This window comes from Bifidobacterium sp. UMB1197, from assembly GCF_030217745.1.
Taxonomy (GTDB): domain Bacteria; phylum Actinomycetota; class Actinomycetes; order Actinomycetales; family Bifidobacteriaceae; genus Bifidobacterium; species Bifidobacterium vaginale_B.
The window spans coordinates 230,687-288,357 of the sequence record NZ_JASOOL010000002.1; the positions used below are offsets into that span (position 1 = coordinate 230,687).

Sequence of the window (57,671 nt, forward strand, 5' to 3'; positions counted from 1 at the left end):
AGAACAGCCGTATTAGGCTTTGCTTTTTGCAATTTTTCTTCCGTCAAAATGTAAGTATCTCTAAGTCGTAAGTATTGGTCCCTGTCGGTAAAACGCTCTTCTTGCACGCGAGTCATGTAAAGCACGTCCAAGCTGCCAATCACTTCCATTAAGTCGCGAGTTTCTTCGTAAGAGCACGATTCGGTTGCATTTATGCGATCAATAACATATTGCGGAGTTTTAAGCTCATCTGGACTAATCAGCACAAAATGAACGTTTCCAAAGCGGCATAAAGTTTCAATAAGTGAGTGTACCGTGCGTCCGTACGTTAAGTCTCCGCAAAGGCCAACTGTTAAATTGTTAAGCCTGCCAAATCGCGCAAGAATAGTTGCCAAATCTGCAAGGGTTTGTGTAGGATGCATGTGGCCGCCGTCTCCAGCATTAATTACTGGCGTGCTCACAGCTTGCGTTGCTACAAAAGCGGCGCCTTCCTTAGGGTGACGCATTGCTACAACGTCTACATAGTTTGACACCACTCTTAACGTGTCGCTAACTGTTTCTCCCTTGCTTGCGCTAGAAAGCTGAGCGCCTGCAAAACCAATCACCTTGCCACCTAAGCGAAGCATTGCTGTTTCAAAGCTTAATCGTGTGCGCGTACTCGGCTCATAAAAAAGAGTGGCCAACACTCTGCCATCGCAAGTGTGGGCCACTTCTTTTCTGTGCGAATCAATGTATCGCGCTTTATCTAAAAGCATTCGTATCTGTGCCGTGGAAATATCATCTAAAGTAACCACGCTTTTGCCTGCTAACGATTGAGCAATTGCGCAACGAGAAAAAACTTGATTGGAAGAATCAGAAAATGCGTTCGTCATAATAGAACCGCTTACCTTTCGCTAGTTGGCAAACGGCCGCGATTGTGCGCGACCTCCACGATTTTACTGATTATCATTGACGAATATGCGATTCGGAGTGGCGTATATTTATCACCACAAAATGCAACAATTAAATGCAAAAATTGAACAAAAAATTAGTAAATCAAATTAAAAAGCATTTTATTCATCGGCCATAGAAAATACGAGACATTACATCTCGGCATTGACGCATAACCGCCATTAAATCGTTTTCAAATACCCTACCCTGGTTTGGATCATATCCAAGATAAGTTGCGATTCCACCCAAAGAATACGAGTCTGTTGGAATAACATCGGCGCGCTCAAGGGAGCCAGACCACAAGAAGTTTGCATTTCGCACTGCAGAACACATATGCCAGCAGCGTTCCAACACATCAGCATCTTCTAAATCAATCAAATGTGATTCTTTAAGCGCTTTCAACGCTTGCATTGTGCCAACTGTACGCAAAGACTCGTATTTTCCAGCGTATTGCAATTGCAAAAGCTGAACAGTCCACTCAACATCGCTTAAACCGCCGCGGCCAAGCTTTAAATGCCTATCTCTACTAACACCTCTTGGCAAACGCTCTGCTTCCATACGAGCTTTAAGCTTACGAATTTCCGCCACTTGCGATTCACTAAGCGGCTCTGCCGAATAACGCAAATCGTTTACCACTCCACTTAGCAAAGAATCCGCCAACTCTTTGGATCCTGCAGCAAAACGCGCACGTAAAAGCGCTTGATTCTCCCACGTACTAGCCCACTTTTTGTAATAATGCTCGCAAGATTCTAGCGAGCGCACAAGAGGACCATCTTTGCCTTCTGGGCGCAAATCTAAATCAACCATGATTTTTGGCTCTAAAGTAAGAGGACCTTGCAAAATATTTCGCAATACATCAACGGTTGTCTGCGCAAAACGATGAGACAAATCAGAACTAGAATCAGAGGCGACTTCGCTACTGCAATCATCTTCTGTAGGCTTATAAACAACCATCATGTCTGCGTCCGAACAGAAGTTAACTTCTCTGCCCCCGTAACGACCCAAAGCAATAATTGCAATCGAAGCTTTACTGCTATCTAAGCCCATTTTATAAGCAGAATCCTTCATAGACCACTGCAAAGCAGCATCGAGCACGGCATCAAACACATCACTCATTGCTTGCATCGAAGTATCATCATCAATAAGCCCACACATCCAAGCAAGAGCTACTCGCTCGATTTCTTGCCGTCTTAAAGCGCGCAGAGACTGAGCAAAATCCGCAATACTGCTTGAATATCTTGCAACCATTGCGTGCGTTTGCATATCTAAGCTTTCTCTATCTCGTGCAGAAAGCGCAGAATCGTCTCCAAGCCACGTAATCGACTGCATTGATTGCATCATTGCGTCGCCTAAATAACGCGAATCAGACAAAACGTGGCAAAGCCTACGAGCTGCACTAGGAGAATCACGTAAAAATCCCAAATACGTGTTTTTTCCACCAAAACGTTCGGAAAGTCGCCTAAAAGCAAGCAAACCCATATCTGGGTTTTGGCCCTCTCCAAGCCATTTTAAGACTGCTGGAAGAAGAATCCTGTGAATTTTAGCCGCACGCGAAAGCCCTTCGGTAAGTGCCTCAACATGCATTTGTGCAGCCTTTGAGTCTGCAAAACCGATTGACGCAAAACGCGCTCTAGCAGCATTTGCAGAAAGAACAATAGGATCCGCATCTGTTTGTGCATTAATAGGCAGCATTGGACGGTAGTAAATATCTTTATGCAAGTGCCTAATTTCCCTACGTGCTTTATCAAATCGCGCAACAAGCTCTTCTGGCGTAAGCCTAACGGCTCTAGCAAGACGCCTTATTTGACTATTATCGTTAAGTTCTTCTGCACTAATACTTCTTGCGCGGTCTAAACCACCATTGCCATGAGCGCCTAAATCGGGGAATAAATGTGTTCGCTGCATATTCCACATTTGCTGGCGGTGTTCTAGTACACGCTCAAAACGGTAATGTTCTGCCAAAATTGCAGCTTGCGATCTAGAAACGTATCCTCCAGCAGACAAAGCGTTAAGCGCACTAAGCGTATCTTTAACTCGAAGAGACTGGTCTTCACTTCCATGCACAAGTTGCAGCATTTGCACAGTAAATTCAACATCGCGCAAGCCACCTCGCCCAAGCTTCATATCCAGGTCTCGCTGCGATGCTGGAATCAAGGATTCTACACGCTGACGCATATGCTGGCAATCTGCAACAAAATGTTCGCGGCCAGACGCCTTCCAAATAAAAGAATCCGCCATTTTTCTGTATTCGTTTCCAAGTTGCACATCTCCAGCCGCTGGTCTTGATTTTAAAAGTGCCTGAAACTCCCAGCTACTTGCCCACTTTTCGTAGTATTCTCTATGAGATTCTAACCGCCTAACAAGCGGGCCATCTTTGCCTTCTGGCCTAAGTGCAGTATCAATCTGCCACAATGGCGGCTCCGTGCAACCAATAACAATAGATTGGCAAACTTTTTGTAGAACCATTGCAATCGAGCAGGCTGTTCTAATCGCCTCATCTTGGCTAACACCTTTAGATGGCTCAGCAACGTAAATTAGATCAATATCGGAAACGTAGTTTATTTCTTGCGCTCCCAATTTTCCCATTGCGATTATTGCAAATCTGCAGCAGCACGATCCCGAAACCTGCCCGCGCGCAATAGCAAGCGCTGCCTCTAAAGCAGCATCAGCCGCATCGGACAGCTTGCGACTTATATCTGGCTGCAATTCTACAGGATCTGCGCTCGCTAAATCGTATGCCATAATCGCAGCAACATGCTGACGATATCTTTCTCTAAGAGCACAAACTGCCTGCGCAAATCCCATTGAGCTTATAGGAACACTGCACGAGCCACCGCTTTTATCAGCATTTTCTACAGCATCTTCCTCATTAGCTGTAGCCTTCTCATTAGCTGTATCATTCCCCTTAGATTCAGCTACTTTAATATCGGCATCTTTAGCACTAACAACAGTTGCCCTATAAGCTTGAATAGCCTCTAACAAATCTAAAACACGCTCTTCTAAAGTCATGTGCAATAGATGATTTGGATCGTTTGCTGCCGCGTTTATTAAGCAAGGATGCGTTCGCATTAGCATTGCAAATGCTTTAGACGCTCCAATAACCTGCATTAAAGACGCAAGCGGGCTTGTTATTAGCGAATTATTAGAGCTTTGAGCAATTTTTTGAACAACTTTTTGCTGGTCTTGGCAAATGTCTTTAAAAGCTAAAATTGCATAATCTGGATCTTCTACTCTTTTTATGCTTTCTAAAATTTTTAGAGCATTTAGCGAGTCGTCTTCACAATTTTTGCAAACATCTTCTATAGTTTTACGAGCAGATTCTGGGCGCGCAAATCCAGCTTTAACTAAGCTTCTATACGATAAATCGCAGTTTTTATCGTCACTAGAATCTTGATTTTCACTTTGTGTAGAATCGCCAGCTAAAGCGCCAGAAAACCTACCAATCAAGTTTCCACTCACAGCGCCACTATTGCCCGTTTGATTGCTCATAACGCCACTGTACATTGTGGTGCCGTCCAATAAGATTTTGCACAGCACCACACGCACAAATTACACAATTTTGGTAAAAAGCGGCTTAACGTTTGACCAGATGCTTCTAGTAACACCAGGACGATTCATTGTATACAAGTGTATTCCGTCTACTCCTTGCGCAACTAAATCGTTAATCTGCTGAGACGCAAATATGCTTCCAGCGTCTTGCAAAACTTCTGGGTTGCTTCCCCAGCGTTCCATCATTGCTAAAACAGGCTCGGTTATTGCAGAAGAACACATTTTTGTCATTCTCTTAACCTGATTTGCGTTTACAACAGGCATTACTCCAGCTTCAATCGGAACGTTAATTCCAGATTTTCTAGCTAAATCCCTAAATCGCAAGAAGTCATCGTTATTGTAAAAAAGTTGCGAAATCAAATGAGTGACTCCTGCATCAACTTTTTTCTTTAGATTATCGATGTCTTCTTGCAAAGTAGCAGATTCGGGGTGCTTTTCGGGGTAGCATGCGCCAAAAATAGGCAAATCAGGGCGCTGCGTGCGAATATAAGCAACTAAATCGCTGGCATGGTTAAACACACCAGCAGCATCCTGACCTTCAATAACGTCTCCACGCAAAGCCAAAATGCCACTAACACCTGCCTTGTCGAACAACTCTAATGCTTCGTCAACATCATCATAATTTAGGTATCTTGCTGTTAAATGTGCAACAGCTTTAATACCGTATTCCGATTGAATTGTGTTGGCAATTCTAGCAGTAGCAGTTCGATCCGAAGATTTTCCAGTTCCATAAGTTACAGATATAAAATCTGGATCCAATCCCCTTAAGCCATCTAAAGTGTCGTAAATCGTACCTATTGGAGATGTTCTTTTAGGTGGAAACACTTCTAGCGAAAACTTTGGTTTATAGGTCATTTCAAACCGCCACCCAATTCGCTTCTAACCTTTTTGGCTGCAGAAACAAGATTTTGCAAGCTAACCCACGTTTCTGCATTGCCTCGTGTTTTCAAGCCGCAATCTGGGTTAATCCACAGTTTATTAGCTGGCATTTTGCGCAAAATCTCGTGAATTCTGTTAACAATCTCCTCTTCGCTAGGAACACGAGGAGAGTGAATGTCGTAAACACCAGGGCCAGCTTCTGTTTCAAAGTTTGCGTCATGAATAGCGTCCAAAACAACTAAATCTCCACGCGAAGCCTCAAACGATATTACGTCTGCGTCCATTGCGTCAATGTCTTGAATAATGTCGTTAAACTCCGAATAGCACATATGTGTGTGAATCTGCGTAGTAGCAGCCACAGCAGAATGTACAAGACGGAAAGCCGCAATAGCCCAGTCCAAATACTTCTTATGCCAATCCGAACGCCTAAGCGGCAACTTTTCACGCAAAGCAGCCTCATCGATTTGAATTACGCGAATTCCAGCACGCTCTAAGTCTAAAACTTCATCTCGTATAGCAAGAGCCAGCTGCTGCGTTTGCTGCTCGTGGGTAATATCTTCGCGAGGCCAAGACCAGTTAAGAATTGTTACAGGCCCCGTTAGCATGCCTTTCATAACATGATTTGTGCGGCTTTGGGCATACGCGCTCCACTCTACCGTGATTGGCTGTGCTCTAGAAACATCACTCCAAACAATTGGAGGCTTTACGCAGCGAGTTCCATAAGACTGCACCCAAGCATTCTTGGTAAACTTAAATCCGTGCAAATGCTGGCCAAAGTATTCCACCATGTCGTTTCGCTCAAATTCGCCATGCACAAGAACGTCTAGGCCAATGCTCTCCTGGTGTTCTATGCACTCGTCTATTTGCTTGCCAATAAATGCGTTGTATTCTTCTTTACTAATTTCGCCTTTTCTAAAAAGCGCTCGAATCGACCTTATCTCTTTTGTTTGAGGGAAGGATCCGATAGTTGTTGTAGGCAAATCAGGCAATCCCAATGCTTCTTTTTGCAATTTTTGACGCTCAGCGCGAGCTGGCTTTCGCTCAAAATCTTCTGGCTTAAGGCTTGAGATTCGCGCTTTAACACTTTCGTCTGTCTTTACTCTAGATCCGTCGAATAATGCTTGATTTTGCGCTAATTCCTCGCTATTTTTAAGCTCATCATCATTCAAAACGCAAAGTTTAGCAATTTCGCTTACTTCCTTCAATTTTTCTACAGCAAACGCAAAATGCTTTAATACGTCTTCACCAAGCTCTTCTCCATTCGTGCTAAATGGAACGTGCAAAAGAGAGCATGCAGTAGAAACAGCTATGCGATTAGTAACATTTTTTTGCAAAGCGTCTAATAAGCCAAGACTTTGTGCGTAATCATTTTTCCAAATGTTTCTACCATTAACAATTCCTGCAAAAATAGTGGTTTTCTCGTTCACTCCATATTCTTGCAAAGCTTCAAGGTTTTCCTCTTTACCTTCTACAAAATCCAAGCCAATTGCGTCAAACGCTAAATCGTTTACAGTTTTATAGGAGTCTAAAATATTGCCAAAGTATGTATTAAGCAAAATCTTAACGCTGCTTGCGTTTTCAGCGTTTTCAAGCCTGCTTTCAAGAATCGGCTTATATAAATCGCTAAAAATCTTTAAATCGCCATCTTCTTTATCTAAGCACAAGTATGGTTCGTCAAATTGCAACCACTTTGCTCCAAGACTTGCAAATCGTTTTACAATATTGCAATATGCTTCTGCTAATGCTTCAATCGTTTCTTTATTTGGCCCTAATTCCTGAGCCTGTGGATTGCGAGCAAGCTTTAAGAAGGTGTATGGGCCAATCAACACTGGCTTTGTTTCAATTCCAAGATCTTTTGCTTCATTAAACTCGTCAAATGGCTTTGTACCAACTAAACGCAAATCTTGTGGATTTTCAACTTCTGGAACAATGTAGTGATAGTTGGTTGTAAACCACTTCTTCATTGGAAGAGCCGTAACGTCTCCAAAGCTCCCTTGATACCCGCGCGCTATTGCAAACAGTGTATCTTCTGCATTTTCAAACTCTAGCTTTTTGTATCTTTCTGGCACTGCGCCAAGCAGGATTGCCGTGTCTAGCATCTGATCGTAGTAGCTAAAATCATTGCTTGGTATGAGTTCTATTCCAGCTTCTGCCTGAATCTTCCAATGCTTTTTGCGCAAGTCTTTTGCAACTTGTCTTACTTCTTCTAGCGTTGCGTCTTTTTTCCAATAGCGTTCAATAACTTTTTTAAGCTCGCGATTGGCGCCAATCCTTGGGAAACCCTGTACGGACGTTAGAACGGTATGCATATATCCTCCAAAAAAAATCAATAACCTGATTCAGCCTAGCAAACATTTGGCCTAATGGGGTCATCAACTATTTGGGGGTGTCGTTATAACCTGAATTTATATGCGTATTTTATGCGGATTTTATGCGTATTTTATGCGTATTTTATGCAGATTTTATACAGATTTCCGCGTATTTTACTCAAAATCTTTTGGACTTATAACGCCCAGGGCTTTTGCTCCTCGAAGTCCGCAGGTTGTAAAAGGCGTTTCAGATACTAGAACAACAATCGAAGCATTGGAAAGTCCAAGTCGCATTGTTCCTAAAACATCTGGGTCTGAATCGGCGGAAGAAAGCCATTGTGCAGCCATCGACATTGTTGGCTCATGGCCTATAATCATTGTTATTCTAGATTCACTCCTAATAGCACTAAGCTCATCCATTACGGATTGCATTCCGCCATCATATAAGCTTTTTCTTGATGCAACTATTGGCGAATCTCCAAATTTTTTAAGCATTTTTTGCATTGTTTGTTCGCTGCGATTCGCGCTTGAACAAACAATATAATCTGGAACAAGCTTTAAAGATTGCAAGCCTTTTGCCATTATTTTTGCTTGTTTTAAGCCTTTATCGCTAAGGTCTCTTCCCCAATCGTCTCCCATTGTTGGCGGATGTGCTTTTGCGTGGCGCATTAGTAACAACACATATTTTGCGTGCTTTACTTTTTTAGCAATTTTCTTGATTGACGCCGCCATTTTAATCTCCTACAGTCTTCGGTTAAGCCTTGTTGGACTTTGGATTTTGGTTAGGTAACTGTGCTATTTGCGAGTCTAAATCTTTTAAAACTTTTCTAAGTTTTCTATCGGATATATCTCTAAGAGATAAGTCTTCTAACTGTTCTGCGCGCTCTTCGGGTGTTAAAGCATCAATATCGCTAACAGTATCTTTTGTAGCACGCTCGCGCTTTTTTAGCGCATTAAATCCTTGTGCCATTGCGCGCGAAATAACCAAAAAACCAGTATGACCTATCATTGCATGATCTGGTCTAACTGCTAAATCTTGAGCTTTCCAAGTTCTTTCTAACGTTTCTTGAATCTCTGGCTCCGTCCAAACTCCCGAAGCACGCAAACTTTGTGCCATTCTAGACATTTGCGTTGTAGTTGTTACGTACGCAACCAATACGCCACCTGGAGCAATAACTCTATAAGCTTGTTCAAGCCTGTTCCAAGGATCAAGCATATCTAACATAATGCGGTCAAAATAGCCTTCTGGAAGAGATTTTGCCACTGAATCAAAATCTCCAGTTAAAAGATTCCACCATTTTGGTTTTTCACCATAGTAAATCGTTGCGTTTAGCTGCGCAATTCTAGCAAAATCAGGCCTAAGCTCTATTGTTGTAAGCTCACCACTTTGCCCAACCGCATCTAAAAGACTTAAGCTCATTGCCCCAGAGCCTGCTCCCGACTCTAAAACGCGCATTCCAGAGCGAATATCTCCTAAAGAAATCACTTGTGCAATATCTTTTGGATACATGATTTGAGCGCCTCTTGGCATGGATAAAACGTAATCCGTCAATCGCGGACGCATAACTACATAATCCCATCCGCCTATTGCGCGCGCTGCCATCCATGGCTTGTTTGATTCTTTAGATGCATCAACTGGCTTATTGCTCTGCTCAAAATCTCGTTTTGTGCTAACTGTTGTTACTACAATGCCTTGAGTTTTGCCAATAACATCATCGTGCAAAATAATGCCATGCTCAGTTTGTGTAACTCCGCCTTTAGTAAGCTGCGCTGTGATTCGCTTGCCTTTTCTATCGGTGAATTGGATTTTTTCACCAACTTGCAAAGCTCCTCTACGCGTATAGCTTTCGTACACAAAACACCTCGCTTGTTTTTAATATGACTTTTATATTATAAGCTAACGGTTGTAAGTGGCATTGCTGAATCGATTGCAAAATCTGGAGCAGATGGACGAACGCCTGCTTCCACCAAATTCACACCAAGCATTGCCACCATTGCTCCATTATCTGTGCAAAGCTTCAATTCCGGCAAACGAACTTCGATTCCATGCTCTTTGCCTTGCTCTAAAAGATGCTCTCTAAGTTGCGAGTTTGCGGAGAATCCGCCACCAATCAGCAGCGTTTTAGAACCATACTGTTCGCATCCCATCATGGCTTTTTTAGAAAGAACATCTGCAACAGAGTTTGCTAAAGATGCGCAAACGTCGTCAACTGGTATTTCTAAGCCTTGTGCTTGGCGAGCTTCTACCCAACGCGCAACAGCTGTTTTTACTCCCGAAAAACTAAAGTCGTAAGGGTGCTCTTTGCCAGATCTGCCTTGCGTAAGTCCTTGTGGAACTTTCAACGTATTTGGATCTCCAAGGCGCCCATGCCTATCAATATGAGGGCCTCCTGGGTAAGGGAATCCCAGCAATCTAGCTACTTTGTCAAAGCATTCGCCAGCAGCATCGTCTAATGTTGTTCCAACAACGTCTATGCTGCGCGCAATATCGTTCACGTGAAGAAGCGAAGTATGTCCGCCAGAAACAATTAAAGCAAGAACGTCTTTAGGCACATCGCCAAATTGCAATTGCGTTACAGCAATGTGGCCAATAACGTGATTTATTCCATAAATCGGCTTTTTTGCAGCACTTGCTAGTGCTTTAGCGCCAGATACGCCAACAGCTAGGCATCCTGCTAAGCCTGGACCTGCGCTCACTGCTATAGCGTCAATATCGCTTAAATCCATATTTGCATCTGATAACGCTTTTGAAACCACTGGCACGAATGCTTCTGCGTGTGCGCGCGAGGCGATTTCTGGTATAACGCCACCGTAGCGCGCGTGTTCTTGCATTGAGGATGCTACAACGTTAGAAACTAATGTTCTTCCCTTAACGATTGCTGCTGCTGTTTCGTCGCAAGTTGATTCAATGCCTAAAACTATTGGCTCGCTTGTTTTATTCATTGTTTCACTCATTGTTATCCTCACTTTTAGCACTGTTACTGTTATAAGCTTCGCTAGATTCTTCTAAGTTTTTTGAGCTTTCTAAATTTTCTAAGTCTTCTATTTGCGCGCACATTGTATATGCGTCTATTCCTTCTGGCATGTAGTATCTTTTTCGTAATCCCATTTTTATAAAACCGAATTTTTCATACAGTTTTAGTGCTGGATTGTTGTTTACCCTAACTTCTAAAAGCATTCGTTTTGCGCCTATTGATTTTGCATTTTCAATCATTGTCTTTAGAAGATTGCTTGCAATTCCTTGCTTTTGATATTCTTTTGCAACGCCTATTGTCATTATTTGCGCATCATCGCCATCAAACCAAAATCCTGCATACCCTGCTACCGTATTTGTGTTTAAATCAATATCTGCATAATATGCACGCATTGGCGCTTGCAATTCCTGCAAAATCATGTTCTTGTTCCAACAGCCTGGTCCAAACAAGTCTGCTTCGATTTTTGCAATTTGAGAAACTATTGCTTCGCATTTTGAATAATCAATTTTCTCTATAGCGCAGCTTTTACTATTTGATGCACAAGCTGGATATTTTGAGCAAGTTATGTCTACAATCATATGCGTACTTTACTTGAATCCTATTTTTCCGCCACTTTTGTAGCAGCCCCAGAACCCAAAACGTGCTTCAACGGATTTGGAACCGATACATCTGGTCTTCTTAAATAAAGCGGTTCAATAACATCTTTTTGACTTGCGCAAAGCTTAAATATTTCCAATCCTTTTACGCCTAAATCAAGAGCGCTCACTTCGGCAATTAAGCGTATGCTTTTGATTTTCTTCCAATCTTCAACATATTTTTTAGCGCCATGACCCGCAACACAAACACAGTAGTCGCAAATTTTATTTGATTCAAAATATTGGTTAACTCTTTCAACAATATTTGCAGGATAATCAATATCCATTTTTATTACTTCGCAACCACTATCGTCGTATAAACTCATATAAACTTGGCGTCTTCTAGCGTCATTAAGCGAAAGAACATATTTGCGTTCAGTATTGCAGGATTCATTATTTTCGACTATTAAATCTTTAGAAATAACGCCATTTTCAAGCCATTCTTCAAAAGCTCCAGAACGAATCATTAGGCTTTGCGCAATCAAACTGTTGCAACCTAAAATCTTAGCGTTATTTGCAAAAGCAATCGCCTTAGCTGCCACTAATCCAGCTCGTAAACCTGTAAAAGGAGCAGGGCCTACTCCAACTACGATTTCGTCTATTTGATTAAGCTCTAGACCAGCATTTTTTACTGCAGAATCAATGTTTACTTGCAGCTTTTCAACATGCGTACGCGAATCCGTTTCCACTATTGGCTTATAGCCTACAACTCCAACTGTTGAACCGTATGACGTATCTATAATCAGCGTATTGCTCATTTTTGTTCCTTAAATTAACCAACCAACTTAGCTTACTCTTAATCAAGAATTTTTAGTCGATCGCACCAATCTCCTCCAACTGGAACAAGTGTTACAACGCGATTCCCTTCGCTTGTTAGCTGGTTTGAATTAGAATCTTTGCCAGACTGTTCAATCGGCCTATCAATATGAACTTCAAGACGAACATCCGCAAGAACGCCCGCCATCTGCTCTCCCCACTCCATAAGCACAACAGTTCCATCACCTGGTTCTTCCAAAGCCTCATCTAATCCAAGCGATTCAAGCTCGTCTAGAAGCCTAGAAACCGTATCTTGGCCTGGAGCGTAATCTTTTCCACCAAGCCTGTATGCGTCTACGTGAATTAGATTTGCCGCTTTTCCGTTAGAAAACGTGCCTTTAAGTTCTCTTGCAATAGTAAAGGTTGGGGAAACAATCGGCTCTTTTATTCCTAGACCTTGCCCAAATCCTTTTGCAAACGTTGTTTTTCCAGCACCAAGAGGGCCAGAAAGCAAAATAACGTCTGTTTCACGCACTATTTTTGCAATGGATTTTCCAAGCTCCTGCATGCACAAATCCGTTGGAATTACAAGCTTTTTGCTATTCTGATTTTCCAAAATCACACACTTTCGTCTTAATTTAATAACGTCCACGGCAAGCAATCATGCTAATACATTTTCCTAAAGCATAATCAGCGTTGCTTGCTCCACCTTTACACTGTTCGTCTGCCCATGCTAAACACTTAAAACACCTACGAATTCCATTTTCATTCCATCCACCTAAATCTCTCATAGCCATTTTTAGCGCCCAAGGGTTCACTTTTGCTTGAGGAGTGGAAATCTGACCGTTTTTAACTGCTATAGCTTTTGTAATTATGCGCATTTTTACAGCCAGTGCGCCAATTAATGCTATAGGATCAACGCCTTGCAAAATCGCAGTTCTTGCCGCAAGAATAGCTTGAGGCGCATTTCCTTGTGCAGCTTTATCTGCCACAAAAAATCCAGTAACTTGAGGATCCGATGTTAAATATTGGTCAACTATTTTTAAAGTGATTGGATTATTGTCAAAATCAAAACACAGCTGAGAGCACAGTGCCGCCAACTGATCGGTCTTTCCACCTAAGACTTCTACAATACGCCCAGCTGCCATAGGCTCTATGCTGCGATTTTGTCTTTCAAAAAGACTTATAACAAAATTCAGCCTTGCATCGTCTTTTTTAAGATCTGGAACAGTTATTTTGTTTGCTCCAGCTTTTTCAAGCTTGGTAACTATTGATTTTCCTTTAACACCACCTTCGTGGCGGGCAATAACCCAGCAATCAGTGCCATTAGACTTGGAATTATTAGCACAAAAATCAACTAGCGCTTGCACAAAGTCTTCATCTGCCTGCTCAAGATTGCTAATAACAACAATCGTTCCGCTAGAGAACAAAGACGGGCCTGTAGCTGTTATAAAAGCGTATTTATCGGCAATCAAAGCATCTAAATTTACAACATCCGCATCTGGATACGCGCTTATTATGCGCGCTTTTAAATCGCGAGCGTTTAAATCATTTAAATACGCATCCCCGCCAACCACAATCGTAACTGGCGCAAAGTTTTTTAACGTTTGCATGCGTACCCCTTAATGCCAATGTTTTGTAACTTAACCAATCGAATTTACTATTAATAGGATTAATTTTAGCTTTTTAACACCTTATTAATTGTACAAACTATGCAAAACTTAAAACATTCCTAGATAAAAAATTAGACAAATTATTCAAAAAGCTTAACTGAATCGTCTATAAGATGCTTAAAACGATTTGACTTTGCTTGAGCATAAATCTTAAACGTGTTGTAAAACTCTTTATTTTTAAGATACTTATTTGCAAAAAGAATAGCGAAAAATACACTAAATTCAGCAATGCACGCCAACCAAGCACCTAATGGCCCCGCAATCCAAGGAAAAACGCCAATTTGCAAGTCTCCAAGGTTCCAAGCGCAAAATGCCATAATGTTTGTTCCAATCGAAGAAAAACTAGCAAAAAACAACGAAATCGAATAATTCCAACACGCAAAAACAAGAGACAAAAGTCCAAAAATCGTTGCAAAGTCAACAAAAGGAGTAACAATCAAATTAGTTAAAATAGATATAAAAGACACTTGAGGTTGCATTAATATTTGAACAGGAAGCGTAAAACATTGCGCACACAATGTAATACTTAATGCGCTCGCAATACAAGATGGCATGTATCTTAAAAAGATTCTTTTCAACGGCATTGCGCAAACGATTATTCCAAAAGTTGCACAAACCGAAAGAGCAAAAGCATAATCCCATGCGTATTTTGGGCAAACAAAAAGAACGCCTATAACAGTTAAACTCAATGCACTAGCAGACTGATATGCTCTAGAAAGCAAAAACGCAATTGAGCAAATAATGCCCATTATAAGCGCTCTCAAAACAGACGCCGACGGGTAAACAATAAGCGCTAAAGAAATATTTCCAACTGTTTCAAGAACAACACATAGCCATTTTGGAGCAAGAAAATATAAGCAAACTTTACGAATCATTGCAGCAATAAGCAAAAAGTGGCCTCCAGATACTGCCATTAAATGCATTATTCCCGAAATCTTAAATCTTTGCTTCATTGTATTTGCGTACGTGCTGTCAATTTGACTACTTTTATTTTCACTATCATCACTTAAACGCTCTTGACCTAAAAGTCCTACAGTAAGACCAGGAACTAGCATTTTACCTTGCTCGCTCAAATTGTTTGTAACATTGTAAAATTCTTTATAAAGATTGTTTAAAGCACTTGCTAAAAACCCAGCTTTTTCAATCACTTTTAAGGAATTGACTTTATTTTTGCTTGATTTATCTTCTTTACCAACTTTAGGGATTTGAATCTCTACAGCATTTGCGCCGAATTTAGAAATACCAATCCTCGCAAAACTGCTAATCGTATACCCATAATTTATTGCTTTGCAAACTGGATTAAAAGCGTAAAGTTTTGCATCTACAAAACTCGCATATTTTTGCACAGCATTGTTTTTATCTTTTGCCTCAACACTTTTAACTCTAACACTCGATACACAATCTCCTCTAAAAGAAGGAGACGTTCTTAAAGGAGATGTTATTTTCATAACCACTTTAACGTTTTTAAAATCGCCATTTTTAGCGGCATTTTTAGCGCCATTATTTACATTATAATTTTGCTCATTTTTAACGCCATTGCTTTTAATAACAGAAAAAACAGGATCCATCCCTTCTAAACATTGCGTAATTGAGCAAATAATAAAGGAAGCTAAAAACGCACATACAATCGCGTAAAAAGTTTGTTTATATTTGATTATTTTCAATCGTTCTAAACATTTAACTTTAAACATGCCATTAGCAAATACGCAGCAAAAACATATAAAAGCAAAAGCAAAAGTGGCAATTATTGTATGCACTAAAATATGATTTACTTCGCATACAAATCTTGCATATAAGCAGCCAAACCACACTGCAAAAGCAATTGGAACAAGTCTAAAATCCTTGTTACCAGTTTCACAATTCCAATAAAATTCTTCCATCTTAAACCTTAAAGAACAAAGTTATAAAACAAACCTATAAATAGGCGATTTTTAGCCAACACAAGTCATTGGTTTAATTTTTGCAAAGGTTTTAGGGCCAATCCCATTAACTTGCAACAAATCTTCAACGCGCTTAAAAACACGAACTTTTTTACGCATATCTAATATTCTTTGAGCCATTTTTGGCCCCACGCCTTTTATTTCTTGTAATTCTTCTATCCCAGCCGTGTTTATGTTTATGCAAGTTTTTTTATTTAAAGCATTATTAGCAAAATCTTTGTTCTCGCTGTTCGCTGCATAATCTTTGTTAGAATTAGCACTTTTAGAATCGCGCTTTTTATAATCATTGCCCTCATTATCTTTAATAATCGCATTAGAGCTATTTTTGCCATTCACACTGCTCTCTTTAAAATTCTTGCTAGAAGATTGAATTTTGGAGGATTTATTTTCGACTTTATCGTCGGTTTTCCTAACAGATTTGCTGCCAGTTTTGCTTGCGACTTTACTAGCGTTATAAGCATAAAACTTGCTATACGTTGCATATTGACCTATTAGCATTGTTAAACTACAAGCTAAGCAAACAACTAAAATCAGCATTATTGCAAGAATATGAACAGGTTTTATAGCCAGTCTTATGCTATTTTTTATTCTCGCTTCGTTTCGTTTATTAAAATCATTAAAATCTAGTGAAGATTTATTGGCATTAGTGGCAAGATTATTAAAATCCAACGCATTCTCTTTAACCAACGTATTCTCTTTAATTTCTTGGTTAATTTTATGACTCAATCCATCAATCGCCTCAAACCTGCTTAGAACGCTACGACTAGTTTTATGCATCTTTAATCACCCCCTTTTATTGTTTAAATAATCATTAATAAAAAAGATGCTTACCTCCACTATTAAATGAAGATAAGCATCTTTCAAGTAAAATTAACCAATGTGGTTAAAGGCTATTTTGCCTAGAAAACATTAGATTTCAGCTTTCGTCTGGCACAATAGACACAATCTTTGGAGCCTTAACAATCACCTTGCGCGGAGCTTTACCACCCAAGCGATCAGCTACAGCTTCCAACGCGAGTTTTTCTAGCTCGCTAGCCTCAATATTTGGATCAACCTCAAGCTTTGCGCGAACTTTGCCCTTAATCTGCACAACAGCCGTAACAGTATCTGCGCCAACGTAGCGAGAATCTGCAACTGGCCAATCTGCATGAGCAATCGACTTAGTATGCCCAAGCTTGCTCCACATCTCTTCGCAAATATGCGGAGCAATAGGAGAAAGCATAAGAACCAGCGGCTCAACTGCAGCTCGAGGTACATGTGGCAGAGAAGTCAAGTGGTTGTTTAACACAATCAGCTTAGCGATTGCAGTGTTTGGTCGCATTGCTTCCATCTCTACAGTCACTTCTGCAATTGTATTGTTAAGAAGCTTTAACGTCTTCTCGTCCAACGCATCTTCTGTTACTACACAAGCTCCAGTTTCCTCGTTAACAACGTTACGCCACAAGCGCTGCAAGAATCGCATGCCGCCAACAACATTACGCGTATTCCAAGGGCGAGATTCAGAAAGCGGACCCATGCTCATTTCGTACAGGCGGAATGTATCTGCACCGTAGTTTTCGTACATGTAGTCTGGAGTCACAATATTCTTTAGGCTCTTGCCCATCTTGCCAAACTCGCGATTAACAGGCTCGCCATGCCAAGTAAATGTTGGCTCGCCAGCGCCGCTATTAGCGCCTTCTTCAACTTCGTCTGCTGGAACATACTGTCCACGCTCGTCCGTGTACGCATAAGCCTGAATCATGCCCTGGTTAAATAGGCGATGGAATGGCTCAGCAGAATCCACGTAACCCAAGTCATAAAGCGCTTTGTGCCAGAATCTAGAATAAAGCAAATGCAAAACTGCATGCTCTACACCACCAACATAAAGGTCAACACCGCCAGAAACATGCTCTTTACCTGGACGGTTAGTACCCATCCAGTAGTCATATTCGTCGCTGTCAACCATATGCTCAGCGTCGTTTGGATCCAAGTAGCGCATGTAGTACCAGCAAGATCCAGCCCAGTTTGGCATAGTGTTTGTATCTCGATAGTAGGTTTTTACGCCATCTCCAAGATCAAGCTGAACTTTAACCCAATCCTCATTTCTACTCAAAGGCGCTTCTGGCTCGGAATTTGCGTCATCTGGAGCATAAGTCTTTGGCTGGTAGTCTGGAACATCTGGCAAAGCAATCGGAAGCTCACTATCTGGAACTAAGTGAGCAACACCATCCTCATCGTAAACAATTGGGAAAGGCTCTCCCCAGTAGCGCTGCCTAGAAAACAGCCAGTCGCGAAGTCTGTAAGAAACTCTACCTTTGCCTACACCAGCTGCTTCAAGCCAAGTTGTAACTTTTTTAATAGCTTCATCTACGCGCAAACCGTTGATAGATAAGGCATCTCCGCCCTTATAAGTCTTTTCTACAGAAGAGTTAATAACAATTCCGTCATGCGAAACAAACGGAGCATTACCTTCGTAATCTGCCAACTTTTCGCCAGACTCAGCAAGTGGTTCAACCGTGTAGATTACAGGCAAACCAAAGGCCTTAGCAAAATCATAATCGCGCTGGTCGCCGCCTGGAACTGCCATGATTGCGCCCGTGCCGTAATCCATAAGCACATAGTCTGCAGTAAACAGAGGAAGCTTCGCTCCAGTTACAGGGTTAATTGCATAAAGACCAGTAAACAAACCAGTTTTTGCTCCCGCGTCTTCTGTGCGATCTTTTGCAGTCTTTGCTCTAGCTTGAGCTTGATACTTAGCTAAGCCTTCTTTAAGACTTGCGTAGCCACCCTTCCAACTTTCTGGAACGCTTGCACTCCAGGCTTCTGGAACATGCTCAAGAATTGGGTGATCAACGGAAACAACCGCAAAAGTAGCGCCAAAAAGCGTATCTGGACGAGTTGTGTATACTTCCAAATCACGCGTTTTACCATCTGCACATGGCACATCAAAATGAACAGAAGCACCGTGAGATTCGCCAATCCAGTTTCGCTGCATAAGCTTAACTTTTTCTGGCCAATCAATAGTATTTAAATCTTCAACCAATCGGTGACCGTAAGCGGTGATTCGCATTGACCACTGGCGAAGATTGCGCTGGAATACTGGGAAGTTTCCACGCTCAGACTTGCCTTCTGCAGTAACTTCCTCGTTTGCAAGCACAGTTCCCAATCCTGGGCACCAATTTACAGGAGACTTAGAAATATATGCAATACGGAAATCGTTTAATACATCCGCTTGCTCTACCTTGTTAAGATCTTCCCACTTTTTACCTGCAAAACCTGGGATTTCGCGTTTGCCGCTCTTAAACTCATCAACCAGCTCGCAGATTGGTCGAGCAGAACCTTTGCCGCCATCTTTACGCACAAAATTAGGGTTGTACCAAGCGTCGTAAAGCTTTGAGAAAATCCATTGTGTCCAACGAACGTAATTTGTATCAATAGTTGCAAAAGACCTACGATCATCAAAACTCAAGCCCATGCGATGCAACTGCCTACGCATATTTGCAATATTCGCCTCGGTAGTAATGCGTGGATGCTGGCCAGTTTGCACAGCGTACTGTTCTGCTGGAAGTCCAAAAGCGTCGTAGCCCATAGCATGCAGAACATTCTCGCCCTTCATGCGGTGATAACGGCTTACAACATCTGTTGCCAAATATCCAAGAGGATGCCCAACATGCAAACCTTTTCCAGAAGGATACGGGAACATGTCCATTGCAAAGAAAGAAGGGCGGCCATTCGCAAGCCTACCTTCTCCATCCTTTAAATTGCCCTTAACATTTGCCGCCCAGAACGTGCCTTGCTCATCCCAGGTTTTTTGCCAGCGCTGCTCAATATCTTGTGCGAGTTGCGCATCGTAACGAAAAGCTGGCGCAGCGATTGTAGCGTTGTTGTCAGCTGTTGAATATTGTTGATCGTTGTCTTCCATAAACAAGCACTATAGCGACTCATATCGTCAATTTGCAACACTTTTTACAACTTTTTTTATATATTTTAAAGATTTTCTGAAAGTTTTAATGCATAATTCACAAAATACTCTTATTTAGCGTTTTGCTTAAAAATGATTAGTAGAATTATTTTACGCATTCAACACAAGAATTGATTAAAAAATAACGATTTAAAGAGGTTGAGTTATGAAAGTATCAAAAAACACGCTTTTGCTAATTGCATGCCTTGTATGGGGATTCGCTGGATTCAATATTCTTCGCATTGGCATTATTGCATACTCAAACTTTTTATCTGCTATTAATTTTGTTTTATCATTAGTTGTTTTTGCAATATTTCAAGTGTTTATTTTTGGAAAACTCGTAAAAAAACATACCGCCAGAATTAACTCATACAAAGAAAACAAGCAATTTTTCCTTAAATTCTTTGACGTTAAATCTTTTATAATCATGGCTTTTATGATTACTTTTGGTATTACTATTCGCGCAACAAATCTTGCTCCAGAACGCTTTATTGCAGTGTTTTATACTGGATTAGGCTCCGCACTAGCATTAGCAGGATTACTTTTTGGATATCAGTTTGTTAAAAATCTTTGCACAGTTAAAAATAAAAAATAAAAAAATCAGACACAAAAATGATTATTGTGCAAAGTCTTAAGTAAAATAATGTGATTGGTATAAATACAAGCACAGAGGTTGCTATGAGTAATAACGTGTACAAAAAAAGCAGGTCATATGCGCCAGACCGCTTCTTTGAATGCGAGGGGCGTGGTCTTAATTGGCTTAGTGAAGCTTATACTTGCGGCGGGCCTAAAGTTGCTAAGGTCTTTGACTGGGGAAAAGACTATTTAAACATTGAGCGCATTGAAACTACAAGCCCTACTCCTCTAGCAGCGTTTGAATTTGGAGCATCTTTGGCTCATATGCACGATTTTGGCGCTAAATATTTTGGCGAACCACCAGCAGACTATGATGGAACATGCTATTTTGGCCCCCTAAGTGACCCAGTAAAAATGGATTGCGGCGATTGGAACAACGTTATTGACTATTTGGCAGAAGGCAGACTTTTACCAATGGTAAACCTTGGTATTTCTAGGGGAAGCCTTACAAAAAGCGATTTAGATCTTACAAATAAAGTTATTGATGCTCTACCAAATTTGCTTGGAAAAGCCGCTGAAGATAAACCAGCGCGCGTTCACGGAGACTTATGGAGCGGGAACGTACTTTGGACTAAAAGCGAAGATGGCGAACACACAGAAGCTGTTTTAATTGACCCTGCAGCTCACGGCGGTCACCGCGAGGAAGATTTATCAATGCTTCACCTATTTGGAATCAGCTATTTTAAGCAGATTCTAGACGGCTACCAGTCTGTTCATCCACTAAAATCTGGTTTTGAAAATCGCATGACAATTTGGCAACTCTACCCTATTGCTGGCCATTGTGTTTTCTTTGGTGGAGGCTACGTTAGCGAGTATAGAGACATGTGCTTAGATTTGCTTAATCGCTGAATTTGTATTAGATAATTTAACAAATACTTTTTAGTAAATACTTTTTAACAAATAAGCAAAAACGAAACTAAATTTACGAAAGGCTTTAACTATGATTCGCACGCATAAGCATATTTTGCGCAAAGTTATTGCTGCTCTGGCAGCAAGTACAATGCTTTTTGCAATTTGCGCATGCGGATCTAGCGTACAAAACGCGTCGCCTAGCGCAAAGTCTGAAGTAAATCGCGGAAACGTTATAATTTTCACACCTTCCGACGGGCTAAATTTAAGTAGAAAAACGCCATTAAGCACATGGGATAATCTTGTTCCAGAAATAGTAAAATCGCTAAAAAAGCGAGGATTTTCTAGCAACGCAATCACAACCAAGTCTTCTAACAGCTTGTACAATCAAAGCCAAGATATTCAAGACTATGTTGTAAACACTATTACTTCACTAAACTCCAATAACTCTGCTAAATCGCTCAAAAGTAAAAACGCAAAAACGAACGTTAAAAACCTTCAAAATAGCGTAAAAAAACAACTTTCAAAAACAACGATTGTTGTTGCACCTTGGAGCAATAAAAACGGACATAATAATTATGGCGATTATGTAACACAGCCAGATTCAAACACCAATCAATCGAACGATGATTTAAAGAATCAAGAAGAAGCAGAAAATAGACTTTCAAACGCTTTAGAACTTGCCAAAAAAGCTGGAATGCACGTTATTATGCTTTCTAGATTAAGCAATGGATTTAAGCCAGATATTCTATTTAACCTTTCTTCGGCTCAAAGAATCGGAGAGATTCAAGCCCACACTCTTGTACAAAAATTGGCTCTAAATCAAGCATCTAAAGATAATCCAAAAAGTGTAGAAGTGCTTTTGCCTTGCCATAATCAAAAGCAAAATGTTCATTTTCACATTGGAATAAATAAACGAGGAATAAATTCAGAAGATTCTTCGTACAAAACTCCAGATTTTGATGACGAATTTTCCAGACTTGCCTTCGAAGGAATCTGGAAGGTTTTAAAACCATATTATGAATCTGGACTAATGTTTTCTCCTTCTGGAAAGCTTAACAAAAATTCCACCGAAAACGATTGGAAAAACGTTGCTATAGATGCGGATAATTCTGATTCTGTTAAAGCAGAACTTGAATTTAGACTTATTGAAAAAAATAGCAATCAAGCAACTTCAACAAAACACGTAGATGGCATTATTGCTCTAGAAGATCAAGTTGTTATGCAAGCAGAAAATGCTTTAGAAGAGCTTGGTTACAAAGGAAGTTCTGCAGATATTAATCCTTCGTTTACCCTTCCAGACATTATTGGAAACTTTATTGGAAAGCGTAATTTAAGCAAAAAGAAAGTTCCAGCTCCTTCTAATTCAAAAAATAACAATTCTTCAAACCAAAAAACAGGCAAAAGCGGTAAAAATAATAAAAACAATAAAGATAATCAAGATAGCAACAAAGATAACAGCCAGAATAGTCAAAGCGAATCTGCAATCTCTGTTGTAAACGATTCAAAATGGCCTATTATTACTGGCTACGGAGCATATAAAGATGCCTTGCCTAATCTTGTAAACGGAAAACAATGGATGACTTCTATAGAAAACATTCAAAAGATTTCTGTAGATGTTGCAGAACAATGCAATTCGTTAAACACTTCTGGAAAGATTACACAGCTAGAAGATGTAACCATTTTTGTAAATAATAATGGGCCTCAAAAAGATGTGCCAGTGGCAACTGAAACTATTCTTGCAGTTAGTGCAACAAATCTTAAGGCGCTTTTAATAGACCCAGGCTACGTTACTCTTGCAGACGCAGGGCTTTAATCGCCTTAGGCCAGCACATTACTTTTGCACCTTAATCTAACGCCTTATAGCTAGAGATTAATGCGATTATCTTTTAGATTTTGGAGCATAAATCTTATTTTCAATAAGATCTTTGTAACGCTCTAAAACAACGCTTCTCTTTGCTTTAAGACTTGGGGTAACCAATCCGTTTTCTTGAGTAAAGGCATCTGGAACAATCTCAAACTTTCTAATCGACTGAGCTCTAGAAACCTTGGAATTTGCTTTTACAACACTTTGTTCAATCTCGGACTTAACAATTGAATTCTTTCTAGCTTCATCCAGAGAGCGCACAGGCCCTGCTCCCCTAGATATAAGCCAAGAGTTTACTTCTGCAAAATCAAGTGCAATAATTGCCGAGATAAACGGCTTTCTATCTCCTAAAACAACACATTGAGAAACAATTGGGCATGTCATAACACACGCTTCTAGAATACCTGGAGAAACGTTTTTACCGCCTGCTGTTATTATTAAATCTTTCTTTCGGCCTGTAATCCTAACAAATCCATCTGGCTCTAGTAATGCAAAATCTCCCGTGTGAAGCCAGCCGTTTACTATTTGCTTTTCTGTTATTTCTGGGTGATTATGGTATCCAACGCATACTGCAGGACTTTTAATACAAAGTTCTCCCTCGTTGTCTATTGCAACAGACACACCTTTAACAGGAAGCCCCACTGTTCCAATTCTGTACCCTTTTGTAGGGTTTACCATTGATGGAGCGCATGTTTCCGTCATTCCGTAGCCTTCGAGGATTGGAAGCCCAATTCCATTAAAGAAGTGAGATATTGATGTGTCTAAAGGCGCTCCGCCCGAAACGCCGTAATCAACATTTCCTCCAAAAACTTGCAGAATCGACTTGTATACGGTTTTTTTAAAGAATTCATGGCTTATTGCAATCATTGGCGAAACCATTGCACCACTTTGCTGCGCTTTTGACCATTGCTTAGCAACTTTTACGCTTAAAGCAAACATAACGCCTTTTAACCCTCTACCAGCCTTTTGACTTGCCGCATTGTAAATCTTTTCAAATATTCTAGGAACGCCAAGCACAAATGTTGGTTTAAAGCTAGCAAAATCACTTAGTATTGTTTTAAGATTACTCGATAATCCAAGTGTAACGTTTCCAGCAAAGCAGAAAAATTGCATGTATCGCGCAAAAACATGCGCTAGCGGAAGGAATAACAATAGTTTTGGAGTTCCACTCTTGCTTCTTAATGCTATGTCTGGCATAGAAAGTATTCCAGATTTTGCTATAAAAACAAAATTACCGTGCGAAAGCTCAATACCCTTTGGCTCTCCAGTAGATCCAGAAGTATAAACAATTGTTGCCAAATCTTTGCCTCTAACGGCTTTTTCTCTTTCGTAGAATTCTGCATCTGTAACGGTTTTTCCGTATTCAATAAACGCTTCGATTGCGTCTGCATTTAATACAAAAATCTCTTCAAGGCTTTTGCACGATTTTTTTGCAGTCTGAGCATTTTCTTTCATCGCCTGGTCTTCAACAAAAATCATGCTTACGTTGGAATCGTTAATAATGTTTTCTATTTGGCTTAGCGAGCTTGTTTCGTAGATTGGAACAGTTAAAGCCCCAATAGACATTATTGCCATGTCTAGTAAAGTCCACTGCCAAGAAGTATGAGCAATTATAGATATTGAATCCCCTGGCATAACTCCATGCGCTATAAACCCTTTTGCAACCGATATAACTAAGTCTCTAAACTCTTTAGCGCTGTAGGAGCCCCATTTTCCGTTGCTAGATGCATACTCAATTAAAGAGCCATTAGGATTACGCTCTACGCGGTTTTCAAGAAGCGAAAAAATATTTGCATCGTAATCAATCTTCTCATTAAGACTGCGAGAATACTTTTGCATAGTTGCTCCTTAAAGTGCGTATACTCGTTTAATTAATGACTCTTAGTGTTTATTCAAGAATCTACATACACTATACGATACGCATTTTACTACTTTACGTTTAAATCTTCTTTTGGTTTTAAAACTATTTTTTGTTTTTGAACCATCTTTCTAGGGTTTGCGTATGTTTTGTTTCTTCGTTTTAATCCCCATTGAACGCAAAGATTATCGCAATGATCCGATCCAACTGTTACGTAGGCAAAATTCTGCCCTTTTTTAACAACTGACCCAACAGGTAAATCCGTATACGCTGGCTCAAAAGTAGATGTTAAAACACCATGGCTTATTGTTACAACAGATTTTCCAGCAACCAGCCCCGCAAAGGCGATTATCCCATCTGCTGGAGCGCGGAGCTCTGTGCCTTCTAAAGCTTGTAAATCAACACCTCTGTGTCCTGCAATCCAAGGCTTAGTAGGACCGTCAAAATCTTTATCAAAATCTTTAATAATATTCGCTTCTTTTACTGGATATATCATCCTAGATTTGCAATACTCTAGCTCTTTTATCTCTTCGATTTTGCTTGCAGCTAAAATAAGCGTTTTATTATTATTCGTGCAGATATTTGCGGACTGCTTATAAGAATCTGGCTTATTTGATTGAACATATTCGTATTCAAGCTTTTTACTCACATTTGAATCTTCTAAAACCTGGATTAATGAAACAAATGCAATCAACGCAAAAAACGCTAGTGCGTACGCAAAAAGTATTTTATGCTTAAAAACATATGTTTTTATTTTTTTAATTTGTTTTCTGATTTTTGCGTGTTTTTTATTAATAACTTTTATGTTAAATATTTTCCACATTACTGCTCTCCTTTTTGTTTATAGTTAATAAAAATGGCGTATTTTAAGGGTTTTATTGATTTTATTTACTTTCCATTTATTATTTTTTTAAAAGTGTTTCACACGATTCTTTTTTAGTAAAGATTTTTTTAACAATGTGGTTAAAGGCTATAAATCCCTGATATTTCCCCAATATTTCCCAATATTTCAGCGTTAGCGATTTTCGACACGCCCAAATCGACTCATATTTGCATATCCACAAATTCCGTGTAATATAAATGTCTTGTGCACGGCACAAAGCCAAGCATGGAAAATATTCCTGCGTAGCTCAGTTGGCAGAGCGTTCGACTGTTAATCGAATGGTCGCTGGTTCAAGCCCAGCCGCAGGAGCAAGATAAACCACCAGTAATCCTGGTGGTTTTTTGTTTTACAAAAGTTTTGCGTTAAAGCTAACTCAAACGCTCAAAAACCTATAAGTTCCAAGGCATTACGTACTTAGTTTGGCGTAGACTATAAGTGTCGTTTGCACAAAGCAAATCTTGGCAAATATTGAAAAACAGAGGATGAATATGTTAGAAAACATCTCCAAAGCCATTAACCATGGCAACAAAAAGAAGATGATAATTCTTATAACTGGCGTTGTAGTTCTTGCGCTGGTTCTTTGCGTAGGCGCTGTATGTTGGAATATTCAGCATAATGCACGCGTAAAAGAGGCTCGCAAGCAGTGCGAAGTTCAGGTTGCACAAGTAACTAAAGCAAACCAGTCTTGGAAAAAGCTTATTAAAAATTCTCTGCTTGTATCTTTTGCTAAAGAAGATTCCGAAAACGGCAAGTTGTTGAGCAAGCTTATGAAGCTGCGCATACCAGAAACAGTTGTTTGCAATGCAAATTCTCCAGAAGCTTTAGGCTCGCAAAGCGCTCAGGCTATTGCTGCTACGCAATGGTATTCCGATAACGCTCAACGCATTCGCAGCATAACATCTATTATGATAGACAAAGCTGCAAGCGATGAAGCTTCTCAAGAAGCAAAGAAGAAAGACGAAGAAGCTCAAAAGCAGCTGCAAAAAATTACTGCTCCTGTTATTCGTAAGGCTCCTAGAATAAACCGTAGGCCAAAGCTTAATATTCCTAACATTCCTCCTGACGATGTAGAAAAAGCAAAGAAGAAGGCTCAAGAGGACGCTGCTGCTAAGAAGAAAGCAGACGAGGAAGCTGCTGCAAAGAAGAAGAAAGCAGACGAGGAAGCAAAAGAAAAGCTCAAGAAAGAGATTCTGGAAGAGTTAGAGAAAGCTGCAAAGAAGAAAGCAGAAGAAGAAAAGAAGCAGAACCAACAGAACCAACAAAACCAACAAAACCAGAATCAGCCACCTAGCGGTAACCCACCTAACGGTAACCCACCTAACGGTAACCCACCTAACGGTAACCCACCTAACGGTAACCCACCTAGCGGTAACCCACCTAACGGTAACCCACCTAACGGTAACCCACCTAGCGGCAACCCACCTAACGGTAACCCACCTAGCGGCAATGGATCTAATTAATACCTCTGCTAATTCAATATAAAAAATGCGCTCAGCAAATCACTGAGCGCATTTTTTATATTCTAATCACTTTGTTAAATCAACTTGATCTAACGGAATAACCTTGGTGTGGTACTTAATCTTGTATCCCACATAAAGCACAATGAACAGCGGTACAGACATATAGGTTATGCCAATTGCCTGCCAATTAAGTGTGTGGAACGATTCAAGATCTTGGCCAACAATAACCAAAATGCACAACACAAGAGCCACAATCGGACCAAACGGATACCACTTAGCTTTATAAACAAGATCATCCAAAGACTTTCCTTGCGCAATATACGCCTTGCGGAACCTGTAGTGTGCAGCTGCGATTCCTGCCCAGGCAATGAATCCAGTCAAACCACTTGCAGCCACTAAGAACATGTAAATTTGCGTTCCAAAAATACTCATTAAGAATGTTAAAAGAGCTACAACAAACGTTGCAACCAAAGATTGCACTGGAACGCCTCTTCTATCTACGTTTCCAAACACCTTTGGAGCGTGATTATCTTTTGCAAGAGCGTAAAGCATTCTAGTAGATGCGTACATTCCAGAGTTGGCTGCCGAAATAACAGATGTAAGCACAACAGCATTCATAATTGTTGCTGCAACTGCCAGTCCTGCGCGCTGGAACACAAGAGTGAATGGGCTTATAGAAATATCGCTAGCTTCCGATCCAAGCAAGCTTGGGCTTGTGTATGGAATAATGCATGCGATTACAAAGATTGCAAGAATGTAGAACAAAACAATGCGCCAGAACACTTGCTTTACAGCCTTTGGAATGCTCTTATCTGGTGTTGCTGATTCGCCTGCTGTAATGCCAATAAGCTCTGTTCCCTGGAACGAGAAGCCTGCAATAGCAAATGCGCCTAAAACAGCAGGAATTCCGCCAGCAAATGGAGCATTCTTATGCGTAAAGTTGCTTAGCAATGGTGCTTTTCCGCCTAAAATTCCAACAATCGTAAGCAAACCAATAGCCAGGAATATAATAACGGTTACAACTTTAATAATCGAAAGCCAATACTCGGTTTCTCCAAAGCACTTAACAGTAAGAATGTTAATCAAAAGAATAATAACAAGAACTGTTAGAGAAAATATCCAGATTGGCACATTAGGAAGCCAATATTGCAAAACAATTGCTGCCGTGCTTATATCTACGGCAACCGTGATCGCCCAGTTAAACCAATAATTCCAACCCATTGCAAATCCTAAAGCTGGGTCAATAAACTTTCCAGAATAAGATGCAAAAGATCCGCTAATTGGCATATAAGTTGCCATCTCGCCTAGAGATGTCATAAGAAAATACACCATAATGCCGATTGCAGCATACGCTAAAAGTGCACCGCCTGGGCCTGCCATGTGGATTGTTGCGCCGCTAGCTACAAATAAGCCTGTTCCAATGCTTCCACCCAAAGCAATCATGGAAATGTGGCGTGTTTTTAAACCGCGATGCACGGTTTGAGATTCAGTAGTTGATGAACTGTTGTTACTCATTGTTTCCTCCTTTTGACAATATTCAAACAGAGGCAAACAAGCAACAGTATGCATGTCGATAGCACTCCGCAGCAAATTGCCAAAATTGCTGCGACAGTCCTTGGCCTATTAAGCCAAGTCCCAGCTTGTAAGCTAGAAAGAATAACCTACAAACTTCGGCGCTCTCCCCTTTTGCAATCACTTAACGCCTCTTTCTGGCTAATGATTGCTACTCTTGTTGAGCGCGACCTCTGGTCGATGTGTTTTATTATTAAGATAGGCAAAGACAAAGTCTAAACACTAATCGATATTTATTCAGATTAGGACATATTTTCTAGTTATTTTGATTATTTTTTTCTGCATTTTTTATAGATTTATCGGAAATTTTACGGCTATATGCATTATGTCTGCGATATTTACTTATTTTTAATGGCGATTTGCGATTTGCCGCACCAAAAAGCGTTAAATCAAACTTAACAGACATCAATCGCATTGTGACTACAAGCACAACAATAAGCGTGTCTAAAATCATCTCTGTAATAACGTCAAAATAGCCTGCACGCTGCGCTTTTACAACAAACACCGTTAAAACACACCCAACGCCCGCAGGAAACGCATACCAATGCTTATCTCGAACAATTACAGGAACTTGATTTAAAACCATATCTCGAATTAAACCGCCACCAAGAGCTGTAGCCATGCCCAAAAACACAGACGCCATTCCAGACATGTGAAAATCCAAACCTTTGGCAGTGCCATTTACAGCAAAAAGTCCCAACGCCAAAGCGTCCAACGTTAGCATAAACCACTTCCACTCATCGATTTCTAGATGAGCAAAAGCAACAATAACACCCGAAGCAAGCCCCGTAAAAACAAATCCCCTATCCGCAATTCCTACAGGCGGCAAAGCACCAAGCAAAACGTCTCTAACAATTCCGCCACCCAATGCTGTAAGCCAAGACGTTGTGATTATTGCAAAAATATCGTAGTTCTTGCGAATAGCCCACATTCCGCCAACCATTCCACAGCAGCCCATAGCTATGTATTCAACAACAAGGAAGAAAATGTTGTCTCCTAATGCCCCTTCCACAATATTTCCTTTCCAAAGCTACAAAATCGCCTAAACACATTTGAGCGGCAATTTACAACTGTCTAATCTATAACTGTTTATAGCCATATACAACTAATAAGCATACAATTAGCGCGCCACACAATATGTTTAAGCATGATTAAACACACTTAAACACAAAACGTGACGCGCTAATTAACTAAACCTTAGTTAGCTTAATTTAAGCCACTTTCGACTAGTCGCATACCTTCCACATCCAGTTGTGAGTGTCTTCAACATCTCCAAGCTGAATTCCAAGAAGCTCATCACGAAGCTCTTGAGTAAGAGAGCCAACGCCGCCGTCTGCAACTTTAAGATCAAAGTCTTCCGACTTAAATCTGCCAATTGGCGTAATGATTGCAGCAGTTCCGCAAGCAAGAACTTCGGTAACTTCGCCAGAGCGAATATCGTCAAGCAAGCCTTGAAGCGGAATCATAGTTTCAACAACATCATGACCCTTTTCTTTTGCAAGCTGAATAATAGAACGACGAGTAACGCCTGGAAGAATGCTGCCAGTTAAAGATGGAGTTTCCAAATGACCGTCTTTGTGCAGAGCAAACATATTCATGCCGCCAAGCTCTTCCAAATAAGTCTTAGTTGCAGCATCCACAAAGCAAACTTGCTCGCATCCGTGCTCAATACCCTTGTATTCGCCAAGCAATGATGCAGCATAGTTTCCGCCACACTTAGCAAAACCAGTACCACCAGGGCCAGTACGGAACCACTGATCTTCTACCCAAATGCTAACTGGCTTTAAGCCTCCCTTAAAGTATGGGCCAGAAGGAGAAGCAATTACGCAATACTCAACCTCGTGCGCCTCGCGAACTCCAAGGAACGGCTCGGAAGCAAACATAAATGGACGCATGTAAAGAGTGTACTCACGCCTGCTTGGCACCCACTCTTTATCGCGCTTAACTAAAGCAGCAACAGAACCAATAAAATCGTCAATAGAAAGATCTGGCAAGTACAAGCGCTTAGCAGAATTTTGGAATCGTGCAGCGTTAATATCTGGGCGGAAAAGCCAAACAGAACCATCGGCGCGCTTATATGCCTTTAAGCCTTCAAAGCATTCTTGCGCGTAATGAAGAACGGATGCGCCTGGATCCATTTTTAACGGGCCGTAAGGCTCAACACGCCTATCGGACCAACCTTCTCCCTTGGTCCAAGACATATGAACCATATTGTCGGAGAAAATTTGGCCAAATGCTGGCTTATCAATAAGCTCAGCTCGCTTAGCGCTAGAAACTGGATTATCATTAGGCAAAACGGTAAAGTTGCCAGCTAATTTGTTTAACAGAGCAGGATCACTATGATCGTAAGAATCGTAGGCATCCTTAAACTCTGGAGCGACTTCTAAATCGGCCATTATGTCTCTTTTCCTATTTGCAATTACTTGTACTTTTTTTGATTGCTTTTATTGCAATTAATGGTATAGATTAGTACGATTCTCAATTAACGCAAGCCCGTATACAAATATTTTTTGTTGAAAAATAAGCATTTAGCCAAAAGATTTACGATTTGCAACAAAGAATTAACACAAATTATGGAAAAAATAATTTCGCAGCGTAAGATTTGTGCCTCTGGTGGGACTCGAACCCACAAGCCCGTAAGGGCGTCAGATTTTAAGTCTGATGCGTATGCCAATTCCGCCACGGAGGCAACAGACACTAATTATGCCATATAAATCAAATAAAAACAACTCAGCGCGTGGCGAGTGTTCTTCGGCCTAAATCTAAAGTGATTCCGTCTAATAATCCATGCTCACTCGCAACAAAAGTTTCAAGCACTCCGCCATGATCTTGATAAGCCGCCTTAGCAAGACGCTCAAGAACGCGACTTAACACAACAGCTCCGCCGCCAACAACATCAACCCTTCCTGGGTGAATCGTAGCGTATGTGCGTCTACGCTCTCGCGTCATATGCAAGAATCGATCGTTAACCGTGTAAGCTTGATCCAAAGCAATTTTTACTCCATCAACAGCCTTATGATCATAATGCTTTAAGCCAATTGCAAGAGCCGCCATAGTTGTAACAGTACCCGAAACGCCAATAATCGTACGCGCTTTGCCAGCATTAACATGTTTTAACGCTTCGTCTATATTCTTATCAATATCTTTAATTGCACAAGATATTTCTTCTTCTGTAGGCGGATCCGTATGCAAATGACGTTCAGTCATGCGCACAGAACCAATATTCATAGAATAGGCCGAATCAACCTTATCTTCAGCAAGATTCACGCCATCTCCGCCTAGAACAAGCTCTGTAGAGCCTCCGCCTAAATCAATAACAAGATACGGAGCTTGCAAATCTTTTCTAGAAACCACACTTGTTGCGCCCAAAAAACTCAAAGCCGCCTCTTCGGTTCCACTAATAACCTCTGGATGCACGCCAAGCTCTTCAAACATCATTTGCTCAAACACGTCTCTGTTTAAGGCATCTCTTGTGGCAGAAGTTGCAACAAAACGAATAGCGTCCACTTTGTGCTCACTAAGAACTTTAGCAAACTCTTTAGCAGCGTCTTTTACGCGCTCTAGAGCATCACTTGCAAACATATGCGTTTCGTCAATCCCCTGCCCTAATCGCACAACTCTAAGCATTCGAGGAACAACATCTTTCATACCGTTTGCATCAACTTTAGCAATCTTTAAGCGAATTGAATTAGTTCCGCAATCAATTGCTGCAACGCATACAGACTTTCCAGACGGCACTTTTAAATCGTCATTTTTAAGGCCAGGATTGCAATATTTTTCGTTTTCAACTTGCGAATAGTCGTCATCACCCCAAGGCGTAGTGCACTTACAAATATCTGGACTAAACTCGCTTGATATTTTGTTTAAAACCATATCTCCAATAGGATTAACACCTTTACCCATTACAAGACTTTGAGCCAGCAAAGCATGCAAGCATTTAACGCGAACTGGCATTCCTCCCGCGCTCATATTTTTAATATGCTCTTCGCTATCGTTTAATCGATTAGCCAACTCTTTACGAAATTCCAAATACGTTTTATGAGCCTGCTCATATTTTTTAGCAACGTCCTCGTTGTTGTTTAACAAATCGTTGCATTCCTTCATAAAACCTTGAGCCTCTAAATGCGAAGCGGCCTTAACAGCTTCTGGGCTTGTTAAATAGCATGTTGTAGGGAAAGGCGTTCCGTCTTCTAAGCATGGACGCGTAATAACAGCAAGAGGCCTGCCACAAACACATCTAGCTCCAACTGCAACCATGCCTCTTGGGAATCTTCCCAATTGACGCTTTACAATATCTTTATCTGCTTTTGATGCAGGATTTTCTAGTAAATGATCCACCAACAACTTTGTGTTTAAACCCATTTTCAACTCCATATGCATTGCATAATCTTAAGTTCTACGTACAACTTTTATTCTTTTTTAATTCTATCTACTTTTAATTCTATCTACTTTTATTATTGGGTTTTTTATTTGTAGATTTTGCATGATTAGTTTTAGATTTATTAGACCTATTCGCATTATTACTAGTGCCATTAGTGCCATTAGTGCCATTTTCTTTAGCCTTAAAGCTCATGTCTTCTGGCTTATCTGCCTTGTGAAGCGCATAGAATAAATCACTATACCACGGCAATGCTTTTCTATCTTCATACAAAGAATCATCTTTGTTAAACGATTCTGGAACATAGCCTGTAATCGCCTCTGGATGTTCTACTCTAACGGCCTGCTCTCCTGGAAATATAAATCCCAATCTCTCCCTAGCCTGAGCCGCAACATACGCCTTATCTTTCCAGCGTTCCACATCGTTATTAAGCGCCTGTTTTTTATCTTTTAAAGCAGCTTCATCTCTTTGTAAAGCATGCAATTCTGCCAAACTTAAAGCATAATTACGAATTGTAGATATAAGACCAATACAGCAAAGAAATACAACAACTATCATGGAAACAAATACAACTGAACCAGAAAACAGCCTCTTTTTCTTTGACTGATTTGATTCGTCAACTGTATTTGAAGTCATGCGGCGATTTCTTAAAATCATACTTCTAAATTACTTTAAATATTCGACGTGACGCACACGCGTTTATAAAATTGCGGCCAGCAGCATAAGCCGCCAACCGCAATTACTTTTAAATTTATTATTAAGCTTTATACTTTAGACTAATCCATTTGAGCTTTGCTCAAAATAGTATCTGCCGAGTGTTGCAATTTTTGCAACTCCTCTTGCGTCAAATCAAGCTGGCATTGCTTAACAATTCCTTCTCTACCAACAATTGCTGGGTAAGAAAGATAAGAATGGTACTCTTCACGATAGTTAGAAACAGGCATTTGCTCTTTAGAATCCGAAAGAACTGCATCTACCAGACGAACTGCAGCAGCAGCAATACCGTAGTTTGTGTACTTTTTGCCGTAGAACACTGTAAATCCGCCTTCGCGAGTTTCCTCGTCAATTGCGTCTAAATCCATGTTCTTTTCTTTAATAAGCTCTGTTATAGGCTGCTCAAAGACTTTAACAGTAGACCAGGCAACAAACTGAGAATCACCATGCTCTCCCAAGCTATAGCCCTTAACAGCCTTTGGATGCACGCCAAAGAACTTGCCAACAGCTCGATGCAAGCGCGCAGAATCAAGCAATGTGCCAGTTCCAATAACCTGCTTGTAATCAAGACCAGTTGACTCTTTGTAAAGCTGGCAAATGGCGTCGCAAGGATTAGTGACGTCAATCAAAACACCATGGAATCCAGAAGCCTTAATCTTGGCACCAACTTCTTTAACTTGAACGCGATTATTATTAAGCTCTGCAAAACGATCAGGATTAGGAACATCCAAAAGCTTGATATTTCCTAAAGCACTTACGATTACATCTACGTCTTTTAATGCTTCATAATCATTAACCGTAATATTAACGTTAAATGGCACATTATCCATTGAATCTTCAAAATCCAATGCGTCAGCATTCACCTTTGCCTCGTTTGTATCATAAAGATACAAATCGTCTGCATGACCGCCAACAACAAGTTGATGCGCTACTGCTGCACCAACGTTTCCCATGCCTATAACTGCGACTTTTCTCATATGAAACATCTCCTTCCGTTTTTAGTTTTCCATAAAAAATAGCACTATTTTGATGAGAATAAAAGTAATTTTAGAAAAATTTATATATTTTTTTAAAAAAATCGCAAAAATATACGAAAAACGGCCAATCGCAATCAAATGCGACTGGCCGAATATAGGCTAAGATTTAAAGCTTAAATAAACTCACATAGAATCTATAAAAGCCTCAGTATAGTTACTTCATATACTTCTTGCAAGCCTTGAATGCGCTGTAACCAGCGTACTGAGCAGTAGAGCCAAGCTCTTCTTCAATCTCAAGCAAGCGGTTGTACTTAGCAATACGCTCACCACGAGCAGGAGCACCAGTCTTAATCTGGCCAGTGTTCTTAGCAACAGCAAGATCAGAAATGGTGGTATCTGGAGTCTCGCCAGAACGGTGAGAAACCATAGAAGTGAAGCCATTCTTGGTTGCAAGTTCAATAGCGTCGAGGGTCTCGGTAACGGAACCAATCTGGTTCAACTTTACAAGCAAGGAGTTAGCTGCTCCAAGCTCAATGCCCTTAGCCAAACGCTTTGGATTAGTAACGAGCAAATCATCGCCAACAAACTGCAAACGATCACCAAGACGCTTGGTGATTGCTGCCCAATCATCCCAGCCTTCTTCCTGGAATGGATCTTCGATGGAAACGATTGGGTATTCGTTGATGAGCTTCTCGTAGTAATCAAGCATGTAAGCAGATTCGCGCTCTTCACCATCGAAACGATACTTGCCAGTTTCCTTGTTGTAGAACTCGGAGGAAGCAACGTCGAGGGAAATACCAATCTGCTTGCCTGGCTCGTAGCCTGCTGCTTCGATTGCATCCATAATGTACTTTAAGGAATCCTCATTGGACTTCATCTTTGGAGCGAAGCCACCTTCGTCGCCAAGACCAGTAGCCAAGCCTTCCTTCTTCAAAACGTTCTTTAAGGTGTGATAAACCTCAACACCAGCGCGCAAAGCATCGCTATAAGTTGCAAAACCGTATGGAGAAATCATGTATTCCTGAATATCGGTTGCAAAATCAGCGTGAGCGCCACCGTTCATAATGTTCATGTTTGGAACTGGAAGAATGTGGCCATTGGTGCCGCCAATGTAGCGGTACAAAGGAAGCTCAGCAGACTCAGCAGCTGCATAAAGAGCAGCAAGGGAAACACCAAGAATAGCATTTGCGCCAAGCTTGCCCTTGTTTGGAGTGCCGTCAAGCTCAATCATTGTTTCATCAAGAGCACGCTGATCGCTGGCATCCATGCCAATAACCTTTGGCGCGATTACTTCGTTAACAGCCTTAACTGCTTCCAAAGTACCCTTGCCCTGGTAGCGGGACTTGTCGCCATCGCGACGCTCCCAAGCTTCTGCCTCACCAGTTGAAGCACCAGAAGGCACTAAACCAATGCCCTGAGCGCCATCTTCGGTCTCCAAATAAACCTGAACAGTAGGATTTCCACGAGAATCCAAAATTTCGCGTGCGTATACGCTTTCAATAGCTGCCACAACTACTCCTTATTTATATCTGTTGGTTGTGTAACATATTTAAGATTAATGCGTTTTATGGACGTTATTTAACATAGTAAGTCGCCCAGCTTTAAAGCCAATATTTACACTTATATTTGCACCGCATTTTACACTTATATGCAATTCTTAAACTAGCACAAACAAAGATTTTACCAATCAATATCTTCTAAAAGCTGCTTAGTAAACTCAATAACATCTTGTTCTTTGGCAGAAGAAGAATCTCCTAAAACAGACGCAAAAGGAGAAGGAAAAATCATTGTATGCGTAACAGGCTTAAACTGAGCACCTTTATAAATCCTACTCAAACGCATCCAAACAGATTGTGCAGGGTCAAAACCTATAACTCGTACGGATTTTCCTTGCAAACTTATTTGACTAATTCCCATTTTGCTGGCTTTAAATCTAAGTCGAGCAACATCAAACAGTGTTTGCAAAGATTTAGGCGGATTTCCATATCTATCGTTTAGCTCGTCAAAAATATCCTTCAAATCATCGTCATTTTGAGCCTGTGCAATCTTTCTATAAGCTTCTAATCGCAATTTGTCGGAATCAATATAGTTTATTGGAATCGAAGCTTCTATAGGCAAGTCAATAGACGTAGAAACAGTTTCCTTATGCTCTGGCTCTTTATATTTTTCAACAGCTTCACAAACCATGCGAACATAAAGATCAAATCCAACGCCTTCAATATGGCCACTTTGAGCATTGCCAAGTAAGTTTCCAGTGCCTCTAAGCTCCAAATCTTTCATAGCAACATCGAATCCAGATCCAAGAGCTGTATATTGTGCAATTGTTGCAAGTCTATCGTGCGCCTGCTGAGTCATTGGCTTAGTTGAATCGTACAAAAAATATGCATATGCACGCTCACGACCTCTGCCAACTCGCCCGCGCAATTGGTGAAGCTGACTTAAACCAAACCTATCTGCACGGTCAACAATAAGCGTATTGGCGTTAGAAATATCTAATCCCGTTTCAATAATCGTAGTGCAAACAAGAACATCAATATCTCTGTGCCAAAAATCGCGAATAATAGTGTCGAGCTGCTTTTCGCCCATTTTTCCGTGCGCAATCGCAACTCTAGCCTCTGGCACAAGTTTTTGAATATTAGACGCAACTTTGCTAATGTCTTCCACTCGATTGTGCACATAAAACACTTGGCCGCCTCTAAGCAACTCGCGTTTAATACAAGCCGCCACTTGCGCGTCTTCGTAAGCTCCAACATAAGTTAAGACTGGCAAACGGTCTTCTGGAGGCGTAGCAAGAGTTGACATTTCGCGAATACCTGTAACAGCCATTTCTAGCGTTCTAGGAATTGGCGTTGCCGAAAGACTAAGAACATCTACGTTTGTGCGCAAAGCCTTTAAAGTCTCCTTGTGCTCAACGCCAAAACGCTGCTCTTCGTCTATAATCACCAAACCTAAATCCTTGAATTTTATGTTTGGATTTAAAAGCTTATGCGTACCAATAACAACATCAACTTTGCCTAATTCAAGGCCTTGTATAGCCTCGTTAATTTCTTTTGCGCTCTGGAATCGGCTCATTGCAGCAACCGTTACAGGGAAGCCAGAAAAACGATTAGTAAAAGTCTCGTAATGCTGCTGAACTAAAAGAGTGGTTGGCGCTAAAACAACCACCTGCTTGCCGTCTTGAACCGCTTTAAATGCTGCACGAACAGCAATCTCAGTTTTGCCAAAACCAACGTCTCCGCAAATCAGCCTATCCATTGGTATTGGCTTTTGCATATCTTGTTTAACTTCGTCAATAGTCGTAAGCTGATCTGGAGTTTCTTGATATGGAAAATCGTCTTCAAGATCTTTTTGCCATGGAGTGTCTGCACTAAAAGCAAATCCGCTGCTAGACGCCCTTGCAGAATAAAGTTTAATCAAGTCTTGCGCAACTTCTTGAACAGCTTTTCGCGCTTTTTCTTTTGTAGCAGCCCAGTCCGCGCCTCCAAGCTTATTTAGCTTTGGAATCTCTGCACCAATATATTTGCTAACCAAATCAAGCTGATCTGTTGGAATAAAAAGCTTATCTGCAGGAGCATTGCGTTTACTAGGAGCATACTCAATTTCCAAATATTCGCGAGTAGCTTCCCCATTTGAAGTTTTTACAATTCGCTGCCTCATGCCTATAAATTTACCGATTCCATGCTGTTCGTGAACAACAAAATCTCCTGGCTTAAGGTCTAGAAGATCAATCTCTTTTTTTCTGCGCTTTGGCGTTTTAATCCCATTTGCAGAAGAAGACTTTCCCGTTAAATCTCTTTCGCTAAGAATTGCAATTTTACTTTGCGTATCTATAAAACCATCAACTATACGAGAACTAATCTGCGAAAAATCAAATATTCCAGTTGCATGTACAGCTCGCACTAATCTCGCTAATGTTCCGCTAGCGGCCGCACTAATATACACTTTATATCCGTTAGAAATAAGACTTGATATTCCGCCAGAAATCTTTTCGTTGTCTCCTCTAAATTCTTGAGGAGATTTAATACCCAAGTCTAAATAACTATTTTTTACGAATTTACTTTCGATTTCTCCCTTAGCCTCAACGGTTTCTAACGACTTATCTGCCGCAAAACTGTTTAAGTTAATTACCTGATGATTGTTGTTTTCAAGATTTTCTAAAACACTGTCAAAATCAAGAAAACTCGCCTTATCAAAGGTTATTGGAGCGCCTGCGCCTTTGCCCGATGCAGCAACATGCCAGCTTGCAGCCAAAAACTCGTTTGCCGTTTTAACTAAATCGTTAGCTGCTCGTCTGCATTTTTCTAAATCCGAAACCAAAATTATTGCGTTTTTTTCAATAAGATTTTCTACTGGCTCCATATTGTCAACCAACGCAGGAAGCAAAGATTCCATACCCTCTACAGGTATTGCATTTGCGATTGATTCCAACATGTCTTGCGCATTTGGAATCTTACCAATCAAAGACTTTGCTCTCTTTTGAATACCCTCCGTAAGCTGCAATTCTCGGCAAGCTGTAGCCCATACTCTACTAATGTTCTTTCCGTACGTGCGCTGGTCTAAAGCGTGGAATTGCTTAATTGTATCAATCTCATCTCCAAAGAACTCAATACGCACAGGGTGATCCATTGTTGGAGGAAAAACGTCTATGATTCCGCCCCTAACTGCAAACTCCGCGCGGTTCATAACAAGTTCTACGCGATTATAAGAATTTTCTACAAGACGCTTTATAGCAACATCAATAGGAATTTCTTTACCACATTCAAAAACAAGTGGCTCTACATTACAAAGATCTTTAACAACTGGCTGAATAATGGAACGAACAGGCATAACAAGAACGCGAATTGGACCAAACATGTTATCTTCGCCATCTTTGCCATTTTTACTACTTTGCGCATGCTTTAATCGCCTAAAAACCGCCATTCTACTTGCTACAGTATCTGCTCTAGGAGAAAGACGCTCATGCGGAAGAGTTTCCCAAGCCTCTAGCTGAGCAATATCTTGAGGATTCCCATTGTAAAAATCTCGTATGGATTCAAGTGATTCTAAAGCATCTCTACTAGACGGAACTATTAAAACAACTGTATTTTTAACCGCCATTTGTGCAGCAACGGCCGCCCTAGCACCATTTGGGCAGTATACGTTAAGAGGATTAGAAAAATCTTCTTCGAGCAAAGCTAAAGACTTAAACGAATCGTTTTTATTACAAATATCTTGAAGTATATTTTCAAGACACAACTTAGGCGAGCAAGAACTTTGTTCTAATGAATCTTTTAAAACTGGCGACTTTTGCGTAACAGAATCAGCTTTATCTGCCATTAAAATGCTCCTGAGTGGCACTAAGACCGCGGAAAATCACACTTTCTACGGCATCTGCGCCATCTGCCAAAAAGTTAGGAAGATCAGATTTTTGTGCACCAGCAAATCCGCCCAAAACCCAATTAACAGTATTATCGTGAGAATGAGCACCACGCTGAGCATGACCAACACCCATTCTTACTCGCGCATAATTAGGAGTTCCAAGGCTGCGATCAATGGAGCGAATACCGTTATGGCCTCCAGCAGAACCTCCAGCTTTTACTTTAATGCGCCCAAAATCCAAGTCCATATCGTCGTGAATAACAACAATATGATCTGGCTCAATCTGATAATACGCACTTATAGAAGATACTGCAGCTCCAGAATCGTTCATAAAAGTAAGTGGTTTTGCAAGGAAAAACTTTGCCGACTTACCGTCTAAATTCATAACACCCTTGCCAAGTTTAGATAGGCCTTTATGATCCGAAAACTGTACCGACCAACGCTCAGCAAGACAATCCGCAACCATAAACCCCATGTTATGACGAGTACCTTCGTACTTAGATCCAGGATTGCCAAGGCCAGCAATAAGCCAAAAATCCGAAGCCATAATTCACACCCAATCTTATAACTCAACAACAAAACGGGCGTACCGATTGAAGTTGGATTATACAACTACCCGATACGCCCTCATATACTGTACTTTATTTTAGCAAGACTCAAGTCATTGCGTAAACTACTTCAAAAATTCGTCCGTAGTTAATTCTTTTGCTTGAGGAGTTTTATATGTTACTTTGCCTTTAGAATCCGTATACGCACCTTCCTTACTTAGGAAGTCGAAGTATTCTTGAGCGCCCTTAACATCACTTGTGCCGAACACAAACTTGCCGCTTTTTATGTCTGCACGATTACCCCAATATTGCCCGTCAACAATCATCTTCATGCTTCGCTTAACGAATTTCACATCAAGATTAGCTTCAGGAGCTTCTTTTACTAAAATGTTTGCAGCTTCATCTGGATGATTGTAAGCGTATTCATAACCGCGCTTAACGGCTTTAACAAAAGCGCGAACAAGCTTCGGATTGCGCTTAACTGTGTTTGCGTTAGTAATAACACCAATCGTATCTGGCTGACCAGGAACTCCATAATCTGCTGTCTTAAAGCAACGCAACTTTGGACCATACATTTCCGCCTGCACACCTTCCCAAGTGCCATAAAAACCACCAAAATCAGCTTTTCCGGATTCAAGCGTACGGAACGTAGAAGTACCAACAGTAACCTTATCGAACTTACCTTTGCCACCATCGTGCTGAATCATTCTACGAATCACAGCATCACCTTCTGCAGATCCAAAGGTTGCAAAAGTTTTACCATCAAAGTCTTTAGGCGAATGAATTTTAGTATTTTTATAAAGAGAGCACCAAATTGCGCTAGGCTTTTGCTGAACTTGCAAAACTTCCTTCAATTTAGTGCCTTTTGTACTGAAATCTGCAAGACTAGTAATATTACTTAAAGCAAAATCCGCAGCACCAGAGTCAACAGCATGCTCTGCACCAGTTTGAGACACAGCCAAAATATTCACGTGTAAACCAGCTTGCTTAAACCATCCCATATGCTTTGCCACGTATATGCCAATATGATTAGTATCCGGTATCCACGAAAGCATAAACGAAACGTTTTGAAGACCAGATTTACTATTCTGCTTACTATTGTTTGATCCGCACGCACACAAAGACAGAATGCAGCATGAGCTTATAAAAACTGCTATTGCACGCATAATATTTTTATTAAATTTCAAACAAAAAGCTCGCACATTACGCCATAATTCGCATATCATAAGTTCCCTAGCTTTCTTAATAAATAACCGCTTTCTGGGAATGTAACACGAACTTGGCAGAAAACGGTATCAAGGGCCTAGCCCGCGCCGTTCAATGCCCCCAAAAATTAGAACTTTTGGTTTGCCACACATTGACTCACGAAACGACTAAATTATGCACTAATCGAAAGACAAATACGCATAAAATACACGCTTGCTAACTACATACTAGCTATGTGATATTTTCATACAAGAAAGTTTGTAAAATTTTACATTGTTTGATTGGGGCAGCAGTCAAGCAGATACAACAAGCATTATGGCTTGTATACTGAAAGGAACGATATTCCATGACGCGCGCGCGTTGGAAAACACTACTGCACAATTATCTGCCAACAATAATTTCTACTATTACATTACTAATTTTTTGGCAGCTTTCTTGCGAATTCTATAAAATTCCAGAAAATTCCATTCCAACTCCTACAGATATTGCTAAAGCAACTTATGATGTATGGCCACAATTATGGCCTGCAACCCTTGCAACTATTGAAGAAACAGTTATTGGTTTTAGTCTTGCCATTGTGAGCGGCATTTTACTGGGCGTACTTTTTCACGTATGCAAGCTGGTTCACGCAGCTTTGTTCCCACTTCTTTGTGCTGCACAAACGTTACCACTTATTTCGATTGCCCCGCTATTTCTTATATGGTTCGGTTTCGAAATGTCTGGAAAAATTGTTATCGTAGCTATTTTTAGCATGTTCCCTATTGCTGTTCAAACAATTAGAGGTCTTGATGCAGTTCCAAGTTTTTATAGCGATGTAGCTCTCACATGCGGAGCGGGACGAGTTTGGACGCTTTGGCACGTAAAATTAAGGATTGCAGCTCGACAAATTTTTGGTGGAATTCGCATTAGCACAGCCTACGTTTTTGGCGCAGCTACTACTGCAGAATATCTTGGATCACGTCAAGGATTAGGTATTTGGCTGCAAGCTGCATATAATTCTTTCCGCACTCCGCTTATTTTTTCTGCAACATTCGTAATTATTGCGTTTACAGCAATATTGATGGGCGTAGTTAATATAAGCGAGCGATTATTGCTAGGCCCTGTAGAAGACGACGAAGACCCAGATAATCAAATGTAAAAACGCATAAAGCCAACACATAACATAATGCCGAACATAATCTAAACTATGCTCGGCATTATGTTTATTAATCCAAAGCTGCCTTTAGGTGCTTCTTTGACTTTTGCTTTTACTTTCCAGAGTCTTCTTTAATAGCATCACTAATCGCATCGCTTAGCTCTTTTTGAGCTTTGCCATACGCTTGCCAATCTCCAGATTTCATTGCAGCATCCGAATCTTTTAGTGCTTGAGCTGCTCGCTTAAGAGCCATTTTTGCTTTTGCACTAAAATCAGATTTAGCATTAGCATTTTTATTGCCATTTTCGCTAGTCTTACTCGAATCTTTTTGCTTAGGATTAGAAGCAATACTGTTTGCGCCAGAATTATTGGAAGCGTCGCCAGCGTTTGCGCCAGAGTTTCCTCCAAACACTTGGTTTAATGCTTCATCCAAAGTGTCTGCAAATCCAACTTGATCTCCAAAAGCAACAAGCACCTTCTTAAGTAATGGGTAGCTCGTAGATCCGCTAGACTGAACGTAAACTGGCTCTACGTAAACTAATCCACCGCCAAGTGGCAATGTAAGCAAGTTTCCTCGCTTAACCTTAGTTGATCCAGATTCAAGCAAATTCAACTCTTTAGAAACATTTGCATTAGCGTTAAAGTTGTTTTGAGCCTGGCCAGGGCCTGGAACATTGGAGACCTTAGGCAATTCTTGAAGAATTAGCTTGCCGTAATTCTCACTGACTTTTCCAGCAACATTTCCAGCATCGGAATCTACCGACAAGAATCCAGTTAGGATTTCTCGAGTAATCTTTCCAGCAGGAATGTATGTAGAAACAAGCGAGAACACTGGCTTATTTGCCCCTCGGGTTTGCAAAGTCAAATAATATGGAGGTTGCAAAATGTCTTCTCGCTGAAGACTTTGAGATTCTGTAGGATCTACTGGAGTCTGCCAGAAGTCTTCTCCCGAGAAGAACTGACTTGCACTATCAACATGGTACTTTGCAAGCAAATGCCTTTGTACCTTAAACAAGCTTTCTGGGTATCTAATATGACTCATCAAATCGCCAGAAATCTTAGAAATATCGTGATAGTGCCCTGGGAATATTGATCTCCAAGCTTTAATCACAGGGTCCTTTTTATCCCACACATACAAATCAACAGAGCCGTCATAAGCATCAACCGTTGCTTTAACGGAATTACGAATGTAATTTGCACGCTGATTAGTCAAACCCTTAATCGAATGAGATGTTGTTGTTGTAGAATCCTGAGTTACTTTTCCAAAATCAGTCATCTGCGAATACGGGTAGGAGTCGGACGTTGTGTATCCGTCAACAATCCACTTAACTCGTCCGTCCACAACTGCTGGGTAAACGCGCCCGTCTAAAGTCAAATATGGAGCCACTTTAGAAACGCGAGTCTTAGGGTCGCGATCATACAAAATCTGGGAATTTGCGGTAACTCTATCCGAGAATAAGATTTGATCGGATTCAAAACGAATAGCATGTAGCAACTTAGAGAAGAAGTTGCCAACGCTTGGTCCGCCATTTCCCTTAAACGTTGTTAAAGCACCATTTGATCCAGTTGGATAATCAAACTCCCAAGGAGCAGTGCCTTCTTTAGACCCAACAATCGAATACTTTGGAGCGTTTGGAGAGAAGTAGATGCGCGGCTCATACTTCTTTAACTTTGTAAGCTTTCCTTGAGTTGGAATTCCATACTCCATAAATTGCGGCTGGCCGTCTGCAGTAACCTTATTGCCATAGGCCGCAACAATGCCATATCCGTGCGTGTAAACAGTGTGGTCGTTAACCCAGTTTCGATTATCGTTTCCAGCTAAATCAAGCTCTCTTGCAGCAATAACCGTGTCTTGGCTCACGCCGTCAATATCGTACTTATCTACAGAAAGCGTATCTGCAAAAGTGTAGTATTGCTTAGATTGCTGCAATTGTCGGAAAGTTGGAGAAGTAACTTGAGGGTCTAAAAGCCTGATTTGTGCAGTAGACTCCGCTTCTTTTGCTAGCGCTCCCGACTTTCCTTTAGAAGTAGCGTTATACGATTCTTTTTTAACATTATTTAAGCCATACGCAAACTTAGTTGCATCTATATTTCGCTGAATATAAGTGGCTTCTAATTCCTGGGCGTTAGGCGCCACCTTAAAGCGTTGTAAAAGAGCAGGCCAAGCTAAAGACAACACCATTGCGCATACAACAAGAGACGCAACAGCTATAACAGGCGTGCGCCAAGCTTTAACAGCTACAGCAAATCGTGTGCCAATTTTTACACTTCCATTAAGAGCATGAGATTTTAGCAACCACGCTGTTATAACTACACCAACTATAAGTGTGATTACTGCCATTGCAATGCTAGAAGGAACACCTGCATTCATATCTGTGTACAATCCGCCTGTAATCCTACTTCCATCTAGGTTTACAACCGCAAACACATCTAAGATTTGCAAAATAGACCAGAAAATAATAACGAGCATAAACCATGCGGAAATTTGACGCCTTGCGCTTTTTGTTATGTTAAAAATACCCTTGCCGCCTATAGGTAGCGTAATTCTTACAGCTCCCATCAAAACATTTGTTATAACGCTAAACAGTAAAGAAACAGCAAGAAGAACAATAAACGCTCTAATAAAAAGTCTTAATCCTGGCAACACAAACACATAGAAGCCGTTATCAAATCCAAATTGAGGATCTTTAATACCAAATGGCTGGTAATTAAACATAAGAAGAATCTGCACCCAATGACTGTAGAATTGCATTCCAAACACAGCGCCTACAATCAAAGACACAACTCCCGCAACATGCATTGCGAGCTTAGAGCTTATTCCCTTTTTAGTGTTTAAAACATTACCGCTTTCTTTAACATACACACCGTCTTCGCTTCCAGGGCGTTTTTTAATCGCAATAAATGCAGATAAATAGCCAAACGCAGCCATAAGCAGAGCATACAAAGCCCAAACGCCGATTTTAGCGGCTAGTTGGATCCAGATTACGCTTTCGAATCCAAGTTGCGCATACCACATGCAATCGGTTATAAACTTTGCAAGGCCAAAAACAATTGCGCATACAAAAGCTATTGCTACTACGATTGCAGCAAAAATCCAACGCCATTTTCTTGATTTTCCAACAAATTTATTTACATCAAAATCTATTCTCATATAGTGATTATTCTCCTTACTATTTGAGTTTTTTCTATCGCTTTTATTGCCTTTAGCGTTATTACTGATATTGCTAGTATCGCTTTCACTATCTTTGCTAGTATCGCTATTTTTTGGCAAATCGTCTTTGTTTTCTAGTTTTTTCTTAGCTTCTAATATATCGCTAAAGAGGTCACCAAGGTCATCATCGTCACTATAATAGTCTGCCAAATCTTTTATTTTTTTTGCAAACTTTGAAGAAGTCTTATCTTTGTTTTCACTATTAGACTCATCTTTAGACTCATCTTTAGCAACAACATTTGCATTGCTATTATCTTCATCAATGCTTTCTACAACTACATCTTGGTCAATAGAATCATCTGCAGAAGTATCGGCAAAATCATTATTTTGATTGCTCTTTTTCTTTCCATCGCTTGAATAATCGGAACGCTTATGCACTTTAGTGTTTTTAGGTTTTTTAGCCATATAAGCGCCAAAAGCCGCCCATGCAACGCCAATGAGTATTTCTATAATGACTTTCAACATAAGGTTAATAATACTATACTAATTATTCCCAATCTACTTGTTGTGTTTGCTGTGTAATCAAAAATAATTACAAAAAAGCGCGCTCGCAAAAGTAGCGAACGCGCCTAATTTGATTAGATTAAATCAGATTAAAGCATTTAAGCTAAGCAACATCTGGATCGTCTTTAGCGATTGTTCCAGTAAGCTTTCCGATTGCCTTCATTACGTGGTAAACAACCAACACAACAACAGTGCCGATTGCAATACCGTTGAACTGAATTCCAGAAACAGCAAACTGGAAGTTAGCAATACCAATAATCATAACGATTGCAGCAATCATAATGTTAACTGGCTTATCGAAGTTCACCTTGTTTTCTACCCAAATGCGCACGCCAATCATGCCAATCATGCCGTAAAGCAAAGTGGTTACACCGCCCAAAACGCCTGCTGGAATGGAGTTTACAATTGCACCAAACTTTGGGCAAAGGCTTAATACGAATGCAAAGAATGCAGCGCACCAGTAGGCAGCGGTAGAATACACTTTTGTTGCAGCCATAACGCCAATGTTTTCGCCATAGGTTGTAGTACCGCAACCACCAAAGCAGCCAGCGATTGCAGTGCCCAAGCCGTCTGCAAACAAAGCCGTACCAATCTTGGAATCGTAGTCGCGGCCAGTCATCTGAGCTACAGACTTAACGTGACCAACATTTTCTGCAATAAGAACAAGAACCACTGGCAAGAACATAAGCAAAACAGAGAAGTCAACTTGCGGAGTGTGGAACTTAGGGAAACCAATCCAAGCTGCCTGCTCAATCTTGCTAAAGTCAACTTGACCCTGGAAGCATGCATAAGCGTAGCCAACAAGAACGCCAAGCAAAATGTTCAATCTTCCAAGAAGACCACGGAAGACTACTGCAATAAGCATAACCGCAATCAAAGTAACCAAAGCGGTATCTGGAGCCTTTTGGAAGTTGCCCCAAACAGCTGGACCCAAGTTAAAGCCAATGATTGCAACGATTGCACCGTTAACAACAGGAGGCATAATAACGTCAATCCACTTTGCTCCAGCAAAATGCACAAGCACACCAATTAGCGCAAGAAGAATACCTGTGCACATAATGCCAAAGCTTGCTACAGCAATGCCCTTATGCGCAGCGGTTACAGCCATAACAGGTGCTATAAGACCAAAAGAGCTTCCTAAATAACTAGGAAGCTTATTTGCGTTAATCAGTAAGAACAATGCTGTGGAAAGAGCCGTGAACATTAAAGTGGTCGACGGATCAAATCCTGTAAGAATTGGCACTAAGAATGTTGCGCCAAACATAGCAATAACATGCTGAGCACCAATACCAGCAGTACGAGTCCAGGTTAAACGCTCGTCTGGCTCTACTACTTCCCCAGGCTTCAAAGTTTTTCCATCGCCATGAAGCTGCCATGTAAACAACGATTTCATTGTTTTCTCCTTGTGTAAAACAAGTTCATATGTATGTTGTGATTGAAAAAACAACCACCAAAACGAGCGCCAGCTTAAAAAAAAAACAAGCACTACTTGTGCGCAGGTTTGGCAGCTTTTGCAGAGGCTATACCAACCGCCGCCCCTAGCCAAGTGGTCATTCTAATGTACTAATCACAAAGTGTCGAGACAATTTTAAAAATAACAAATTTATAAATTATTTTTATTGAAATATCAAGGAAAATCGGTGTGTCGAAAACACAACAAACAGCACTAATCGTTACTCATAAAAGTTTATAAACATAAACTTTTGCTTATATATTAGATTCGCTTATTACAATCTTAATTCTGCAAAACATTTTGAATGTAATCTTTTAATACAATTGCATGATTTACACGCGGATCTTTCGCTCCATATAAAAACGTTACTTTTTTATTTTTTCTACATATATCTACGATTTGGTTTACACAATCTTGATTCTCGTCCAACTCTTCAATATAACGATTGGCAAATTCTTCGAAACGCTCAGACTTATGCCCAAACCATTTTCGCAGATCACTTGATGGAGCAATATCTTTACACCACAAATCAAGATTTGCCTTTTCTTTACTTATGCCTCTAGGCCACAATCTATCTACTAATACTCGAAAGCCATCATGTTCATCAAATGATTCATAAACGCGTTTAATTTGAATATTAATATTGCACATAATTACCTCTTTAACTACATACAATAATTACACAATTATGATTTTTTTCAACAAGATTTAATTAAGCGCAATCTAAATGGGACTAATACAAAACTACGATATGTTTTTATCAAATATGTTTTATTCTGTGATTTTTAATATAGGTGTGTCGATTGCCATAGCAACAAAATGCTAGAAAATGTGTAATATCTTTGAATTTTTGTTAATTTTTGTCCGATTATGGGAGAATAATTGGCTAAATGGTTAATTTCTTTGATACATGGAAAAAGAAAATCTGCACCACAAACATGGCTCTTATAGCTGTGCTTACACTTCTAGCTTCCTTAATTGGCAGCTGGCTCAAGCAGTTCCCAGGCCTAAGCCTTTTGGGAGCTCTTATTATTGCGTTGCTTATTGGCATGGCTCTGCAGCTGCCTTTACACGTATACAAACTGAACAATGATTCCAGACGAGCAGGCGTTAAAGCATCTGCTGGCTTAATCGCAAATAAACTACTTAGACTTGGCATTATTTTGCTTGGCTTTAAGCTAAATTTGCACGTTCTATTTACTCAAGGATTAAAGTGCTTACCTATTGCAGCCGTTCTAGTTGCCGTTATGGTATGCATTACATACAACATTGCAAAATTCCTTAAGGTTAGCCCACAACTTGCAATGCTAACCGCAGGAGGCACAAGCATTTGCGGAGCTGCAGCTGTTATGGGCCTTTCGGGATCTATGCCAGTGCTTCCGCAAGAAGAAGATGAAAAAGAACAAAACGAGGTTATGGCTGTTGCAACCGTTGCAATAATGGGCACAATCTACGCTTTGGCAGAAATCTTTATTCTTCCTCATTTTGGAATGACTAAACAGCAGCTTGGAATTGCATCTGGAGCCTCTCTCCACGAAATTGCACACGCTGTTGCAGCTGGCGGAGCTTTTGGAAGCATTGACGTTGCAACAATCATGAAGCTTACTCGAGTTCTTATGCTTGTTCCTACATCAATCTTTATTGCAATTTGGTGGAATGCACGTCACAGCCAAGTAGAAGATAACGGAAAGCGCAAGATTAACTTCCCATGGTTTATGCTTGGCTTTATTGCAGCATCTGTTATTGGAACCTACGTGCCTTTTGTTTCGTCTTACGCATCTCTACTTGTAGACGCAGGATACGTGTTCCTTGGAATGGCTATGGCTGCTCTTGGAATCAACGTAAACTTTAGAGTTATATTTAAGCAGGGAAAAGCAGCATTCTTAGCAAGCTTCTTGGCTTCTATAGTTCTAACAGCCTTGGCTTGCGCAGCTAGCGTTTTGTTCTTCTAACAAAACGATTAAGCTAAACAATTTAGCTAATCAAAACAAATAAGAGGATTCTCATTTGCGGAATCCTCTTATTTTTTATTGTTTTTATTGTTTTTTATTTTGTATAAAGCTTAACCGATTATTCCACGATTATTCCAAAATTACTCCACTATTATTCAATGTGTACTGGTGTTCCGTCTGGAATATTCGAGTAAACCCAATTTGCATCTGGAACGCTTAGTCGAACGCACCCGTGCGATGCAGGAACCCCAAGTTTTTGCGCCTCTTCTACAATATAATCGCCAAAATTAACGCGAGTTGGAACAGAATGGAACAAGTACTTTGCGCCTATAAAACCAACCCAGTAGTCTCCGCCCATTCCTTCGCTGCTATTGTAAAAGTGATATCCCCTGTGCCTTATTTTAAAATCACCCTTAGGTGTGGAATTATTTATTCCAGAGCTAACAATCATTGTGTATATAAGATTGTTATTTTTGTAAAAATAAACGCGTTGCTTTGCAATATCAACGTTTATGCGTAAATTGCTTGCATCAACTCCAGCTATTTGTGGGTAGGCTCCGCCTGTAGAAATCTTCCATAGATTAGAAAAATCAATTGCATTTGCATTCTGATTTTTCGCATTGGAGTTATCTTTTGACTTATCTATAGACTTTAATGGCGTCTTTTTTGCTTTAAACTTTGCGCCAACATTATTGTTTTTCCCACTCTTTACACCATTTAAAGTGGAATCAAGCTTATCTGACTTAAAATATTGCTTTCTAATATTTACAAAAATACGCTTATTTGCTTCTTGAACAACATGCGATACTTGCAATCCAACAAAACCAAAGAAGACTAAAACAATTAGAACAGCGAGCGCACGCTTGTAGAAAATTCTGCGATTTTTTGGAGATTTTAAGCTAATAATATATTTCACAAATCGCGCAATAAGCGACTTTAAAACGCTTTTTAAAGCATAAAATATATTCATAAAATCTCCATAAGTAAACAAAATAAAAAGGCGCCACTTCAATACTACAGTATAGTGCCTGAGCAGCGCCAAATTACACGTTATTTGATTATTTATATGATTATTGTCTAACTAATCACACATTGAATTTAAATTCAACAATGTCTCCATCTTGCATAACGTAATCGCGGCCTTCAAGGCGAAGCTTTCCTTCCTCCTTGATTTTTGCCATAGAGCCTTGAGCTTCAACAAAATCATTGTAAGAAACAACTTCGGCTTTAATAAATCCACGCTCAAAATCCGTGTGAATAACGCCTGCAGCTTGCGGAGCCGTCCAACCCTTATGAATCTGCCATGCGCGAACTTCTTTAACGCCAGCCGTCAAATAGGTTTGAAGACCTAGAATATCAAAGCCCACTCGCGCAAGCTGATCCAATCCAGATTCTGCTAAACCAGCATCTGCAAGCATCTCTCTAGCATCCGCCTCATCAAGCTCAGTAAGCTCCGACTCAAATTGTGCGTTAAGGAAAATCGCCTTTGCAGGAGCCACAGATGCTGCTAGCTTAGACTTCAAAGAATCATCCGAAAGCTCCGAATCGTCAACGTTAAACACATAAATAAAAGGCTTAGCAGTAAGCAAGTGTAAATCGTAAACGTCGTCTTTATTAATCAACTTCTCATTATGAGCCTGATCAATTGTCTTGCCAGATTCAAGAATTTCTTTAGCTTTGTTCACTGCGCCAACGTATTCTTGAGTAACTTTTTTGCCACGCAAATCTTTTTCTAACTTTGGCAAAGCGTTCTCAATGGTCTGCAAATCTGCAAGAATAAGCTCCGTGTTGATTGTGTCAATATCGTCTGCAGGATCTACCTTGCCATTAACGTGCACAATGTCATCATCGTTAAACGCACGAACAACTTCGCAAATGGCATCCGCTTCGCGAATATTAGCAAGGAACTTGTTTCCCAAGCCTTCTCCCTCGCTAGCACCCTTAACAATTCCTGCAATATCAACAAATGTAACTGTTGCTGGAACTATTTTTTCTGTGTTAACAAGCTTTGCTAAAACAGGCAAACGTTTGTCTGGCAAAGGCACAATACCAGTGTTTGGCTCGATTGTTGCAAATGGATAATTTTCCGCTAAAACGTTGTTTCGTGTTAGCGCATTAAACATAGTTGATTTACCAACGTTAGGCAAACCTACGATTCCAATAGTTAAAGACATATTACCTACTTTAGACCAGCTAGCGGAAGTGACTACACCACTATACTCGTATTGTTTTATTTTTGTTGAATTGCATCAACCGCGCTAATAACATCTCCCCTAAAACCACACGATTCTAGCTTTGCAACACCTCGAATCGTAGTGCCACCAGGAGAGCATACTGCGTCTTTCATAGCGCCTGGGTGAACACGCGTATCCATATACAACGCGCCTACCCCTTCAATCATCTTTGCAGCCAAACGATATGCGCAATCTCGCTTTAGACCATACTTTACGCCAGCATCCGCTAAAGCTTCCATGTACATAGCAGTAAAAGCCGGAGCGCAACTAGAAACGCACATTGCAATATTCATATGCTCGCTATCTACTCGCTCAACTAAAGAAATCGGATTAAAAATAGCGTTAAAAGCTTCTAGTTGACTATCTGTTAGCGTATTTTCGCTTTCGGCTAAAGTAACTCCTTGGCAAACTGCGATTGGCGTGTTTGGAATAATGCATTGCACGTTAGCATCTTTGCCAAGTAAATTCTGGTAACGCTTAAGACTCCAGCCTGCTGCAACAGAAATAACAGCGATTTTTTGCTCCACAATAGTTTTTGCAATAGGTTGCAAAACTTCTTCAATCTGATTTGGTTTTACAGCCAAAATTAAAACATTGCTAGAATCGCATACCTCTCGCACGCTTTTTAACGCTTTTACGCCAAATTTGCTTGTATTACTAACAAGTTTTTCAAAGTGCGCAGCGCTTGCAACCATATCTTTGCCTTGCAAAACATTAGCGCGAATCAAGCCTTGAGCAATTGCTTGAGCCATGTTTCCAAAGCCAATAAATCCAACGGTTCCAATTGAGTTAGAACTCATTAACAAATCCCCTTAATAAATAAACACTAACTTTTTATTAAGTATCTAATCATTTGTACATATAACTTGTATATCTAATCATTTGTTAGGTACTTTAATCAAAGTTACTTATCGCTTATATTACTTATCACTTATATCACTTATAAATAGACTCCAAATCTCCACGATTCTTTGCCTCTTCTAACAAATGACGGAACACAAAGTCGCCATGAACACCATCGTGCTCAAACTCGTTAGTTGTCCAATAATGAGAGTTAGAAATGTGAGACAAAGTGTCTAACTGAAGACCAGAATCAACATACAAGTCGTCGAAGTAAACCGCTGCTTGCAAAGGAACTTCGTTATTTGCAAGCTGATCTAAATCGTAAATCTTGCCAAATTGCATATCACTCATCATGCAATCAACCGCTGGCAAGAACGGCTGCAATGCCTTTTGCTGATCAAACATCCACGGGAACACAGCTTCACCAGTAAACAAAAGCGGACGCGCGCTGCCAGCAAACTCTGGCATTGTTTCTCGAACTTGCTGAGCTGCCCAACGAATTGGATGATCTAATTCACCATCCGCATAAATGAACTCTTGAAGCGGCCAATATAGCGGACTAGAAGACGTTGCGTCCATAACACCATAAAGAAACTCGTCGCTTAAATAGCCGTCTGCCGTTCCACCACCATGCTTAAACGCCTTAAGAGAGCCATCTCCATCCGAAAATGCAGAGTCAATCAACCAATGAACTCTTTCAAAGCTTGGCTTCATGCCAAAAGAAGACCCAAGAGTTTGGAATCGCTCAACGGTTAGCTTTTCGCCATTAGGCAAGAAAACATCTCCTTGAGAAATCCTATCTGCAATAGCAGCAGCGCGCGCAACATCCTGCGGATAACGCTCATAGAATTGCTCAGTTTTACGAGCCATACGCGGGAACGTGTGCTCGTAAACTTCTAGAGCATTAGCTGGAACGTGAGGAATACCGCCCGTTGTAAAGCTTGCGAGTAAGCCCTGTGGGAAAAGAGACAAATACGTAAGCGTTAAGAATCCGCCATAGCTTTGACCCAAAGAAACCCACGGCTTTGCGTTAAACTCAGTTAAGCGCAAATGCTCAAAATCGCGAACAATAGAATCTGCTAAGAATCGCTTTAAGTACCATGCTTGACGCTCTACACTCACGCCGTCGTCTGCCATGCGCTTAACTGTAGAAGCATCTACTCTAGAAGAGCGCCCAACGCCACGCTGGTCTGGAAGAACAACACGAAAATGCTTAATTGCCTCTTGAATCCAGCCATCGCTAGACGGCGAAAGTGGACGAGGGCACTGTCCTCCTGGGCCTCCTTGCAAAAATACAAGCAAAGGCAAATCGTCATGCGCATGTTCTGGAGCGCTAATAACCCTGCAAAATAGGCGAATCGTCTCACCTTTAATAGAATCGCCTGGAGTGTTTTGCTCCCAATCTAAAGGAACATCGATTGCGCGCTCTTCTACATACAATCCTGGTACGTAATACTTTGCTAGCAGTGCCATTGTAAACATTCCTTTCTGCACTCGCATGCTACATTGCAACAACAAATCACATACGCAAACTCGCACTCTTATATAAATCATACTAAAGTTCGATTGTTCTATAAAGTGCCGTGTACTAGCCTAGTAGTTATGAAAATATCTCACACGTTTAACAGAGCTATACAACGCTTACGCACTGAGCTTACGCTAAACGATATATTGTGGGGCATTATTCCGCTTATTCTTTTTATGCTTTCAAGCAATCGTTATACTATAAGCAATGTTGACGGATTCTTGACGCAAAGTTCGCTACTTACAACCTATCTTATAAATATTGTTGTTGCATCATTACTTTCATTACGAAAACTATGGCCCGAACACACAGCTGTTGTTTTTATTGTTGCATGCATTGTGCAAGTAATATTTGGTCCAGCTCAACTTTTTGCTGATTTCTTTGGTTTTGTGCTGCTTGTTAATGCTATTGCTCGCGGAAATCCAGAACATTCAAAAGCTTTTGTTATTGCAGCTTACGTAACAACAGTATTATCTTGCGCAGCAATATCGTGGAATATTGTAATGGGGCCAATATATGGCATCAATCATTTAAAAGCTAGTTATTCTTGTAGCGTAAAAAATATAAATAGTAGTAACATAAAAAACTGCGTTTCAATTATACTTGATTTTGCAATTCCTAATATAATTTTTGCGATTATTATTACTACAATTACGGTTATTATTGGCTACTGGCAGCGCACTCACGTGCATACGATTCAACTTCTACAAGAGAACAATAACGCTATTCGCGCGTACCGAAAGAAAGCTCAGCATATTGCTGTTACTGCAGAGCGTGCAAGAATCGCCAGGGATATGCACGATATTGTTGCTCACACGCTTTCTATTATTATTGTTCAAGCAGACGGTGGCCGTTATGCCGCAACACAAGATATTTCTCTTGCTAAAAAAACAATGCATATTATTAAAAACGAAGCCGAGCGCGCCGTTCACGACATGCGTCGACTGCTAGAAGCTTTAACAGACGCTCCATCCGCTCAATTGGATTTCAATCACATACCTTCGCTTATTGAGCAAGCAAAAATCGCATCTCCTAAAAATATTTTTTGGCACACTGTTGATGGCATAAATTCTTCTAATAAACTCAACAAAGATGCACAAACCGTTGCATACCGCGTTGTTCAAGAATCTCTTACTAATATTCGGAAGCATGCAGGAAACGGCATCAAAATAAACATTCACGAACAGTGGAACGAACAAGGCTTAACACTAAAAATCACAAATGAAGTACACAAGATTGAAGTTAATCAAGAGCAAAATAGTGGTGTGCCACATAAAAATGGTTATGGTTTGATTGGCATGAAAGAGCGCATTGAAAATCTTCATGGAACACTTGATTATGGAATACAAAACAATGGAACATTTAGTGTTGTTGCTTTTATTCCATACTCTTACAGCACAGATCAATCAAACAATACTGCTTCTGCACTAAATAGTATTCCTAACGTTACTTATAAAAACGTAAAAGCTAATAATCCATTATCAACGCAAGAAAAACCAGCAAATACAAGCGATAAAACCTCATCAAAAGTTTTGCCAGAAGCAAATAATTCACAAAATAGGATTGAAAAAGTATCACAATGGTTTGAACAACATTGGCTTATTGGCGATGTTATTTATGCAGCACCTTGGACTGTTCTAATGCTTTTTATACCAACTTACGATTTTACTGTTGGAACTGGAATGACTTCTGGGTATTCAAGCTCGCTTTCATTACAAATACTTTATAGAATACTTACGCTTACTACTATGATTCCATTTATGTTTCGTAGAAAAGCTCCAACAACATGCGCAATTGTTGCAGCAGCATTTTCTGCAATACAACTTATATGCTTGCCTAATATTTTATTTGCTAATTTCTTTATACCAACCATTGTTTATGCGGCTGTGCTCTATGGCAAAAAGCACGCATGGCAATGGGTTAGCGCAGTAGTGCTCGCCGAATCTGCTATTTTTGCTGTAAAAATTGGTGTTGCATCAAAAAATATTCCACAAAATGAAACTCCAATACGATTTTTTGCATCTAATGCGTACACAACCAATTTTTATGACATTATGCAAATGGCGTCCGTAGGATTAGTTTTTGGTTTCATAGTTGCAATAATTTGTTTTACTGCCATTGCATTTGCTTATTACCGCAGAAACGATGATAATAATTTGCTGATTCTAAAAACACGCAGAACAGAACTCGAGCAAGAGCAAAAACAGCTAGAAGTACTTGCAGCAAATGCCGAAAGGCAGCGCATTAGCGCAAATATTCAGCAAAAAGTTGCAGTTACATTGCATAAAGTAATTGATGCTGCAAACAGTGGAATCGATATGCTAAATAAATACGAAAAATCAAATAGCAATGCAGAAAACCTAAAGTCAACAAAACTAAAGCAAGAACAAGAACTAGAGCAAGAGCAAATTGAAGCAATTAGTAAAGCTTTTAAAAACATTGGAGATGAAGGTCGCTCAGCACTTAGGTACATGCGAAAACTACTTGGAATTTTGCGAGAAACAGGTTCAAGTGTTAATTCATCAAATAATGGTGCAAATGTAACTGAGATTGCGGTTCGCCCCGCTCCTTCGCTTGATGAACAAATTCAACACAGGCTTGCAAACAAACACGAATAAATTGATAGTATGGAAAATATGGAAAATATGGAAAACAATGGAGTAATTCGAGTCGCAATTGCAGACGATCAGGAGCTTGTGCGCGCAGGATTTACTATGGTAATCAACTCGCAAAAAGACATGCAAGTTGTTGCGCAAGCTTCAAATGGCAATGAAATTGTAGAAATTGCGTCAAAGGAAAATCCAGACGTTATTTTGATGGACGTGCGCATGCCTAACATGGACGGTTTGGAAGCTACGCGCAAAATATTGCAAGAAGATGCTAACGCCAATACGCGCATTATTATTTTAACTACTTTTGATTTAGACGAATATGTTATGGCTG

At 40.4% G+C, this 57,671-nt stretch carries 41 protein-coding genes, 2 tRNA genes and 1 riboswitch (2 of these 44 running past the window's edge); of the genes, 9 read left to right on the forward strand and 34 right to left on the reverse strand.

The genetic code is table 11. The features are described 5' to 3' along the window. The 14 genes from pyrB to leuS all read right to left on the reverse strand — a co-directional run. Positions 1-851, reverse strand: the 5' portion of a protein-coding gene (gene pyrB / locus QP420_RS02235; RefSeq protein ID WP_060786645.1) for an aspartate carbamoyltransferase. Its footprint begins 376 nt before the window's first position; 851 of the gene's 1,227 nt are visible here — the first part of the coding sequence; it begins with the start codon at positions 849-851; its stop codon lies beyond the left edge, outside the window. Between the two features lie 184 nt (positions 852-1,035). Continuing rightward, positions 1,036-4,398, reverse strand: coding sequence for a bifunctional [glutamine synthetase] adenylyltransferase/[glutamine synthetase]-adenylyl-L-tyrosine phosphorylase (locus QP420_RS02240; protein WP_481616427.1), 3,363 nt, complete (start codon positions 4,396-4,398; stop codon positions 1,036-1,038). 60 nt (positions 4,399-4,458) lie between these two features. Further along, positions 4,459-5,313, reverse strand: a complete 855-nt coding sequence (metF, locus tag QP420_RS02245; RefSeq protein WP_060786643.1) for a methylenetetrahydrofolate reductase [NAD(P)H] — start codon at positions 5,311-5,313, stop codon at positions 4,459-4,461. Beyond that, positions 5,310-7,646 carry a 5-methyltetrahydropteroyltriglutamate--homocysteine S-methyltransferase gene (gene metE, locus QP420_RS02250; RefSeq protein ID WP_481616428.1) on the reverse strand — a complete coding sequence of 779 codons (2,337 nt, stop codon included), beginning with the start codon at positions 7,644-7,646 and terminating at the stop codon, positions 5,310-5,312. Before metE ends, metF begins: the two co-directional genes overlap by 4 nt. 174 nt (positions 7,647-7,820) lie before the next feature. After that, positions 7,821-8,378, reverse strand: coding sequence for a SixA phosphatase family protein (locus tag QP420_RS02255; RefSeq protein WP_481616429.1), 558 nt, complete (start codon positions 8,376-8,378; stop codon positions 7,821-7,823). 22 nt (positions 8,379-8,400) lie between these two features. Beyond that, a complete protein-coding gene (locus tag QP420_RS02260) occupies positions 8,401-9,501 on the reverse strand; it encodes a tRNA (adenine-N1)-methyltransferase (protein ID WP_060786640.1) in 1,101 nt (366 codons plus the stop codon). Between the two features lie 35 nt (positions 9,502-9,536). Continuing rightward, entirely contained in the window at positions 9,537-10,601 is a 1,065-nt protein-coding gene (tsaD, locus tag QP420_RS02265) for a tRNA (adenosine(37)-N6)-threonylcarbamoyltransferase complex transferase subunit TsaD (RefSeq protein ID WP_481616430.1), read from the reverse strand. Further along, on the reverse strand, positions 10,594-11,199 hold the full coding sequence (gene rimI / locus QP420_RS02270; RefSeq protein WP_481616431.1) for a ribosomal protein S18-alanine N-acetyltransferase: 606 nt from the start codon (positions 11,197-11,199) through the stop codon (positions 10,594-10,596). Before rimI ends, tsaD begins: the two co-directional genes overlap by 8 nt. 20 nt (positions 11,200-11,219) lie before the next feature. After that, positions 11,220-12,014 (reverse strand): tRNA (adenosine(37)-N6)-threonylcarbamoyltransferase complex dimerization subunit type 1 TsaB, encoded by a 795-nt coding sequence (tsaB, locus tag QP420_RS02275; protein WP_481616432.1) that lies wholly within the window; start codon positions 12,012-12,014, stop codon positions 11,220-11,222. A 38-nt stretch (positions 12,015-12,052) separates the two neighbouring features. After that, positions 12,053-12,580, reverse strand: a complete 528-nt coding sequence (tsaE, locus tag QP420_RS02280) for a tRNA (adenosine(37)-N6)-threonylcarbamoyltransferase complex ATPase subunit type 1 TsaE (protein ID WP_060786795.1) — start codon at positions 12,578-12,580, stop codon at positions 12,053-12,055. 70 nt (positions 12,581-12,650) lie between these two features. Next, complete coding sequence (gene holA, locus QP420_RS02285; RefSeq protein WP_481616433.1) at positions 12,651-13,625, reverse strand: DNA polymerase III subunit delta; 975 nt, start codon at positions 13,623-13,625, stop codon at positions 12,651-12,653. 140 nt (positions 13,626-13,765) lie between these two features. Beyond that, positions 13,766-15,565: a ComEC/Rec2 family competence protein gene (locus tag QP420_RS02290; RefSeq protein ID WP_481616434.1), complete on the reverse strand. Its 1,800-nt coding sequence runs from the start codon at positions 15,563-15,565 to the stop codon at positions 13,766-13,768. Positions 15,566-15,616: 51 nt separating this feature from the next. Then, the gene (locus QP420_RS02295; RefSeq protein WP_481616435.1) at positions 15,617-16,402 is read right to left on the reverse strand and encodes a ComEA family DNA-binding protein; all 786 of its coding nucleotides are present in this window, start codon (positions 16,400-16,402) and stop codon (positions 15,617-15,619) included. A 139-nt stretch (positions 16,403-16,541) separates the two neighbouring features. After that, complete coding sequence (gene leuS, locus QP420_RS02300) at positions 16,542-19,526, reverse strand: leucine--tRNA ligase (protein WP_481616436.1); 2,985 nt, start codon at positions 19,524-19,526, stop codon at positions 16,542-16,544. Between the two features lie 205 nt (positions 19,527-19,731). Between leuS and QP420_RS02305 the strand changes: the two genes are divergently transcribed. From QP420_RS02305 to QP420_RS02315, 3 genes are all read left to right on the forward strand, one after another. Further along, positions 19,732-20,160: a hypothetical protein gene (locus QP420_RS02305; protein WP_060786632.1), complete on the forward strand. Its 429-nt coding sequence runs from the start codon at positions 19,732-19,734 to the stop codon at positions 20,158-20,160. A gap of 83 nt (positions 20,161-20,243) precedes the next feature. Next, positions 20,244-21,050, forward strand: coding sequence for a fructosamine kinase family protein (locus QP420_RS02310; protein ID WP_060786794.1), 807 nt, complete (start codon positions 20,244-20,246; stop codon positions 21,048-21,050). 91 nt (positions 21,051-21,141) lie between these two features. After that, positions 21,142-22,866 carry a substrate-binding domain-containing protein gene (locus QP420_RS02315; RefSeq protein WP_481616437.1) on the forward strand — a complete coding sequence of 575 codons (1,725 nt, stop codon included), beginning with the start codon at positions 21,142-21,144 and terminating at the stop codon, positions 22,864-22,866. A gap of 66 nt (positions 22,867-22,932) precedes the next feature. On the opposite strand, the gene QP420_RS02320 is transcribed toward QP420_RS02315, so the two are convergent. Continuing rightward, a complete protein-coding gene (locus QP420_RS02320; protein ID WP_481616438.1) occupies positions 22,933-24,756 on the reverse strand; it encodes an AMP-dependent synthetase/ligase in 1,824 nt (607 codons plus the stop codon). Positions 24,757-24,845: 89 nt separating this feature from the next. After that, positions 24,846-25,598, reverse strand: a complete 753-nt coding sequence (locus tag QP420_RS02325; protein WP_481616439.1) for a M23 family metallopeptidase — start codon at positions 25,596-25,598, stop codon at positions 24,846-24,848. Between the two features lie 296 nt (positions 25,599-25,894). Here QP420_RS02325 and QP420_RS02330 point away from each other — a divergent pair. Next, positions 25,895-25,967 (forward strand) — tRNA-Asn (locus tag QP420_RS02330). Between the two features lie 179 nt (positions 25,968-26,146). Continuing rightward, positions 26,147-27,118: a hypothetical protein gene (locus QP420_RS02335; RefSeq protein ID WP_481616440.1), complete on the forward strand. Its 972-nt coding sequence runs from the start codon at positions 26,147-26,149 to the stop codon at positions 27,116-27,118. 66 nt (positions 27,119-27,184) lie between these two features. Here the strand turns inward: QP420_RS02335 and QP420_RS02340 are convergent, their stop codons facing one another. From QP420_RS02340 to QP420_RS02390, 11 genes are all read right to left on the reverse strand, one after another. Next, entirely contained in the window at positions 27,185-28,633 is a 1,449-nt protein-coding gene (locus tag QP420_RS02340; protein WP_060786545.1) for an amino acid permease, read from the reverse strand. A gap of 51 nt (positions 28,634-28,684) precedes the next feature. Continuing rightward, a riboswitch (Lysine riboswitch) is annotated at positions 28,685-28,875 on the reverse strand. A 71-nt stretch (positions 28,876-28,946) separates the two neighbouring features. Beyond that, complete coding sequence (locus QP420_RS02345; protein ID WP_060786544.1) at positions 28,947-29,702, reverse strand: trimeric intracellular cation channel family protein; 756 nt, start codon at positions 29,700-29,702, stop codon at positions 28,947-28,949. A 214-nt stretch (positions 29,703-29,916) separates the two neighbouring features. Then, positions 29,917-31,086 (reverse strand): branched-chain amino acid aminotransferase, encoded by a 1,170-nt coding sequence (locus QP420_RS02350; protein WP_060786543.1) that lies wholly within the window; start codon positions 31,084-31,086, stop codon positions 29,917-29,919. 209 nt (positions 31,087-31,295) lie between these two features. After that, positions 31,296-31,379, reverse strand: a tRNA-Leu gene (locus QP420_RS02355). 41 nt (positions 31,380-31,420) lie between these two features. Continuing rightward, the gene (locus tag QP420_RS02360) at positions 31,421-33,052 is read right to left on the reverse strand and encodes a DUF501 domain-containing protein (RefSeq protein ID WP_415695810.1); all 1,632 of its coding nucleotides are present in this window, start codon (positions 33,050-33,052) and stop codon (positions 31,421-31,423) included. Positions 33,053-33,131: 79 nt separating this feature from the next. Then, positions 33,132-33,725, reverse strand: coding sequence for an FtsB family cell division protein (locus tag QP420_RS02365; RefSeq protein WP_060786541.1), 594 nt, complete (start codon positions 33,723-33,725; stop codon positions 33,132-33,134). A 119-nt stretch (positions 33,726-33,844) separates the two neighbouring features. Then, positions 33,845-34,759 (reverse strand): L-lactate dehydrogenase, encoded by a 915-nt coding sequence (locus tag QP420_RS02370; RefSeq protein WP_060786540.1) that lies wholly within the window; start codon positions 34,757-34,759, stop codon positions 33,845-33,847. 214 nt (positions 34,760-34,973) lie between these two features. Continuing rightward, positions 34,974-36,269: a phosphopyruvate hydratase gene (eno, locus tag QP420_RS02375; protein ID WP_004111823.1), complete on the reverse strand. Its 1,296-nt coding sequence runs from the start codon at positions 36,267-36,269 to the stop codon at positions 34,974-34,976. 170 nt (positions 36,270-36,439) lie between these two features. Beyond that, positions 36,440-40,075: a transcription-repair coupling factor gene (gene mfd, locus QP420_RS02380; RefSeq protein WP_060786539.1), complete on the reverse strand. Its 3,636-nt coding sequence runs from the start codon at positions 40,073-40,075 to the stop codon at positions 36,440-36,442. Then, a complete protein-coding gene (pth, locus tag QP420_RS02385; RefSeq protein ID WP_060786538.1) occupies positions 40,065-40,664 on the reverse strand; it encodes an aminoacyl-tRNA hydrolase in 600 nt (199 codons plus the stop codon). Before pth ends, mfd begins: the two co-directional genes overlap by 11 nt. Before the next feature lie 126 nt (positions 40,665-40,790). Beyond that, positions 40,791-41,831, reverse strand: a complete 1,041-nt coding sequence (locus QP420_RS02390; protein ID WP_415688743.1) for an ABC transporter substrate-binding protein — start codon at positions 41,829-41,831, stop codon at positions 40,791-40,793. 386 nt (positions 41,832-42,217) lie between these two features. On the opposite strand from QP420_RS02390, the gene QP420_RS02395 reads away from it, so the two are divergent. Continuing rightward, positions 42,218-43,009, forward strand: a complete 792-nt coding sequence (locus QP420_RS02395; RefSeq protein WP_060786537.1) for an ABC transporter permease — start codon at positions 42,218-42,220, stop codon at positions 43,007-43,009. A 109-nt stretch (positions 43,010-43,118) separates the two neighbouring features. Here QP420_RS02395 and QP420_RS02400 read toward each other — a convergent pair whose 3' ends face one another. From QP420_RS02400 to QP420_RS02410, 3 genes are all read right to left on the reverse strand, one after another. After that, complete coding sequence (locus tag QP420_RS02400; protein WP_481616441.1) at positions 43,119-46,682, reverse strand: UPF0182 family membrane protein; 3,564 nt, start codon at positions 46,680-46,682, stop codon at positions 43,119-43,121. Between the two features lie 142 nt (positions 46,683-46,824). Then, positions 46,825-48,114, reverse strand: a complete 1,290-nt coding sequence (locus tag QP420_RS02405; protein ID WP_060786535.1) for a uracil-xanthine permease family protein — start codon at positions 48,112-48,114, stop codon at positions 46,825-46,827. 342 nt (positions 48,115-48,456) lie between these two features. After that, positions 48,457-48,825, reverse strand: a complete 369-nt coding sequence (locus tag QP420_RS02410; protein ID WP_481616442.1) for a DUF488 domain-containing protein — start codon at positions 48,823-48,825, stop codon at positions 48,457-48,459. Between the two features lie 239 nt (positions 48,826-49,064). Here QP420_RS02410 and QP420_RS02415 point away from each other — a divergent pair, with 239 nt between their 5' ends. Next, entirely contained in the window at positions 49,065-50,126 is a 1,062-nt protein-coding gene (locus tag QP420_RS02415) for a YeiH family protein (RefSeq protein WP_060786533.1), read from the forward strand. Positions 50,127-50,277: 151 nt separating this feature from the next. On the opposite strand, the gene QP420_RS02420 is transcribed toward QP420_RS02415, so the two are convergent. The 4 genes from QP420_RS02420 to QP420_RS02435 form a co-directional block, all read right to left on the reverse strand. Next, positions 50,278-51,096, reverse strand: a complete 819-nt coding sequence (locus QP420_RS02420) for a L,D-transpeptidase (RefSeq protein ID WP_481616443.1) — start codon at positions 51,094-51,096, stop codon at positions 50,278-50,280. A 115-nt stretch (positions 51,097-51,211) separates the two neighbouring features. After that, on the reverse strand, positions 51,212-52,300 hold the full coding sequence (gene ychF, locus QP420_RS02425) for a redox-regulated ATPase YchF (protein ID WP_060786531.1): 1,089 nt from the start codon (positions 52,298-52,300) through the stop codon (positions 51,212-51,214). A 56-nt stretch (positions 52,301-52,356) separates the two neighbouring features. After that, a complete protein-coding gene (proC, locus tag QP420_RS02430; RefSeq protein ID WP_060786530.1) occupies positions 52,357-53,160 on the reverse strand; it encodes a pyrroline-5-carboxylate reductase in 804 nt (267 codons plus the stop codon). A gap of 136 nt (positions 53,161-53,296) precedes the next feature. Continuing rightward, positions 53,297-54,676, reverse strand: coding sequence for an alpha/beta fold hydrolase (locus tag QP420_RS02435; protein ID WP_464404883.1), 1,380 nt, complete (start codon positions 54,674-54,676; stop codon positions 53,297-53,299). Positions 54,677-54,805: 129 nt separating this feature from the next. Here QP420_RS02435 and QP420_RS02440 point away from each other — a divergent pair, with 129 nt between their 5' ends. Then, positions 54,806-57,346: a sensor histidine kinase gene (locus QP420_RS02440; RefSeq protein WP_481616444.1), complete on the forward strand. Its 2,541-nt coding sequence runs from the start codon at positions 54,806-54,808 to the stop codon at positions 57,344-57,346. Positions 57,347-57,364: 18 nt separating this feature from the next. Beyond that, on the forward strand, positions 57,365-57,671 hold the 5' portion of the coding sequence (locus QP420_RS02445; RefSeq protein ID WP_060786527.1) for a response regulator. The gene runs 413 nt beyond the window's last position; only the first 307 of its 720 coding nucleotides appear in the window; the start codon lies at positions 57,365-57,367; its stop codon lies off the right edge, out of view.

Bases quoted from the DNA above. Each gene is read 5' to 3' on its own strand.
- QP420_RS02240 (WP_481616427.1), bottom strand. From the start codon at position 4,398: ATGAGCAATCAAACGGGCAATAGTGGCGCTGTGAGTGGAAACTTGATT.
- metF (WP_060786643.1), bottom strand. From the start codon at position 5,313: ATGACCTATAAACCAAAGTTTTCGCTAGAAGTGTTTCCACCTAAAAGA.
- metE (WP_481616428.1), bottom strand. From the start codon at position 7,646: ATGCATACCGTTCTAACGTCCGTACAGGGTTTCCCAAGGATTGGCGCC.
- QP420_RS02255 (WP_481616429.1), bottom strand. From the start codon at position 8,378: ATGGCGGCGTCAATCAAGAAAATTGCTAAAAAAGTAAAGCACGCAAAA.
- tsaD (WP_481616430.1), bottom strand. From the start codon at position 10,601: ATGAGTGAAACAATGAATAAAACAAGCGAGCCAATAGTTTTAGGCATT.
- rimI (WP_481616431.1), bottom strand. From the start codon at position 11,199: ATGATTGTAGACATAACTTGCTCAAAATATCCAGCTTGTGCATCAAAT.
- tsaB (WP_481616432.1), bottom strand. From the start codon at position 12,014: ATGAGCAATACGCTGATTATAGATACGTCATACGGTTCAACAGTTGGA.
- tsaE (WP_060786795.1), bottom strand. From the start codon at position 12,580: ATGCAGGAGCTTGGAAAATCCATTGCAAAAATAGTGCGTGAAACAGAC.
- holA (WP_481616433.1), bottom strand. From the start codon at position 13,625: ATGCAAACGTTAAAAAACTTTGCGCCAGTTACGATTGTGGTTGGCGGG.
- QP420_RS02290 (WP_481616434.1), bottom strand. From the start codon at position 15,565: ATGGAAGAATTTTATTGGAATTGTGAAACTGGTAACAAGGATTTTAGA.
- QP420_RS02295 (WP_481616435.1), bottom strand. From the start codon at position 16,402: ATGCATAAAACTAGTCGTAGCGTTCTAAGCAGGTTTGAGGCGATTGAT.
- leuS (WP_481616436.1), bottom strand. From the start codon at position 19,526: ATGGAAGACAACGATCAACAATATTCAACAGCTGACAACAACGCTACA.
- QP420_RS02305 (WP_060786632.1), top strand. From the start codon at position 19,732: ATGAAAGTATCAAAAAACACGCTTTTGCTAATTGCATGCCTTGTATGG.
- QP420_RS02310 (WP_060786794.1), top strand. From the start codon at position 20,244: ATGAGTAATAACGTGTACAAAAAAAGCAGGTCATATGCGCCAGACCGC.
- QP420_RS02315 (WP_481616437.1), top strand. From the start codon at position 21,142: ATGATTCGCACGCATAAGCATATTTTGCGCAAAGTTATTGCTGCTCTG.
- QP420_RS02320 (WP_481616438.1), bottom strand. From the start codon at position 24,756: ATGCAAAAGTATTCTCGCAGTCTTAATGAGAAGATTGATTACGATGCA.
- QP420_RS02325 (WP_481616439.1), bottom strand. From the start codon at position 25,598: ATGTGGAAAATATTTAACATAAAAGTTATTAATAAAAAACACGCAAAA.
- QP420_RS02335 (WP_481616440.1), top strand. From the start codon at position 26,147: ATGTTAGAAAACATCTCCAAAGCCATTAACCATGGCAACAAAAAGAAG.
- QP420_RS02340 (WP_060786545.1), bottom strand. From the start codon at position 28,633: ATGAGTAACAACAGTTCATCAACTACTGAATCTCAAACCGTGCATCGC.
- QP420_RS02350 (WP_060786543.1), bottom strand. From the start codon at position 31,086: ATGGCCGATTTAGAAGTCGCTCCAGAGTTTAAGGATGCCTACGATTCT.
- QP420_RS02360 (WP_415695810.1), bottom strand. From the start codon at position 33,052: ATGGGTTTAAACACAAAGTTGTTGGTGGATCATTTACTAGAAAATCCT.
- QP420_RS02365 (WP_060786541.1), bottom strand. From the start codon at position 33,725: ATGATTTTAAGAAATCGCCGCATGACTTCAAATACAGTTGACGAATCA.
- QP420_RS02370 (WP_060786540.1), bottom strand. From the start codon at position 34,759: ATGAGAAAAGTCGCAGTTATAGGCATGGGAAACGTTGGTGCAGCAGTA.
- mfd (WP_060786539.1), bottom strand. From the start codon at position 40,075: ATGGCAGATAAAGCTGATTCTGTTACGCAAAAGTCGCCAGTTTTAAAA.
- pth (WP_060786538.1), bottom strand. From the start codon at position 40,664: ATGGCTTCGGATTTTTGGCTTATTGCTGGCCTTGGCAATCCTGGATCT.
- QP420_RS02390 (WP_415688743.1), bottom strand. From the start codon at position 41,831: ATGCGTGCAATAGCAGTTTTTATAAGCTCATGCTGCATTCTGTCTTTG.
- QP420_RS02395 (WP_060786537.1), top strand. From the start codon at position 42,218: ATGACGCGCGCGCGTTGGAAAACACTACTGCACAATTATCTGCCAACA.
- QP420_RS02400 (WP_481616441.1), bottom strand. From the start codon at position 46,682: ATGTTGAAAGTCATTATAGAAATACTCATTGGCGTTGCATGGGCGGCT.
- QP420_RS02405 (WP_060786535.1), bottom strand. From the start codon at position 48,114: ATGAAATCGTTGTTTACATGGCAGCTTCATGGCGATGGAAAAACTTTG.
- QP420_RS02410 (WP_481616442.1), bottom strand. From the start codon at position 48,825: ATGTGCAATATTAATATTCAAATTAAACGCGTTTATGAATCATTTGAT.
- QP420_RS02415 (WP_060786533.1), top strand. From the start codon at position 49,065: ATGGTTAATTTCTTTGATACATGGAAAAAGAAAATCTGCACCACAAAC.
- QP420_RS02420 (WP_481616443.1), bottom strand. From the start codon at position 51,096: ATGAATATATTTTATGCTTTAAAAAGCGTTTTAAAGTCGCTTATTGCG.
- ychF (WP_060786531.1), bottom strand. From the start codon at position 52,300: ATGTCTTTAACTATTGGAATCGTAGGTTTGCCTAACGTTGGTAAATCA.
- proC (WP_060786530.1), bottom strand. From the start codon at position 53,160: ATGAGTTCTAACTCAATTGGAACCGTTGGATTTATTGGCTTTGGAAAC.
- QP420_RS02435 (WP_464404883.1), bottom strand. From the start codon at position 54,676: ATGGCACTGCTAGCAAAGTATTACGTACCAGGATTGTATGTAGAAGAG.
- QP420_RS02440 (WP_481616444.1), top strand. From the start codon at position 54,806: ATGAAAATATCTCACACGTTTAACAGAGCTATACAACGCTTACGCACT.